Below are 57,671 nucleotides of genomic sequence, written 5' to 3'. Positions count from 1 at the left end.
ACGCCTGCCTCAACAATTATCGGCACCCCGGGGGCTAAAGACAGTGACATCATAAAAGCACCGTTTTCAAGCACCAGAAACCCCATCACGTGGCTTATAATCTTCTTTCGAGTTGTTATTATAAGCATACCAATTATCACCGCAGAGAGTGAAACGCTGAAATTAAGCACGTTGATATTGCTCCCGGCATGTTTCAGCATTGATGACAAAACAAATGACAGCGACATTATGATTGTAGAAAGCACCAACATCGTAAAGCTGCCAAGAGATGGGTCTGTCTCTCGCTTTATGCCCATTTTTTTAATTATATGGTGAATAAACAGGGGTAGTACAAAGGCCTTTACCACAACAGTTTCAAACGTAATAAACAGGGCGTGGGCGAGTTTTAGAGTTTCCGTCTGTGAAATGGATGCCAAAAAAAGCATAATGCCCTGAACTGATAGTATTATGACAAAGGCTGAAATACGGCTTGTTGTTGCTATGTAAAGTATTGTTGCTCCAAAAAGTATAACTGCTATTTGGTCAATCATTTTTTTACTCCAAGCACCAACACAGCCAGCACAATGATAGCAATCCCTGTTGCGCCAAACAAAAACTGAGGTACGTATGAAAGCCGAAGACGGGCAAACAATGACTCAATAAGTCCAATAGTGACAGCAATACCTGACATCAGAAATATGTACAGAAACAGAGACGTAACCGGAGAGACCCAGGCAGGTACGATAATACCGGTTATGAGAGTGCTTAGCAAGGATATTTTAATAATGGATGTAAGATTCATAATGGCTAAATCCGGGCCGCTAACGTTAAAAGTCAAAGCTCCGTGAATCATAGCCGGTTCACTGAGTGTTGCAGGGTCGCAAACAGGCAGACGGCCTGCCTCAGTAAGGATAAACATCATAAGCACAATATTGCCGCAAACGGCAGGAATAAGCAGCTCTGAGTGTGACCATGCCTGTGCCAAATTGACAAAAGTGCCGGTAAGGGCAGTGGCCATACCGTTAGCGGTGTCAGGCATGAGAATTACGGCATAAATGTCAGTAAAAGAGTTTTTACCTGTAAGTTGTGCTAATGAGGCGATAATTATAAAAAAAGCCGGTTCAATTAATGCTGAAAAAGTGACCACTCTGCTTGCTCCCATGCCGCCTATACTGCCTCCGGTATCAAGTGCAATGATAACACTAAAGAACCTTGCAGCAGCCAAAGCATAAACAAAGAATATGAAATCACCTTTAAAACTCATAATAGCAGCACCGCCGCCCACAGGAACAACCATAGCGGCAGCTAACACTGAGGCAAGTGCAAGTGTTGGCCCTAAAGTGGAGACCATCGAGGATGTTTCACTAATAACCTGTGATTTTCTAAAAAGCCGGATAATTTCAAAAAACGGTTGAAATAAAGGTGCTCCGTATCTGCCAGCCCACATTGCTTTCACCTTTACAATCATGCCAGCCATAAACACTGCCAGTACAAGCATCAGCAAATAGCGAAACAGCGTCTCTGCTGTCACAGCAGTCTCCAGACAGAGATTATGAGAAACACAAGCAGAGTTATCAGCATATAGAACAGGTAGTGTCCTATATAACCGGTCTGTATCCATGCAAATAAATTATAGAAACGTTTAAAGGCTTTAAGAATATTCCCAACTACGTAGTGTTCAACAAAATCAAGATGTTCTGTTTGATGGTGAACCTGCACTTGTGGAAAGAAATAGTCCTTTCTTGAAAGTTGAGAGACTCCCGGTATCTGGATAATTGTGCTTAAGCGGGCATCGGTATCCTCAACGTCAATCTGATCTATTTCGTCGCCTTTCGGTGAAAAAACACCTTCTGCGGACTCCCCCTTTGCCACAATAGGCTGTATCAGATTAATGAGAGGGGCAGTGAGTGAGGATGCGGTATATTGCATCCGGCTGCTTACGTTTTCATAACCGCAGTTCCAAGTTTTTGCCGTGACAGTTGTACGTTTTTTTAGTAAAATGTGTTTAAGGCCAAGTATCGCAAAGATAAAGAGCAGAAAAATAAACGATGCTTTTGAAACGGAAAATGCAGGCATCAGGGCATCATTTAGCGCAAAACCAGAAACCCCTGAAAGCAACATTGCAGGAGTTTTTATGAGTGCTGCCACAGGCAACGGGAAAATTCCTACAATAAGACAAACGGCTGACAGAAGTGCCATTGGTATAAGCATGGAACGAGGGTTTTCATTAGCTGTAAACTGGCAACGCTGAACTCCGGTAAATATAATGCCAAATGCCCTGACATAAGCTATCAGTGACAATGCCCCTACAGAGGCAAGGGCAGCCGCTGCAATGACCCGCGAGGTTATCAAAGCACCGGAGGATGAGGTCTCGGTGGTTACAAGGCTAAGATAGATAAAAAACTCGCTGATAAAACCGTTAAAAGGAGGAAGTGCACAGATTGACAAAGAAGCGGTAAGAAAACAAACAGCCGTAACAGGCATGGTTTTTATGAGCCCGCCTAACTCAGCCAGCTTACTGGTGCCAGTGCTTAAATGCACAGAGCCACAGGCAAAAAACGCGGTAGCCATAAACACTGCGCTGTTAAAAATATGAAACAGTACGCCAGTAAATCCCAGAAGAGTCAGCAGGGGTTTTCCGTAAGCTTTTCCAAGCAGCCCAACAGATATTCCAACTCCGGTAATGCCGATGTTTGCTACAGTCGAGTATGAAAGTATTTGTTTTAAATCCTTTTGAGTCAGTGCGTTAGTGACCGCGTAGAGAGCGGTTATGACAGAGAATAAAAGAAACGTGTATGCGATAAAAAGAGGCGTGGAATCTGTAAGCGTAATAATACGCAGTAGGCCGTAAATAGGGATTTGTATAACAACAGCGGATATAATGGCGGAAATTGCTGGTTGAGCCTGTGAGAGGGCTGATGTGTTAGCAGTGTGAAATGGAACGAATCCTGCCTTAAAGATAAACCCCAGCAAAAAAAGGCACAGAAGAGGTGTTTGGATTTCTGAAGCCGATGCAAGCAAATCCTTATATGCGCTGAAGTCCATGTTTCCAGTAGCATTTATAAGAATGATAATTGGGATAATCAGAAAAACTGTGCCAACATGCATAGCGATAAGATAGTAAACGGCGCTTTTTTGGACTCTTTGGCTTTTGTGGTCATAAAGGATTAAAAATACGGTAAGCAGGGTTACAAGTTCAAGAGTTATTAAAAAACCGATTGAATTTTTTACAGTAAGCACAAGTATAACTAAGACAAAGAGAAAATCAAAGAATGCAAAGTGGAATTTCCTGTTTTCTTTAGGCATACAGCCGTACAAGTATATCGAGGTAACAAAGAAGATGAAAGAGGCAGTGATAAGAAAAAAGGCAGACAGTGAGTCAATCTCAAAATTAACAGTACCCATCGGGTACTGCAAATATAGAACGTAGGAGGGGACATCGTTATAGAAAATCGGAGGAACTGAGATAAATAAATTACAAGCGAGGGCAACAGCAACAGCCAAAACAGAGGCAACCCCGGCAGCCTTGCCGGATATTGCAGCGATTAACCCGCCAATTATCAAAACAGCAATGGATACAACGTACATTATGTTTGTTTTCTCAGCCTGTCAACTATCTGCTGCACTCCTGCAATCTCATAGAATATGATACAGCAGGCGAGAGGACTTGTCAATGATGAAAAAACTTCAGTGTATTTCTCTGATTTCCTTTGAAACCATATAGTATGGAAAAATTATCTTGACACTATTTATTGCAGTATGCACAATACAGTATTGGAATTTAGTAGCTCATAAGAGTAAAACTCAATAATCAACACGGGGAGACGGTATGGAAAACTTATTAGAAATCAGGATAGAAATAGAACCTATCAAACCAGATACACCTGAATCTGTAAGCAGAGATTTAAAAGATGCTTTCGACAAAGCTGTGAAGGAAAGCGGAATTGAAAACACATATTTAATTCCTGAGGAAAACATGCCGGGATTGGGCGATATAGCAAACGTTTGTACAGTTATACAAACAGTCGCAAGTTTACCAGCATTGTTAGACTTTTTGAAAGCTCTTTTTGGCTCAAAGATGTTCGGCTTTGGTAAATCAAAAAATTATTGCGCTCAAATAAAACATCAAGGAAAGATGCTTAAGTTAGAAGGTATTGAAAACAAAGAAGTATTAGTTAATATTGTTAAGGAATTTTGTAAAGATAATAACTAACATGGAATCCGGCTCATACCGACATAGAGTTTTTAACATATATTTTCATGTACTTGAATGTTTATTAAAACATCTTGGCGATATTGATAAAGCAGTTGGTGAGAATAAGTATGATTGCTATAAAATTGTTGAGGATTGTTATGATGGGACAATGAGAATATTTGGAGAGACAAAACTTGAAGATAATGAGTACAGACTGATTAATGATTTATTAGAGAGAATCCAAGGTTCATTAATACATAGATATAACGAAGATAAAGAATTACTTACAACATATGAAAACATAAAAGAATATACGATTGGTAAATTTGATCCTAATATAGACTACTTAGAATTAATAACAAACGAATTTAACCTGCTTGGAAAAGGGATTTCTCAAAGCTGCTATGAAACTCATCGGACCATAAAGTATAAACAGGCACAAAGATGTGCATATCTTGAACTGATCGCAGCCAGCGAAACAAAAGTTAGCTCTATATCAAACAGAGCCAAAGAACTCTATAAAATCAATTTAAATCTTGGTACTGCTGATTTTGATTTTTTGCGTTATATAAATTTACCTTTTTATTTTTTCCACGAATATATGTCGCATATTCACTCAGCAAAATTTAACCGTCATGTTAATAGCAATAGTATTTCTGCTTTCGAAGATGGCTGGTTACTTTTTACAGAAGAGAAAAAGTATGAAAAATATATCAAAAATCGCCCTTATTTGCGTGCTCATGGCTGCTACAGGGAAAAATATCTGCGAAAACATTTCCAATTGGCTAACAAAAACATTAACAGAAAACATGAGGATGCATATAACTTAGCTGAAAGTTTTTTTGAAAAGGTTGGAATAGAGATATTTTTTGAAATAACCTTTTTAATAGCATCACATGATTTTAATTCAATTACAAATTTTACAATTTTACAAGTAGATTTTTTATATTGGGTTAGAGTATGGAATGAATCATATTATAAAGATGATCTGGATGAAAATATTTACAAGGAGCTTTTTATGGATGCTCTTAAAAGCGATAATCCTATAACAGATTTTATTGAGGTAATGAAAATGAATTAAAAAAACATTATTCAGTCACTTGACAGAATAATACAAAAGATGTAAAATGCTGTTATAAAGTAACGTAAAGTGAATGGAGATTAAAATTGTCAATTTTTGGTGAAGTGTCTATCAAGGTAAAACGTGCGATTTTGGATACAGGAGTGTTTACTGTAAGTAAAATTGCAATGATGACAGATTCAAGCTACACAGGTGTAGAATCAGTAGTAAGAAGGCTTCTAAAGGATGGTATTATTGAGAAAACTGAAGTTTTATATGATAAGGTAATGCCTGATGGTACCAATGTAACAAAGGGCAGGCCTAAGCAGCATTACAAAATAGCAGGGAGAGAAATGTTTGTTAGAATCAGAGATGAGGTGGAAACATTTTTTAGAACATATGATGTTCCCGGTGAATTAGACAAGGAAGAACCAGAAAATCCGCATTATGCCTATGTTGTATCAAATTTAAGAGAATTAGAAGAAGCGCCTGATAAAATAAATGATGAGACAATAAGTATTATAGAAGAGGAAATACTATTTGCAAGAAAATCAGAATCAATATTTAACGAGCACAATGAAATAACATTTGCTTATATTGATTTTCTACAGGCAAGATTTGAGTTCTTACGTAATGACTTCAAAAAGGGAAATGAGTTGGCTGATAAGGCATACGAGATTTTGGCAAAACATAATATCCCAAAGATATTTGAAATAGAAAACTTCATTATAAATTATTATCTTAAAATAATTAATGTCGTAGTACAAAAGGCCTGTGAAAAAAGTAACTATGAAAGCCTTTCAGGAAAGCTTGATTCTATTTCAAATAGATTATCATTTAGCCATATTCCTCCAAGTGTAACAAAACTGATTAATAATGGAATTGAGAATTCGCATAGGCTTAACATAGCCTTAATAAGTGAGATAAAAGAGAAAACCCAATTGCTTGATGAAAATGTGAGATATAAAATTGAGTTGCAATTCATGGACGAAATAAACAATGGAATTAATAGTGGTGCAACAATAAATGATGAGATAGAATCTCAAACGTTTTATAATAAATATGATTTACTTGACAAAATGATATCTAAGAACAAGATTCCGTACAGTAGTTATATGGACACTTTAAAACATAGGGCTTGACATTGATTGTTACCGATTCAAGTGATTTTACCAGCAGCTTAACTCAGGGGATAGAAGCAAAAAAAGATAGAAGATTTGATGATGCGTTGATGTATTTTAACAAAGCAAAAGAACTTAATAAATTTGACCCCCTGCCCCATATTGCTATTGGTTTAACTTATAGAGACAACAAAGATTTTGATAATGCAATAACAGCTTTTAAATCAGCGTTAACGCTATCACCCTATCGGGCTGATATTTACAAAGCACTCGGTTTGATATACAAAGAAAAAGATGAATTTAACGAAGCTTTGATTTCTTTAGAGAATGCCGCAAAATATGAAATCAACGATGGTGGAAGAGCAGAAATATTTTCTTTACAAGGAGATATTTATTTAAAACTTAAATCATTTAAGGCGGCTTTAGAAGCATTTAATAAGTCTCTTTCATTGGAGAGCAGCCCTTCAAACAAAGAACACATATATTACCAACTTGCTTTATCGTATTTTAACCTTAAAAAATATCATGAGGCAATTGAACATGCTATAAAATCATTAGAAATCAAGGAAACAGAAAAAGCCCACTCTCTGTTAGCGCGTATATATGAATTAGATAAGAAACATGGCAAAGCAAAGGAATGTCTTAAAAAAGCGATCAAAATTAATCCTCATAATGCAAAGCTTCACTTAGGATTAGGAAATATTTTATTAAGTGAAGGTACTGACGATGGTTTAAGGGGCGGTTTTCATCATCTAAAAGAAGCTGTAGAGATTAACCCCGATAATCTAAATATACTTCTTGCGGCATCTTTCAGTGCCCTAAAAGTAGAGGGACATAATGACTTCATATATGATAACGCTAAAAAGATTTTACAATTAAATCATGATAATTTTCCCATTATATTTGCTTTGTGTGTCCTTTTTGCACAGATTGAGAAATATGATGAGATTGATTTGATTCTTGAAAAGCTTATTTCGTCAAATCCTGATGACACAAATGTAATCACGCTATTTATCACAATTAAGATTATGCGAAATCAATTGGCTGAAGCGACAGCGGCTCTTAGCAAATTAGATGAGAACACCATAGAAGATCCTTTTACACTGTTTAACATGGCATCATCTTATAACGTGTGTAAAAATGCAGAAAAAGCTGAGCGGTGCCTTGATAAAGCGGTTAAACATGCAGATAATGATTTAGAACTTATAAGTTTGGCAGGTCGTTTATATAAAGAACTAAAAAAATATGATAAGGCTATAGATATGTTTAGTAAATGTTTGGAAAGTGCGGCAGGCGATTTGGTTGAAATATATTTTGAATTAGGCGATATATACTATAAATTAGATAATTTGGTAAAAGCTAAAGAATTTCTCCTTAAATCACTCCATAACAATTCAAAGCATCTATTGGCAAATTGGGGTATAATCCTTGTCTATTATAAAGAAAATGACTTTACAAACGCTTTAAGACATCTTGAAACATTTGATAAATATGTTCCCAAAAATCCTCATAATTATCGAGGGTTATCTATGAACTATAGGATATTAGGAAAATATACAAGAGCTTTAAAAAATATCCAAAAAGCAATAGATTTGGAGCCGGATAATTATGAAAATTATTTAGAAAAAAGCAAAAGTTTTATAGTAATAGGAAATTTCGATGAGGCAAAAACAGCTTGCGAAAAAGCTTTAGAAATTAATCCTGAGTCGTATAAAGTCTTTAAGTTATTAGGTGACATTTATTTAAAACTTAAAGATTATAATAAATCTGTCAATTTTTATAAAAGTGCACTTGAGAAGACAACGGCTGATATTGATGATGAAGAATTAGCAAATTTACATAATCGTTTAGCAATTACATACAGGTATAATGGAGATTATAATAATGCCTTCAAAGAAATTGAAATTGCCAATAAATTGCTTCCTAACAATGCTTTATATACAAACAACCTGGGATTTGTTTATTTTCTTTTAGTACGTATTGATGAGGCGATAGAACAATTTAATAAATCAATAGCACTTGATGAAAAAGATAATATGCCTGTCCTTAATCTTGCCATGTGTTTATTGATTAAAGATAAAAAAGAAGAAGGAATTAATAAGTATAAGGAAGCCATAAAATTAACAGTTGAGCAGATAAAATCAAGAAAAAACAAGAAAGATGAAAATCTAAACTTACACATGGAAGATTTAAATGAAGCCATTAGTAAACACCCTGACTGGCAGGAAAAACTTCAAACTGTACTTGATTTATTAACTGAAGCTATAAAAAATATAAAAAGCCGTTAATACAAAACTACAACAAGGGGAGGGCAACATGAAGGCAATAATCAGTCGTTTGTGGGATGAGGTTTGGACTTTAGGAAAAATGGATGTTATCAGTGAGATTATTGATGAAAAATGTGTAAACCATATTTCAGGATTTCCTGATCTCCCAGGTTGGGATGGTCTAAAGGGCTTTGTTTCTCTGTTTCGAAGTGCTTTTCCAGATATTAAGTTTACTATTGCCGACCAAATAGAAGAGAGAGATAAGGTCGCCACTCGTTGGATAGCCAAAGGCACACATAAGGGTGAGCTAATGGGTATTGCCCCAACCGGCAGAATTGTGACCGTCGAGGGCATCACCATTTATCGCTTTGATAACAACAAAGGCGTTGAGGCATGGACAAGCTGGGATGGCGCAGGTCTTATGAAAAAACTTACGATGTAAACTAAATAGTTTTACACACTGTTGGCAGTATTGCCTCAATAGAAAATCTATACGAAATGTTAGCGGAAAACCTATCATTTAACTATTGTCCTTTCTCAGGCATTAAAATATACAGACTACAGATATATTGTCAATTCAAAAGGAATATTATCATAATTTAAATAAAATTAAAAAATCCTTCTTTTTAAAGCTCAATTTATGTATAATAGCTGGTTCATGTTGTGTTATGTAAAAAGCTGAGTTTAAGATACATTTAAAAAATACCGAAGAGAGGTTTTTTGTAAAAAAAATTATGCAAGACAAATATTCAATAGGAGTTGACCTTGGCGGCACAAATCTGAGAGTTGCTATGGTTTCAAAAAAAGGGGAGATACTGCAAAGGATAAATATCTCCTCTACCGGCAATGTTCTGAAAAATTTGACGGATTCAATAAAAACTATCAGCACCCAGAAGGAGGTCTCTGGGGTAGGGCTTGCCGTGGCAGGTGTGATAGACCACGGGCGTATAACGTCCTCCCCCAATATTCCCTCCCTTGAGGGAGTAAAATTAGTGGAGGAAATAGAGCGTGAGACAGGCCTCAGGGCAGTGCTCGGTAACGATGCCAGCATGGCTGCCCTTGGAGAAAGTATCTCAGGAGCCGGTCAGTACCTTGAATCCTTTATTCTTTTAACACTGGGAACTGGCATAGGCGGAGGAGTTATCTACAAACACGCCCTGCTTGATATAGCCTCGGAGGTTGGACACGTCACAGTGGAGTCTAACGGACGCCGGTGTTTTTGCGGTGCTACCGGTTGTCTTGAGGCTTATGCCTCATCCCGTGCCATGATGGCTTTTCTTTCTGAGGGAATTTCAGAGGGAAGAGAGACTGCCATGAAAGACAACTTTGAACTTATCAAACCCAAAGACATATATGCTTTTGCAAAAGCCGGCGATGCCTTTGCCATAGAGATACTGAAAAAGGCCGGTTGGTACCTTGGTATAGGCATTGGGAATTTTATAAATTTATTCAGCCCAGATGCCGTTATCCTTTCCGGGGGACTTACCGGAGCATGGGATATATACGTGGCTGCTGCAATTGAAAGCGCCTCATCGAGGGCTTTTAAGGAACTTTACAGTAAAAGTAAAATAATTCCATCTGCTTTGGGCGGGGATGCCGGACTTATCGGCGCCGCAGCTCTCCCTCATATGTGCTACACGACATATTGCAGGGACAATTAGAATAAAGCATATTTTGAATACTTTCCTGTATAATAATATATTGAGCTTTTACTTGCGGCATACTTAAAGAAGATAAGAACGATAAACTCATGGCACAGAAAAACATAAGAAACTTCTCCATAATAGCCCACATAGACCACGGTAAGTCAACGCTTGCAGACAGGTTTTTGGAACTAACCGGAGCGCTGGCTAAAAAGGACATTACAAAGCAGGTGCTGGACTCTATGGACCTTGAAAAGGAACGGGGTATCACCATCAAAGCGCATGCCGTAAGGCTTGCCTATGAAGGTGCTGATGGGGTTACGTATGTGCTTAACCTTATAGACACTCCAGGACACGTGGATTTTTCCTATGAGGTATCAAGAAGCCTTGCCTCGTGCGAGGGCGCAGTGCTGGTGGTGGATGCCACCCAGGGAGTTGAGGCACAGACCCTTGCCAACACCTACCTTGCCCTTGAGCATAATCTTGAGATAATTCCTGTCATCAATAAGATAGACCTTCCTCAGGCAGAGCCCCAGCGAATCATTCAACAGATAGAGGACATAATCGGACTGGACTGCTCAGAGGCTATAGAGGCATCGGCTAAAAGCGGCATCGGGGTTAATAAAATCCTTGAAGCTATTGTGCATAAAATTCCTCCCCCGAAGGGCGATGCCACAGCTCCGCTTAGGGCGTTAATTTTTGACTCATGGTTTGACAACTATAAGGGCGTGATAGTTATGGTCAGGGTGTTTGACGGCTCTATCAGACCCGGTATGGTAATAACGATGATGTCAACCGCTAAAACATTTGAGATAACCGATGTCGGAGTATTTACCCCAAGGCTTCAGTTGATGCCTGAGCTAAAGTGTGGCGAGGTTGGTTTTATCTCAGCAGCTATCAGAAACGTTGAAGACACTAAAATTGGAGATACAATAACCAATGCCCTTAACTCCGCTAAGGAGCCGCTATCGGGCTACAAAGAAATAAAACCCATGGTTTTTTGCGGCATTTACCCCACAGAGACTAACGACTACGAGGCACTGCGCGATGCTCTGTTTAAACTCAGGCTAAATGACGCATCGTTTTCTTTTGATCCTGAGACTTCAACTGCCCTTGGATTTGGCTTTAGGTGCGGCTTTCTTGGCCTTCTGCACATGGACATCATAAAAGAGCGTCTTGAAAGGGAGTTTAATCTCTCCTTGATAAACACGGCTCCCACCGTTGTCTATAGAATCACCATAAAAGGTGACACGGTTGTGTATGTGGATAATCCGACACTGCTTCCAGAGCACTACGATAAACTGGAGGAACCCTACATACTTGCCACCATATTTGTCCCTGAGCGGTTTGTCGGTAACGTGCTGGATCTGTGCCGCGAAAAGCGGGGGGTTCAGAAGGAATTTATATTTTATGGCAAAGACCGTGTAAAGGTTGTCTATGAGCTTCCTATGAACGAAATACTTTGGGATTTTTATGATAAACTAAAATCCATATCCAAGGGGTATGCCTCGATGGATTACGAATTTATTGGTTTTAAGGAGTCCGAGCTGGTAAAACTTGATATTTTAATAAACGGGACAGCCCTTGATGCGCTCTCAACGATAATCCACAAAGAAAAGTCGTACTACAAGGGGAGACAAATCGTGGAAAACCTAAGAGCAGTGGTTCCCAGACAGATGTACGAGGTCGCTATTCAGGCAGCTATAGGCGGAAAAATAATCGCCCGCGAGTCGGTAAAGGCTCTGAGAAAAGACGTCATAGCCAAGTGCTATGGGGGTGATATTACGAGAAAGAGAAAACTTCTTGAAAAACAAAAGGAGGGCAAAAAGAGGATGAAACAGTTTGGCAAGGTGGAAATTCCTCAGGAGGCGTTCCTTGCCGTTATGAGGGTAGGCAAGTGAAAAAAGAAAAAACCATTTACAGAGAGTACATAGAGGCACTTGTAACAGCCCTTGTCCTTGCCCTTATTATAAGGACATTTGTTGTGCAGGCATTTAAAATTCCCTCAGGGTCTATGATTCCCACTCTTCAGATAGGCGACCATATTTTGGTAAATAAGTTTATATATGGAGTACAGATACCGTTTACCGATAAAAAGATATTTATCTTCCATCATCCGGAGCGGGGTGATGTTGTCGTGTTTAAGTTTCCACAGGACCCGTCACGGGACTTCATAAAGCGGGTGATAGCAATAGGCGGAGATACGGTAGAGGTCATAAACCGGGAGGTATATGTAAACAAGAAAAAACTCGTTGAACCATATATCCAGCACACCGAAAGTATGAACACAAGTGATATGGTACCGCGGGACGTTATGGCTCCGGTGACAGTGCCGATAAACAAAATATTTGTCATGGGCGACAATCGCGACCACAGCTACGACAGCCGTTTCTGGGGCTTTGTTGACCTAAGCGTAGTGCGCGGAGAGGCTTTGTTTATCTACTGGTCATGGGATAAGGAAAACACGTCTGTCAGATTTCGCAGAATTGGGAGGGCAATTAAATGAAGATTCTTAAAAACCAGTCCGGGTCTATAAAACCGATTATCAGTATAATCGTTGTTGTTGTAGCGTTGTATGCCGGATTTACCTTTGCAATGCCTCAGTACAGGTACTACACGTTTAACTCTGATGCTAAGGAAATAGCCCGTCTCGGCCTTGATGTTCCAAAGACTACCGCATTGGTTATGGAAAAAATAACGGACATGAACATTCCTGTTAAGAAAGAGGACATCAAAGTGGCCATAAATGAAAAGAGGGTCGTAAATATAAAAACACAGTGGAAAGAGACTGTAAATTTTTGGGGTATCTATGAACACACTTTTACTTTCAAAGTGGACATAACTGAGTAGTAGCCAATGTTTACCGGTATAACGGTATCAATGGGCAGAGTTGTATCCTTAAAAAGGAGAGGCACTGTAGTGGAGCTTTCAATTTCAGACAGTGTGGTACTGCCAGCAGCTAAAACAGGAGACAGTATTTCAATAAGCGGTGTGTGTCTTACTGTGGTAGAAAATAACGCAGGGACTGCTACTTTTCATGTTTCTGAGGAGTCACTTAAAACAACAGCTCTTGGTACTCTCACCCCACAGGACAGGGTTAACCTTGAGCCTGCAATGGCCGCCACCGACAGGTTCGGAGGACACTTTGTTACAGGACATGTTGATACTGTCGGCACTATATCGGCTAAAAAACAAACAGGACACGGTGGACTGGATTCTGTTAAAATAGAGATAGCGATTCCGGCTGGATTTATGAAATATGTGGTCAGACGCGGCTCTGTAACTGTTGACGGCATTAGTCTTACCGTTGTTGACACAGATGAGAGCGGCTTTTCAGTGGTAGTGATACCGCACACGTTAAGTGTGACAACGCTGGGGACAAAAGGGCCTGGTGACAGGGTAAACATAGAGACCGATATTTTAGGAAAATACGTGGAGAGGTTTATTACAGGATATATGGAAAACAGAGAGCAAGGTGGGTCAAAAGATCTGACTCTCTTAACTAAATTAAAAGAGAAGGGTTATATGTAAGATGAAAGAACAAAAACGCATAATGGACAGTGTTGAGGCAGCAATAGCAGACATAAAAGCTGGCAAGATGGTAATTCTCATAGACGATGAGGACAGGGAAAACGAAGGGGATTTGTGCATGGCGGCAGAGTTAGTAACCCCTGACGCCATAAATTTTATGGCTAAGTTCGGGCGGGGGCTAATATGCCTGAGCCTGACGCCGGAGCGAGTCAACCATTTAAACCTTCATATGATGTCTGCCGAAAACACATCCTCATTCGGTACGGCATTTACTGTATCCATAGAGGCCAGAAAGGGTGTAACGACGGGTATCTCGGCTAAGGACAGGGCAAGGACAATTCTAACTGCCATAGACGCTAAGACAAAACCTGAGGATTTGGCGCGTCCAGGCCACGTGTTTCCACTTAGGGCGCGCCCCGGAGGTGTACTTCAGAGAGCCGGGCAAACCGAGGGTTCAGTTGATTTGGCAAGGCTTGCAGGGCTTATCCCTGCCGGCGTTATATGTGAGATTATGAATGATGACGGCACCATGTCAAGAGTGCCGGAGCTTAAAACATTTGCAGAAACTCATAACCTTAAAATAGTTACCATTGAAGATTTGATAAAGTACCGGCTGCGCAACGACAGGCTGATTCAAAGAGTGGCTGAGGTAAAGCTGCCAACCAGTTATGGTGACTTTAACGCTATAGCCTATGAAAGTATGGTTGATAAGAGCGTTCACATGGCTTTGGTTAAGGGAGATTTGCACACAGTTGAACCAGTCCTCGTACGGGTACATTCGGAGTGTCTTACGGGTGATGTGTTTGGTTCAAAGCGGTGTGACTGCGGAGATCAGCTTCACCGCTCTATGGAGTTAATAAACACAAAAGGGCGCGGTGTAGTACTCTACATGAGACAGGAGGGACGCGGCATAGGGTTAGCTAATAAAATAAAAGCCTATGCGCTTCAAGACAGCGGTATGGACACGGTAGAGGCCAACATTGAGCTTGGCTTTAAGGCAGACCTCAGGGACTACGGCATAGGGGCACAGATACTTGTGGATTTGGGGTTAACCGATATAGTTCTCATTACCAACAATCCACGTAAAATTGTAGGGCTTGAGGGATATGGTTTAAAAGTTGTGGACAGATACCCTATTGAGGTTAAACCATGCGAAAAGAACATTGTGTACCTTAAGACAAAGAAAAAGAAACTCGGCCATATGCTTGATGAGGTGTAATACTGTGTTATATTCAAAAATACATCTAAATGTTATAGAAAACGGAGGAGATTGCGACGCTTCGCTCGCAATGACGGCGGGGGAGTGTTGTTTATGTCAAAGCTAATTTGTTGCCTAATGACGGTTGTTACTGTGTTTTTCTATCCGTCATTACGAGGAGCGGTAGCGACGTGGTAATCTCCTCTTTATATTATAACTTAGACTGCACCTTGGTGTTAGGCTGCAAATACAGCTTGTGTTAGGAGGAGACAGAACAGTGAAAGTGATAGAGGGTGATTTAAATGCCTCAGGGTTAAGGATCTGCATGATAGTGAGCAGATTTAATGATTTTATAACAAGCCATCTGCTTGACGGAGCGGTGGACGCATATCTCAGGCATGGCGGCAAAGACGAAAACATAACTGTAATAAAAGTTCCGGGGTCTTTTGAAATCCCCATGACAGCGTTAAAAGCCGCTAAGAGTGGTAAATTTGATGCTGTAGTGACACTTGCCGCTATAATCCGCGGTGCTACTCCGCACTTTGAGTACGTATCTGCAGAGGCATCAAAGGGGATAGCAATGGCCTCAATAGAAAGCGGAGTGCCGGTAAGTTATGGGGTTATAACATCGGATTCCATAGAGCAGGCCATAGAGCGGGCTGGTTCAAAAAGCGGCAATAAGGGCTGGGATGCTGCCGTGACGGCTATCGAGATGGCTAACGTGATAAAAAGCCTATGACACGGCGACAAGCAAGGGAATATGTGCTACAGTCGCTTTTTCAGCATGAGTTTACAGGGGCTGCTCCAGACAGAGGAGAGTTGCTTAATTTTATGAAAGACAACCCTCCGGCAAAAGAAATACTTGAGTTCATTGACGATTTGCTAAATGGCACTATAGAGCACATGGCAGAGCTTGATGCACTTATCCAAAGAGCGTGCAAGCACTGGGAATTAAACCGCCTTGCCGCTATTGACAGAAATATTATGAGATTTGCGGCTTATGAGATTATTTTCAGAGGCGACATCCCTAACGCTGTCTCGATAAACGAGGCGGTTGACATAGCAAAGCGGTTTTCTACAGAGGAGTCGTTTTCGTTTATTAACGGGGTGCTGGATAAAATCGCTCATCAGAAGGATGAAAAGGTGCCGGACAAAAGGGCTGTTAAAAAGCCCTCCGGAGCTGTGAATAAAAGGGCCGTCAAAGAACACCGTGCTTAATAAAGAAATGGGGGACTGGTATAGAGTATGCCGTATGCTGTCATATCAGATGTACATGCCAACCTGACTGCTCTTGAAGCCGTGCTTAAAGACATTGAGCTTAGAGCTATTGAGGATGTGTACTTTACGGGAGATGCGGTAGGCTATGGCCCCTCTCCAAATCAGTGTGTCGAGCTGCTTAAGAAATCCTGTAAAATCCTGATAGCAGGTAACCACGACTGGGCTGCTATTAATTATACGACAGCTGATTATTTTAACGACATGGCTCTCTACGCAATCACATGGACTGCCGACACTTTAACAAATGAAAACATCACGGAAATTGAGAATTTTAAATTATTGAAATCATCAGCTGAGCGGGACGCTCTCTTTGTCCATGCCACACCAAAAGACCCTGAGAACTGGGAATACCTGATGTCCATAAACGATGCCCGCATTAACTTTGAGCATTTTGAGCAGAGATTCTGCTTTATAGGCCACAGCCACATGCCAATTATGGTCAGTGTTGATACTGAAAGCGGAAAGGTAATCACAGACAAGCAACGGATTGAGTTAGAGGCGGATTGCCGATACATTATCAATGTGGGAAGTGTTGGCCAGCCCCGCGACAACGACCCCAGAGCTGCATACGCTGTAGTGGATGATGATACAGCAGAGATTGTGCGCGTAGAGTACGATATAAGAAAAACTCAGTCAGAAATGGAATCAGTGGGCCTTCCTGCCAGACTCATTGACAGGCTTGAGTATGGCTATTAAATATTAGAATTACTTCTATTGAAGGAGGTGGATTTTAATGGTTAAAAGTGCTTTCATAAGATGTAAATCCTGCGGTGTCGTTAATAAAATACCGTCAAACAGATTTAACGATAAGCCAAATTGTGGCAAATGTAAATCACCTCTGATTATACCGGAGAAACCTGTGGATATAAATAGCTCTAATTTTGACGAGGAGGTGTTACGATGGCCTGGTTTAGTGGTTTTGGATTTCTGGGCTGTCTGGTGTGGGGCATGCAGAATTGTAGCTCCGGTTTTGGATGAGCTGGCTGTGAGTGCCAGAGGATTTGTGAAAGTTGCAAAGATAGATGTGGATAAGCACCCTGACCTTGGAAAGCGGTTTGCTATAAAAGCTACTCCAACACTTATACTGTTTAGAGATGGAGTTAAAATCAATCAGATAGAGGGTGCACTGTCTAAAGATCAACTTGACCAATGGATAGCATCATCTGTAAAAAAATAAATAGTTGAGTTATAATAACCAATATAAATGGATAAAATAGATTTTTCCTTTGCAAATACCTACGATGAGGAGGAAATCAAAAAGCTTTTGTCTGATTCCGATTTACCATTTGAAGACATAACCTTTCATTTGAAAAATTTCATAATGGCAAAAAAGGATGGTGAGCTAATAGGAATAATCGGCCTTGAAATATATGGTATATCTGCTTTATTGCGTTCCCTTGCCGTAAAAAGAAAGTTTCAGGGCATGGCAGTAGCCCATCAACTATATACAAAGATTTTAACCCATGCCCAGATGTGCGGAGTCACAAATTTATACTTGTTAACAAAAACTGCAGTTGGATTTTTTACTAAATTAGGATTTATTGAAACACAACGAAAAGACGTTCCTAAAGAAATCTACGAAACTGAGCAATTTAAATGCCTTAAATGTATGACCGCAATTTGTTTAACTAAACAAATAAACTAATACCAGATATTTGTATTTCTGGGCTGTCTGGTGTGGGGCATGCAGAATTGCATGGCTCCGGCACTATAGTATGATTTCATGACCCTCACGGGCCAGGAAAAACGGTGGGGTACCGGAGGATAATGGATATTGAGTAAGTGCATCTTGATACAATTGCTCCAGATTGTCGTCACCTCGAGTTGGTTCGTAATGTGTCAGGTACAGGCTCTTAACCTCTGCCGCCTTAGCCATAGCTATGGTGCTTGAGATGGTGCCATGTCCCCAGCCTCTTTTTATTTTGTATTCATCATCGGTATATGCAGCGTCGGCTATCAAAACGTCCACTCCACGGATGATGTCATACATCTGCGCGTTTTTATGGGATATGAGATTTTCGTATTCTGTATAGTAATCGTCCCCCGGCTCATAAATATTGTAGAGAGGCTCGTGATCACCTGTAAAAAACATGGCTTTACCATTACTTTCTATTCTGTAGCCATAGCTAAGAACCGGATGATTCATCAGAATGTTTGTTATTTTAGCAGAGCCTACCGTAACGGTTTGTTTTTCTATTAACGTATGATAATTGATTTCTGCTTTAAGTTCTGCTTCACGAACTGGAAAGAAACAATATTCCATCTGAGCTGACATTATTTCTCTTACAGACTTATGAGATATAGGATCGAATGCCCCATATATATCTATTTTATTATTTGGTATAAAAATCGGTACAAAAAAAGGAAGCCCCTGAATATGATCCCAATGTGTATGGGTAATGAAAATCGAACAAGTCAATGGAAGTTTAGCTAAAAATGTTAATGACAGCGGGGCAATGCCTGTTCCGGCATCTAATACGATATGGTCACCCTCGTCTGTTTCCACCTCAATACAACTTGTATTGCCGCCGTATTTAACTGTTTTAGGCCCTGGTGAAGCAATTGAACCTCTAACACCCCAAAACCGTATCTTCATTCGTTACTCATATCGTTTATGTTTTTATAAATAACTGAGCTTTTTCTATTTCGCTGTCTAAATTTTCGAAAGAGGTGATAATAGCCGGCAAATCAGTGCCAAAACGATCAAAAATTCTTTTTGGAATTGTATCCAGTAAAATCTCTCCGGCAAAACCTATACCAAGTTGTTTAGTTATCTGATTGGCTAAAAACACATAGTCTATAAACTCTGACCCCTTTGACTCCTCCTCTGTAACACTGTGGTGCCGGCTTATGCAATCGACCAGTGAGGAGGGAAGTTTCCATTTTTCGGCAAGCATCGAACCTATATAAGCATGGTCATAGCCAATTACCTTTTGTTCAGCATTATAAAGAGTAACTTTCTCCTCCTTTGCCATGGCCAAAGCCAGCTTAAACTTATCCGGAAGATATTGAGCAAAAACAATTTTGCCAATATCATGCAGCATGCCTGCCAAAAAATAATCAAAAATTACATTGTCTGCAACCCCGGATCTTTTGGCAAGAAGTTTGCTTATTGTAGCTACCGATAAACAGTGCAAGAGAAACTTATCAATATCAAAACCAGCATGGTTCCTGCGAGGTAAAACCCCCAAAGTAGATGTGATGAGAGCAAGATTTTTTACCGTATTTAGCCCTATATAGACAACGGCATGGTTTATAGATGTGATTTTTTGAGAAAGTCCGAAGCTTGCAGAGTTTACAAGCTTAAGAATATTGAGTATCAATACAGGGTCATGTTCTATAACCTCTACAAGTTCTTTAGGATTACTGTTTATATTTGAGGTTAATTCTATAATCCTATGAACGCTCTTTGGGAAAGCTGGCATGCTTTCCACCATTTCAAACATCTGTTTTTGGCTATCTTCCATGCGCTTTCTTAGATACAAAATGTTGGCTTCGTGCTTCTAAGCATCTTATTGTATCCGTATCTCCTTGCATTAAAATCATTCATTATATAAAATAGTAAAATAAAGCCTATAATTATGTCAACGAGCTTTACATATCCTTATTTTATCTCTCTCAGGCCTAAGATGAGAATTGGCATATATACAATTTACTCAATAGAGAGTGGATGTTTTAGTCTTGACGGCGGTGCGTTATATGGTATAATTCCTATGACTATTGACACTTGTTATAGGTATTTTCTATACTTATATGAATTCAAAATTCATGCAATATATCTCATTCAGAAAGATAATCGGCAAAAATGCTAACACAGCAACAGCAATTATTCTTTTTACTGTCAGTGTTTTAACATATCTGCCGGTGCTGCACAACGATTTTGTTAAATATGACGACCAGCATTATATAACGGCAAATCTGCAGATACAGCGGGGCCTTACGTTTGAAAACGTTAAATGGGCGGTAAATGGCATTGTTGACGGCAACTGGTTTCCTCTGACTGTTATTTCACACATGGCTGACATCTCTCTGTATGGGTTAAACCCCTCCGGCCACCATTTAACAAACGTACTGATTCATGCGCTTAACTCTGTAATACTGTTTATCGCTCTTACCGCTTTAGGGCAAACAGTTTGGCGGGGTGCTTTTATTGCTCTGCTTTTTGCCATTCATCCGACCCGTGTTGAGTCTGTGGCATGGGTGGCAGAGAGAAAGGATGTCTTGTGTGCGCTGTTTTGTTTTTTAACAATTTATTTATATGCGGAATATGTCAGAAGGCCTGTGGTTTTAAGATATTTGGCAGTTATATTTTCGTTTACACTAGCCCTCATGTCAAAACCTATGGCTGTAACTTTGCCTTTTGTGTTGCTGCTACTTGATTTTTGGCCTCTTAACAGAATTAAAACTCAGGGTTCCATATTAAGGCTCTTGTATGAGAAAATCCCACTTTTCTTACTTGTTGTAATCTCATGTTTTATAACGTTTAACGTACAAAAAGTAAGCGGTGCTATGACCATACTGCCTATAGATTACAGAGTGGAAAACGCTGTCATTGGTTATGCTCAGTACGTGTATAAACTGTTTATTCCTGTAAGGTTAGCGGTTTTTTATCCTTTAGCTCAGGAAATCTCAAAGCCTGCTCTTTTGGTTTCGCTTATATTTGTAGTAACAGTTTCAGCGGTTGCCATATCAAAAATTAAAATCAACCCGTATATTTTTACCGGATGGTTTTGGTTTTTGGGAATGCTTGTACCCGTAATTGGCCTTGTACAGGTGGGGCTTCAGTCAATGGCGGACAGATACACGTATATGCCTTACATTGGGCTGTTTCTGATTATTGCTAATTTCTCTTTTGATCTATATCACAAATATGAGCGCTTTAAGCAGTTGTTTTATCTCGTAACGGTGATTTTAGCCGCCACTATGTTATCCTTAACTATAAATCAGCAGCACTACTGGAAAGACAGCATAACGCTTTTTAAACATGCCGTGGCAGTCACAAAAAATAATTACGTGATGTACTCTAATCTTGGTGTAGCGTTGGCATTAAACGGAGATCCGCAGGATGGAGCAGAGCAGTTAAAGAAAGCCATCATCGCCAATCCAAACTTTTCAGAGTCCTACACAAACCTTGGGACAGTCTATTTATTTCAACTAAAAAAACCAAAAGAAGCTGTAAGGTGTTTTGAAAAATCTATCAGCATTAATCCAAACAACGCTGACGATTACAACGGGCTGGGTGTTGTGCTTGCCCTAAATGGTAAGGAAAAGGACGCAATTGAGCTCTTTGACAAAGCTCTGACTCTTGACCCAACACACAGTGATGCCGCCAAAAACAAAATGATTGCTCTTAAAGCTATAGCAAAGAAAGGCAACGCTAAATTATGATTTCACTTAAAATAATACGTCAAAATTACTTTACTGCTTTTTGGGCAGCGGGTCTTGTTGCGCTCACAATAACTGTGTTCTATCCCTCCTTAAGTAATGATTTTGTAAAATACGATGACCCTAAGTACGTAACAGGAAATCCGAATGTTCTTAGGGGGTTTACATTGGAAAATGTAAAGTGGGCGCTTACCGCTCATGTTGATTCCAACTGGTTTCCCATCACTTTACTTTCACACATGCTGGATGTGTCTATGTTTGGCATTAACCCTCGCGGGCATCACATAACAAGCCTTGCCGTTCACTGCGCCAATACAATTTTAGTGTTTTTTCTGTTTTTACGCCTTACTAAATCCTCACCGCGGGCTTTTGTCATAGCAGCCCTGTTTGCGGTTCATCCGCTGCGGGTGGAATCTGTGGCATGGATTTCCGAACGAAAGGATGTTCTTAGTGTGTTTTTCTTTTTTTTATCTCTGTTATTTTATGTCCGCTATACGGCTTCAAAGAGAGCCTTGTACTACTTTTTTGCATTTTTCGCATTTGCCTTTTCACTGGCTTCTAAACCCATGGGGGTCACGTTACCATTTTTAGCTTTGCTTCTGGATTTTTGGCCTTTAAGAAGATTTACTACTTTATCGAAATCCACAATTCTTCTTATAGAGGAGAAATTACCTTTTATGTTGCTCACTGTGATTTCGTGCGTTATAACCGTGCATGTCCAAAAAGAAGGCGGCTCCATAACCCATTTGCCAGTTTCCACTGCGTTTATGAATGCGATAGTTTCTTATGTTAAGTATATCTATAAGATGTTTATCCCCATAAACTTATGCGCCCTGTATCCGCTCCCTGAGGCGGTAAATCCAGTTGTTTTTGCTGCTGCGCTGTCGTTGTTGATAGTTATTGGCGTTGTTTCAATTTTGCTTATAAAAAAACATCCATATGTCTTTATCGGATGGTTTTGGTACATTGGAACATTGGTTCCTGCAATAGGATTTGTGCAAGTTGGTGTACAGGCAATGGCTGACAGATACTCGTATATACCGCATATCGGTATTTTTTTGATAATTGTTATGGCGCTTCCTTCTGTTGTCAAGTCCAGCAATTTTTTAATAAAATTGTATCCTTTTATAGCAGCGGTTGCCATAGTGTGTTTAAGCGTTGTTGCCGTAAAGCAAAGCATGTACTGGAAAAACAGCGAGACACTATTTGACCGTGCTATAAGTGTTACAGAAAATAATCAGGTTATGTTTGTAAATCTGGGATTGTATCTTGCTGAAACCGGCAGGGTGGCAGAGGGTGTGGCCGCACTGAAAAAGGCAATAACCATTAATCCGAGGTTTTTGCAGGCTCACATAAATCTTGGAACAATCCTCTTATTTCAGTTAAAAGATTTTGCTGCAGCTAAAGAGGAATTTACAAAAGCGCTGCAAATCAGCCCTGAAAACGCTGCAGCTTTCAACGGTCTTGGTGTTTCTTACGCTTACTTAGGGGATGTGGACAAATCAATTGAGTTATTAGAAAGAGCAGTAAAGCTTGCTCCAGATATGGAAATGGCAAGGAGAAATCTACAAAGCGCATATTTATTAAAGGAAAAAATGTCTGAGGCAAAGTAAATAATTCAGGCCTCTTCAATTTAATAATCAGCAGTTTTTATCAAACTAAGATTGTTTGAAATTTTTTGTTTATTATATCTGTTGACAGATAATGTTATTATTTGTATAATTTAGCTGTTAATGTTGAAATACGCAGGTATTGCACAAAGTGCTGAGGTGAGTAAGGTGCTTCTGAGGAAAAGGCGGTTGCTGCCTTGCAAGCGGTCAACCTGTAGTGGAGAAGTATAGAGATGCCGTTAAAGTTAATTTTAGAAGGTAAGAGATGTCTGCTGGTAGATGATTTTTCCGAGTTTCGTTATTCTGTTAAGAAGATGCTGCAGTCTCTGGGTGCAAGTGATGTGGATGACACAGGGGATGGCGATGAGGCGATAGATAAAATAGCTTTGAAATCATACGATTTAATCCTTTGTGATTACAACCTGGGCGAAAATAAGCGGGACGGTCAACAGATACTTGAAGAGGCTAAGCACAAAGAAATCCTTAAATACTCAGCCATATTCATTATGATTACAGCAGAAAACACTATGAGAATGGTCATGGGTGCGATGGAGTATAAGCCGGATGACTATCTGACAAAGCCCTTTACAAAAGAGGCGTTATTGGCCCGGCTTGAAAAAATCATGGAAAAGAAAAATGATTTTGCAACCATAGATAAAGCTCTTGCCCGCAAAGATTACCACAGCGCTCTCAGAATGTGTAATGAAAAGATTCAGTCCAAGCCCAAAAACCTTTATGAGTTACTTAAGTTAAAGGCCGAACTTTCAATAACAGTGGGGGATTATCCTGAGGCAGAATCAATATATAATCAAATTGTAAACATAAGAAGACTCCCATGGGCGCTGCTGGGGCTAGGTAAGGCCCTGTTTTTAAGCAATAAACATATGGAGGCTAAGGAAATATTTCTTGAGATAATTGATGAAAACAGGTCATTTGTTGAAGCATACGATTGGCTGGCAAAGGTTCTGGAGGCGCTTGGAGACTCAAAAGAGGCACAGCGTATGTTGATGCGGGCTCTTGAGCTGTCTCCTAAAGCAATTCTAAGACAGAAGGCGTTAGCGGATTTAGCCTATAAAAACAATGACTTGGCTACTGCTGAAAATTCATACAAGCAAGCGGTGGATCTCGGTAAGAATTCTTGTTTCAAGAGCGCTAAGGATTATACAGGGCTTGCACAGGTAATGCTGGATAAGAAAACTCCTGAAAAAGCACTTAAAATTCTTCAGGACTCAAAAACTATCTTTACAAATGACAGAGAGTCAACCCTTCAGGCAACTTTAATGCAGGGGCTTGCCCACAAGGAACTTGGCAATGAAGCAGATCTAAAGGGCTCAATAGAGGAGGCTAATTCTCTTTTTAGCGGCATGAAGGGAACAGTTAACTCAGTGGCCTCACTTGATATTGCAGGATCATTTTTTAAACTGGGCGAGACCGATAAAGCTAACCTAATAATGCAGGATGTCATCAGGAATAACCACGATAATGAAAAGGTTCTAAAGAAGGCCCAGGAGGTCTTTACCAGTGCCGATATGCAGACAGAGGGTGAGAGGATGATTGCCGCTACAAAGCGGGAAATCATAAAGGTAAATAACGATGGCGTTATGCTGGTTAAAAACGGGAAGTTAGCTGAGGCTATAGACTTTTTTTCAAAAGCTGCCTCGGGGTTGCCTGAAAATAAGATTATCAATGCTAACGCCGCTCAGGCAATGCTCATGTATATGCAGAAGTTTGGCAAGACAGACAAACATGTAAATCAGGTACAGCGGTATCTTGATCAGATAAGAAAGGTTGATCCTACTTATAAAAAGTACCAGGAACTTGTTGCTGTGTACAAAAAACTCACTGAGGCATAGGGGGCTGCTAAAATGGATATTGAACAGAGAAATATAGATTTTGCAACGATAATAGCGTCAGCCGTTCACGATATGAAGAATTCTCTTAGTATGCTGTTAAATTATCTTGATGACGTGGTTGATTACTTTAAAGAAATTGATGTCCCTGAGGCAGTGCAACTAACGCATCTGCATTACGAGGCTAAACGCGTAAATAATAATCTTATTCAGCTTCTCTCCCTCTACAGACTTGACAAGTCTATGTACTCTCTTAACATTACTTACAATTCCATAAACGAGCTTTTCAATGATCTGGTTATTCAAAACAAGACAATGCTTGACTATAAGAACATAACCGTAGAGACAGAGTGTGAAGATGACCTGTTTTGGTTTTTTGACTTAGACATGATCTCAGGGGTGTTAAACAGCACCATGAACAATTCTTTCAGATATACAAAATCAAAACTCAGACTTGTGGCAGTAGTTGAAGATGGATACTTAAAGATTTCTATAGAGGATGATGGCGGAGGTTATCCTAAGAATCTAATAGATGCAACAAGTAACCACAGGGATAAGTCTATAGACTTCTCCTCGGGTAGCACTGGGTTAGGGCTTTTCTTTGCAGAAATTGTTGCTGACTACCACACAAACAAAGACAAGAGAGGATATATAAATCTATGTAACACATGCTCTTTAGGAGGCGGATGTTTCAGTCTTTATCTGCCTTAGGGAACATTTTTAAAGGTGAGTAATTATAGGGGTAGAGCTCTTTTATAACGAAGAGGTACTTATACTTTATTTTACTCACATCGATCTCTGAGTATTTTTTAATTTCAAGCCCGTGTAATTCCAGCTGGTTCTTTCCATCTGACAGTACTATCTTAATGTTAATAGGTACGAGGTTGATGCTTGTGAGAGCTGCCTCGTCCTCTTTGTGAACAAACAATATTACATCTAAATCCCTCCTGACAAAGACAGGTAAAATCCCAGCCTTTGGTTTACCGTTGATCTTATCCTGGTACTCAACAAATGGCCCGCCAAATTCATCTGTCGAAACAGTGTCAGGTTTTAACCTGCAGGTTGTTTGCGACAATACAAATGCTGGGTCAATAGTCAGCGCATTTTTTAAAACCTCCGGAAACCCTATAATTATATAGTCAAAACTGTCCTTCCACACATGCTCCATCTGATCGATAAAACCCAGATACCTGGTGTTTACTTTTGAACAGGGAAAAATGAATGAGGCAATTCTTTTATTGTCTTCATAATTAAGGGCATTTTGAATATCATAAGAAAAACGGTTATTTTTAGTTTTTATTAAGTAATGTAAATCCATAATTGCGGCATAGTTTTTTTCACCAATACGGTCATATACGTGGCCAAGCATTACTTTCCATCCGTACTGCCCATAGTTTGCATTAATTCTTACAGGCACTTTCACACATTGACAGATATTTTTGGTAAACAAGATCAAAAATATAACAATTAAAAAAAATAATACTGGTTTTATATGTTTTTTGATATTTGACATGATTATCAGTGCAAGATATATGCTTACAAAATTAACCATTATCTCAACCCACAGGTAATCCCTTAACATAAAACGTGTTGCAAATACGGTGTTTGTGTATGTCAGCGCTAAAAGTAAAAAGAGCATAACAATCTGGCGCTTTTGTATTTCAATAAATTTCATTAAGTACCCCAGTGCCAGTACAGCAGTAACGGCAGCGTTGACTGCAAAAAGAAACGGGTTATATACGATTTGCTCTGTCAGTTTTGTTAGATTGACCATATGAGAGTTAGCCATTATTTGTTGAGGATTGAAAAATAACGACTTAGTATCACTTAACAAGTAATTGAAAGACAGACTTGTATCAGAATAAATCAAAAAATGCAGCAAAAAAGAACATATGAAGCCGGTCACAATGAGATTTATCAAAAGCAAGGGTTTTCGCTCAGGAGTATTAAGTTTGGGAATATAAAACGCTAACAGATTATAAAGTAAGTAAAATCCCCATATTGCAAAAAAAACAATTGACACTTTTGTAAAGCCGTAGGGTTGTTGGTTAAGAGTTTCCACAGCAGTGGGCATTTTGAAAACAAAGCCCATAAACATAAGAAGAAAAAACACGGCGGTATTAACGACACATAAGTAAAAATAATGCGCAGATGGTTTATTGTTTCCAGTTACCCTCTCAGTGTCTTTGTACTGGGTACAGCAAAACTGGTTAGACACAAAAAAAGGCGCTACAAAAAATATGTACATAATGGCCTGAACCTTTGTAAGAAGGGATAATCCGACAAAAATTCCTGCAAGTATCAAATAAGTATTTCTACGCAGGCTATTGTGCTGCTTTGTAGCACATGATGTGAAAAATACGGCACAACTCCAATAAAACACACAATACAGCTCGGAGCGTATCATACTGCTATGGTAGAGAAGGGATTCCTGAAATCCCAGAAAAATAAGCACAAATAAACTAATCCACCATTTGGGTTTAAAAATAATGTTAAGAGAAGACCATAACAATAAAACCGTGAGAAAGGCAAGCACTGGGGAGTGCCTGCGGTAAAACTCGGTTAGTTCGGCTACACAGACAAGAGGACTTACCGATTCATAAAGGTCTTTGAAACCGGATACGGAAATGTACTTTAGTGCATAGGCTGTTTTATGCGTAAGGTACAGGAGAAACTTAATGCCAAAGCCCGGATGGGTGAGATTGCTGGGAAGCATGCTGCTGTTTACTTGTAAAAGGTCAAGCAGTACCTGATGATCCATATCCCATATAAAATAAAACGGATATGACCTGTTTATACTGTAGTAACAAAAGAAAAGTATAATGGAAACAATGACAAAAGGCATGAGTCTGAGAGCCTTGTTTGAATCATCATGGTGCTTTTGCATTTAACACAACTCCTAATGAAATACCTACATTGTTCGATGGTTGAGGTTTTTTCTTCTGTCATTCCCGCCCCCGAGCGGGAATCCAGTCCTTTATGCTTCTGTTAAGAGAATGGATTCCTGCCTTCGCAGGAATGACAAAATAGAGACTAATCTCTTCAATAGTGCCTTACTTTAAGAGGCCGTAACCTGCCTCAGGCCAATTCAACCTGTGTTTCGTATATAAGATGAGGCTTAACATTGTTTGTTATAGTTTCCTCGTTGATTATGCACTCCTTTATACCGTTTTGAGAGGGGATTTCATACATCACATCAAGCATAACCTCCTCAAGAATAGCCCTTAATCCGCGGGCGCCGGACTTGCGTACTATTGCCTTTTTAGCAATCGCCCTGAGTGCTCCGTCTGTAAAGCGTAGCCTCACGTTTTCAAAAGACAGAAGCTTTTCGTACTGCTTAATAAGTGCATTTTTGGGTTCAACGAGAATCTGCACCAATGCGTCCTCACTGAGGGCATCAAGGGTTGCGATGACAGGAAGGCGTCCTACAAGCTCCGGAATAAGCCCGTACTTTGTCAAATCCTCGGTAGCTACCTGACTCATTATATTTTCCTTTTTCTTTTTTGTATAAAGCTCGGCGCCAAACCCCACGGTGCTCTTTCCGGCACGGTGTTCGATGACATCTTCAAGTCCGTTAAATGCCCCCCCGCAGATAAACAGTATGTTAGTGGTGTCCACCTGGAGGTATTCCTGATGAGGATGCTTGCGCCCACCCTGAGGCGGCACGTTTGCTATTGTCCCCTCAATTATCTTAAGAAGTGCCTGCTGTACTCCCTCTCCGGAGACGTCACGCGTAATTGAGGGATTGTCGGTTTTCTTACTGATTTTATCTATTTCGTCAATATAGATTATTCCCTTCTGAGCTCTTTCAATGTCACCGTTTGCTGACTGTAAGAGTTTCAGGATAATATTTTCCACATCCTCACCGACATATCCGGCCTCGGTCAGCGTAGTAGCATCGGCTATGGTAAACGGGACGTCAAGGTATCTGGCAAGGGTCTGAGCCAGCAGGGTTTTTCCGGTCCCCGTGGGGCCAATTAATATTATATTGCTCTTTTGCAGTTCCACCTCAGATTCCGACTGCCTGTAAATCCGCTTGTAGTGGTTGTGTACAGCAACGGATATTATTTTTTTAGCCCTCTCTTGCCCTATAACATAGTCGTTCAGAAAAGTGTTTATCCGCTTTGGGGTTGGAACACCAGTGTGTCCTCTATGGGATAGATGTACTTTTAAGTCCTCGGCTATAATATCGTTACATAAATCAACGCACTCATCGCATATATATACCGAGGGGCCTGCTATAAGCTTTTTGACCTCACTTTGTAGTTTACCGCAAAATGTGCAGCGTAACTGGTCCTCTTTCTTCTTTCCCATTTTATCCTCTTTATCAAGCAAAATTGTTACCTGTCTTTAATGTAAAACACCTAAGCCTTTTCTGTTGATTTTATGGACATTATCACCTCATCGACAAGTCCATACGTCTTAGCCTCCTCAGAGGACATAAAATAGTCGCGTTCCGTATCATTGCTGATTTTTTCCAGAGGCTGGCCTGTGTGGTGAACCAGTATGTGATTGAGGCTCTCTCTTATTTTTAAAATTTCCCGTGCATGAATCTCAATATCTGTAGCCTGTCCGCTAAAGCCACCCATTGGCTGATGTATGAGTATTCGTGAGTTGGGAAGGGCAAAGCGTTTGCCCTTAGCTCCAGCTGCAAGCAGTAGCGCACCCATGCTTGCTGCCTGCCCTGTGCAGTACGTGGCAATGTCTGGTCTTACATACTGCATGGTGTCATAGATAGCAAGTCCTGAGGTCACAACCCCGCCAGGAGAGTTTATATACAGGTGGATGTCCTTTTCCGGGTCCTCCGTCTGTAAAAACAGCATTTGGGCTATTATACTGTTTGCTACGTTATCGTCCACCGCCGTACCAAGAAAAACGATTCTGTCCTTAAGCAGTCTTGAATATATGTCGTAAGCCCGCTCGCCCCGGCCTGTTTGCTCTATTACCATAGGGATAAAGGGCATTTTAACTTTCCTCCTCTGTGACTTTAGCCTTTTTGTGGATGGCATCTACAACTTTTTCTCTGAATATGGTGTAGCGTATCCCATCAAGGGAACCGTCCCTGTAATTGAAATACTGCATCAGTGCCTCAGGGCTCATTGAGGATGACTCGGCAAGCATCAGTATCCGCTCTCTCATCTCGTCCTCTGTTACGTTTATATTTTCAAGCTCTCCGATTGCGTCCATGAGCACCATGGTTTTTACATTATTTACAGCATCGGTATTAAATTTTTCCTTAAGCTGTTCGTCCGTGACATCTTTGTACGCTTCAACTGTTCTGGCTTGTTTGACTATAGCGTCTATCTCTTCTTTCAACAGTGTCTCGGGAAGCTCAAAATCATATTTATCAATCAGAGCCTTAATCAGCTGCGCTTTTTCTTCTTTCTGGGCACGGTCAGTTTTTACGGTAAGCAGGTTTTCGCCAGCCGTCTTTTTTAGTGATTGCAGGTCGTCAAAACCATAATCCTTAGCTAACTCGTCATCTATCTCAGGTGTGGAAAGAGCCTTAACTTCTTTGATTGTAACTTTCAGGTCAACCTCTCTGCCCTTTAGTTCCTGATTTGGATAAGTTTCAGGAAAAGCAACTTTAACCTCTGCTGTATCCCCCTTACTTTTTCCAATCAGAGCCTTATAAAACTCATCAGGAAACACCCCTGCTCCAATTTTTATAAACTGGTCGTCATAGGCCTTACCGTCATCAGTAGTAACATAGTCTGCCACAACAAGGTCCTCAAGCTCTATCGGGTGATCCACCGGAGTGTAGGTTGCCTTATTTACCGCAATGCGTTTGAGATAGATTTCCATCTCCTCATCGGAGACCGTAGCCTTAACCGCCGTTAGAGGCAATCCCTCGTAACTAAGTCCCTCAATAGGTGGGCGCACTTCAAAGCTTACCACCAGTTTAATGCCGCCTCTGCTTTCATAGTTGCGGCTTTCAACAACAGGTTGAGTGAGTGCTCGCAGCTTTGCGCTCTTAAGGGCATCGTTATAGTAAGTCGTTACGAGCCTCTCAACAACATCCGATTCTACGTCTTTTCTGTACTTTTTCTCTATCAGTGAAAGAGGTGCTTTGCCGGGGCGAAATCCGGGAAGTCTTGATTTCATCCTGACCTCATTTAGTGACTTTACGACCTCACCCTCAACCTCAGAGGCCGACGCCTCTATGGTTAACCTCTTTTTTGTAACTGAAATATCCTCTACAACGCTCTCCATTACGACCTCCTGAAATCAGTTAAGACTGAATGTGTACACATTTAATGTAAAATATTGCAGAGATTTTGTCAACATGCCAAATTGCATATTTCATGGTCTCGACAAAACAGAAGTACCGGTGATAAACTTTATTTATGGAAACACTTGAAAAAGATTTTGATTTAACGGAAATCATAAACGGAGAGGAAATCATGGGGCCGAGCCCATTTGGAAAGCATCAACTGATAGCTGCTAACCTTTATGGTGTGTTGTATCAGCATGTCAAACAAAACGAGGCAGGCAGGGTGTTTTTTTCTCCGCTTGATGTGATCTTTGAGGAGGGGATAAATCGTCTTCAGCCTGATATTTTGTTTATCAAAAAAGAGAACATGGCAATATTTCAGGACTGGGTAAGAGGCGTGCCTGATCTGATCATAGAAATCGTTTCAACGGGAACTTATAACAGAGACACCAGTATTAAGAAAAAAATATATGAGAAATACAGAGTGCCGGAGTATTGGATAGTGATACCTCAATTGCAAATCATAGAGGTCTTTACCATCGTAAACGGCAGGTACGAGCAGTTTTGCATTGCAGAGCTTGAGGGCTCTGTTACCTCTAAAGTCATAGAAGGACTTACTGTAAACGTCAGAGATATTTTCGAGTAGCGGTTTTTCAGATTGATGTTCCACATATTAATGTAATTTCCGGCTGTTTGTTTAAGCGTTGCCACCTTAAAAATAACGGAAAGAAACTTCTGTAATCGAATTATTAAACAAGTTTATTACGAATTATTTCTGACAATTAAACAGACAAAATGAATTTCTCAATTCTATCAATCTTTTTTATTATCTCTTCACTGGGCTTGAGAGACTGAATATCATTTTTTAAATCTTCAAGTTGATATTCAATATCCAACTTAACTTTCTCCTCCATATAAGACTGTTTAAATTCAGGGACAGAAAGTTGCTTTTTTAAATACTCATCTGCGATACTCATTTTCCACCTCTTAGTACTTTACGGGTTAATATTGCCTTCTCAATTTCGTTTTTTAGTAAAATTCATTTATTGCCTTTGTATCTTCTGTTCAAAACCAAACTTAATAATAAATCTATTATAATTAAAAACTTATAATTATGTAATGATTTACTTTATACAACCTCACCTTTTGATTGTGTAAAAAAGGAATAAGCTCACAGGATTAACTTTGAATTTGCTATACTACTTACGGAGGCTACAGAACTTAAATTGGAAAAGGAAATCTACTTAGTTGACGCAACGGCGTTTTTGTACCGTGCATTTCATGCCATAAGGGCACTTACCTCACCCTCTGGTTTTCCAACAAATGCGATATACGGGCTTACCACTATGATGTTTAAATTGATCAACGATAAGAAGCCCCATGCAATGGCTCTAATTTTTGATTCTAAAGAAAAAACCCACAGGCACAAACTCTTTGAGGCATATAAGGCACACAGACCGGCTCCGCCAGATGATTTTATACAGCAGATTGAGCCGGCTAAACAGGTGGTTGAAGCCCTTGGCATAAAAACCATTGCTCTGCCTGGTTTTGAGGCTGATGACATAATGGCAACCCTGGCACTTAGATTTGCACGGCCCGATACCCCCGTATTTATAGCTTCGGGAGACAAAGATATGTTTCAAATTATTGGACAGAATATTAAAATATTTGATCCTGTTAAAAACATAATACTTGACACACAGTTTGTACAAAAGCGTTTTTTGCTCCCACCCGGCAGAATCCACGAGCTTATGGCCATAACCGGCGATGAATCGGACGGTGTGCCCGGAGTTAAGGGGATTGGAGAGAAGACCGCTGTCGAAATCCTAAAAAATTATAGCTCTCTGGATGAGCTTTTAAGCGCTCCGGAAAAAATAAAAAATGAACGCATCCGGAGACTTATCACAGAAAATGCGGAAACTATCCGGCTGAGTGACTCTTTGGTTAAGCTAGATACCAATGTTCCGCTTGCAATGTCGTATGAGGAGTTAATTTTAAAGGAGCCCGCATGGGAAACACTGAGGGAGGATTTTCTTAAATACGGATTTTCCTCTCTATTAAGAATGATTCCAACTCCAGTCGTAAATGATAAACAGCCTGAGATTGTCACTCCTAAGGAGATAACCTCTTTAGAGGAATTATCACAGACGATTAAAGCTCAGCAAGGTTCAGGCATATTTGCAGTGAAAAGCTATAAGAAAGGAACCGGTGGTTTTTTCCCTGAGATGGGTATTTCGTTTTCGTTTGACGGTAAAAATTCTTGTTCCGTAACGCTTAACACAGATACTGAGAAAAAGACCGCCATATTTACTAAAATTTTTCAAAACAAAAACATTCAGAAAGTCTCTTATGATATTAAAGAAGAGCTCCACCGCATTGACATCACTGCTTATGAAAACATTCATGACATCATGATAGCCGCCCACATCCTTAACCCAAACCATGTAAACCGGCAGTTAAAAGACCTTGCCATGGACTACGCATTTGAGTTTCAAAAGACGGAGAATACGCCTATTTTAATACTAAAACTTCATAAAATCCTGTCAGATAAACTAAAAGAAGCGAATCTATACAGTTTGTACGAAAACGTTGAAATTGCACTTCTACCGGTGCTTTATGAAATGGAGCGAACAGGCGTTAAGCTCAACAAGGAACGGGTAAAGGCGCTTTCGGTTAAGTTTGATGAGGACATAAAAACCGCAGAGCGGCGGATATTTTTCTTAGCCGGCTGTGAGTTTAACATAAACTCCCCTAAGCAGCTTCAGGAGGTGCTCTTTGACAAACTCAAACTCTCTCCCGGTAAAAAAATAAAGACTGGCTATTCAACCGACACAGCCGTTCTTGAATCCCTTAGCACTAAACATGAGCTTCCGGCAGAAATTATTCTGTATCGGAATCTCGCTAAAATGAAAAACACCTATCTGGATACACTGCCCGGGTTTGTTAACGCTAAAACCGGACGCATTCACACCACTTTTAACCAGTGCGCAACGGCAACCGGCAGATTAAGCAGCACTAACCCAAACCTGCAAAACATTCCCATAAAGGGTCCCTGGGCAGCAGCACTGAGAGAGGCCTTTTGTGCCGATGATGGCTGTTTTATAGTTTCAGCCGATTACTCACAGATAGAGCTCCGCATACTGGCTCACCTTAGCAACGACTCTGGTTTTATGGAGGCATTTCAAAGGAACGAGGACATTCATACTCAAACAGCCGCTGACATCTTTAATATCCCTGCGCAGCGGGTAACCTCAGAGCACCGCAGGGCAGCAAAAAGTATAAACTTTGGGATAGTTTACGGGATGTCTTCTTTTGGTCTTTCAGAGGCACTCAAAATTTCTAAAAATGACGCCAAAAACTACATTGACTCCTTCTTTATGAAACACCCCGGAGTAAGCGCATTTATAACAAAGACCATAGAGAGTGCCAAGCGCCTTGGCTATACGGAAACGATTCTTGGAAGACGTCGTGAAATCGAGGGTATTTTAAGCTCTAACAAAGCAGTAGCTTCTCAGGCTGAGCGGCTGGCCGTAAACTCCCCTATACAGGGCTCGGCGGCAGATATAATTAAATTGGCAATGATTAACCTTCACACAAAAACCCGCGGGTTAAAGACAAAGATGGTGCTACAGGTGCATGATGAGCTAGTGTTTGAGGTGCCGGAAAGTGAGCTTGAAGCGGCAACAGCCATAATCAAGGCGGAAATGGAGAACTGTTATCCGCTTAGGGTGCCGCTAACTGTTGACATCGGTGTTGGGAAAAACTGGGCTGAGGCTCATTAGAGTTTAATGATGCTCTCGAGGATTTTTTTAGTATCTTTTATAATTTTGACGCTTATTGCATCCTCAGAGGCGTCAGCGAAATCCAGACATCAAACACACAAACCTACTGTTAAGGCAAAACATACACCGGTTAAAACTAATACCGTACCGAACACTCTCTCTGATGAAGACCTTACAGATAAGCTTCTATTTCGCGCACCCTCAGTATATCCTCCAGCCGGAAAATCAAATGTCAAACGGATTTTAAGATGGAAAGCTGTCCTTAGCGAAAAGGATATTCAATATGACATTGACATCTTAACATATAAAGGAAATAACGCAATGGGGCTTAAGACGTCATATCAAAACCTGATAGCCGGTTGGGAGCGATTGGTTAAAAGCGGCCATTTAAAAATGATCTACAACAAATGCCGGGCTAAATCGGTTCCGTTTGAGATAGTGTTTTTAGCACTTGCCGAATCCTCATGGAATGCCTCTGCGTTGTCATCAACAGGCGCAAGTGGCTATTGGCAATTTATGCCGGATACGGCAAAATCCTATGGGCTCATTGACAAACTAAGAGGCCATGACCATAGAAATGACCCTGAAATCAGCACAGAGGCTGCCATAGCGCTGCTTAAAGATAATTTTAATATGACCTATTCGTGGGACAGATCTTTTGCCTTAAAGGGGAAAAAGCCCACAAACTCAGAACGATGGCTGTGGTCCTTCTGGATATACAACAGCTCTCCCAAAAGCGTATCACACTACTACCGCCAAAGCAGAGGCGATCCGTCTGTTTTTTATAAATATGTTGAAAATGTTGAAAACGCTAACTACGTCCATAAGATATTTGGTATAAGAGAGGTTTTGAGAGATTACGTTAAACAAGCAAGAAAATACCCCCATAAAAAATACGAAAACACGCCTTACGGAAATTACATTCAGAAATGGTATGCTCTCACAGTGTGTGAGCGCAGCGATCTCCTTTCAGAGATTAACAAACAATTTCAGAAATCAAAAAAAACCGCTAAAAAACCTGATGCACTCTCTATCCGCATTAAAAGAGAGACCGATTATGTCTCAGCTCTCTGCAAGGCTGTAGAACGATAAGAAAAGCAATTTGGATTAAGCTAATAATCGTTTTTGATAAGTGTTGCTGCTGTGATGGGTTCTAACTTTCTCTCCGACATCAAATTGTCCGGCAGTTCTCTGTAAATCTGCTGAGAGCGTTTGAAGTTTATTTACAGACTCTAATATTTTATGCGAATGGCCGGAGGTTTCATCGGAGATAACTGCCACTGCACTGATGTCCTCAGATATAGTGCCGGAAACTGTTGACATTTCCTCGGTGGAGGTAGCTATATGCTGTACCATTGAATGTAGATTTCCTGCTGTCTCCACTATTTTATCCAAAGACATCTTTGCCTGTTCAGCCAGCTTCACTCCAGTCTCCACACTCTTGGTTCCATCCTGCACGGATTTTATAGCCTTTGTAGTTTCCTCCTGAATCGAGTTAATCATGCCACTTATTTCAGTTGTTGACTTGCCTGTTCTTTCAGCCAATTTTCTAACCTCATCTGCAACAACTGCAAATCCGCGTCCCTGCTCTCCGGCACGGGCTGCCTCAATTGCGGCATTAAGGGCAAGAAGATTCGTCTGGTCTGCAATGTCTTTTATAACACTTATTATTTCACCTATTTGCTTAGAACGCTCCCCTAATGAATTTATCACATCGAATAGCGACAACACTGTCTTGGATATTTCCTTAACCTCTTTTCCTGTTTTTTCTACTATCGATGAGCCATCATTTGCAACCTTCAATGTGTTTGCTGCTGATGCAGCCATATCTGAGGCATTTCTTGCGATATCTACAACAGTTTGAGACATCTGAGTTGAAGATGTGGAAATCTGTCCGGTTTTGTTCGTTTGCTCATCAATCATCTGTAATATAGTTGTCATTGTGGAGTTAAGTTCCTCTGAGACCTCTGCAAGCAGACTGACTCCAGAAAAAATCTTGCTTATGATATTCCTTAAACTCCCCAACATGGTATTAAAGGAATTTGCAAGCTCTCCGATTTCGTCGTCACTGACTACCAGGGCGTCTTTCGTCAGGTCGCCACCAGCTGCACTTTCCGTTGTTTCTTTTAAATATAAAAGTGATTTCATTATTTTACGGATTAATATTGCAGCCGTAAATAACGACAGAAATACTATCGTTATTATAAGGCCAATAGTTATGTTGCGCGTTGAATTATACTTTTGATTTCCGCTGTTTTGAAGTTCTGAAATTGAGGCGGATTGTTTCTCCTTGATATATTTTACGATTCCATCTATGCTGTCGGTAGGAGCTCTGTCAATTCCTTTTACAAGCGTATCTACGATTTTATAGCTGTTTCCGTTATTTGGGTCGTAACTTTTGAGGGCTTCCCTGTATTTAACGCCAAGCATGTCATGTACTTTCAGCGCCTCGTCAACCATTGTTGATGAAATGCCAATAGTTTCCATAATCGTCTTCAATTTCTTCAGATTTTCCTGTACCTTTTCCTCCTGTTTGGCAAAACCGGCACTATATTTTTTAAATGCCTCAGGGTCGCTGCCTCTTAGTAAAATATCTTTCCATTCCTGCACCTGTTTTTTGAATGTAACCTGGGCATCTCTGGCAGTATCAACACCATCAGAAAAAACTTTAGTCTTGTCCAAACCGGCTTTCATCATACCATCTATTGTGGCAGTGTTACTCATGCCGTAAATGCCTATAACAATTGTCAATGAAGAGATAAAAAAAACGAGCAGATATAAACGGGTTGCTATCCTTAAATTCTTTACCATTGAACACCCCCTGCATGCATTGAACACCCCCTGACTGTGATATGCATGCTATAAATAATAGCATTTTCGGATATTTTTGTCAATAATGCGAGTAGAGGTGATTGTCAATAACAGATTTGCCAAATAACCATTTTAATTGTTATCATATTTGCCAATGCAATTAAATGTTTTAGAAAACTATCCTCTGTCTGAGCTAACAACGTTTAAAATAGGGGGAGCTGCCCGGTTTTATGTTAAGGCGGAGAGCCTTATCAGCGTTTTTGAATCTATTGAGTTTGCAAAACTCAATAGTATCCCTTTTTATGTTTTAGGCGGAGGAAGTAATTTATTAGTAAGTGACAAAGGCTATGGCGGTGTGGTAATTCACATGTCAAACACAGACTCTGAAACCATATCGGACGGAGAGAGTGTTTATAAGACTTGTGGCGCCGGGGTTCTATGGGATAATTTTGTCAGCGAATGTGTGAGTGAAAATCTTTTTGGTGTTGAGTGCTTATCAGGAATACCGGGCACAGTGGGAGCCTCGCCGGTTCAGAACATTGGTGCATACGGGCAGTCGGTGGACAACCTGATTTCTGAGGTCATTGCTCTTGATGCAAATACTGGAGAAGTTGTCAAATTTAATAATGCTGAATGTAAATTTTCCTACAGAAAAAGCTTATTTAATTCTGAGGGGTTTGGCAGGTATATTATTATATCGGTTAAATATATTCTAAAGAGGGTAGGTAAACCAAATGTTAAGTATCATGATTTGGAAAAATATTTTCTGAAAGATATCGATATAACGTTAAAAGAGGTAAGAACAGCGATACTAAAAATCAGAGAATACAAGGGAATGCTGCAAATGGAGGGCTATCGGGGATTTAAGTGTGCCGGGTCATTTTTTAAAAACCCTGTTGTATCAGCAGGTCATTTTGATGAAATACTTGACGGGTTAAATGGTGCAAAATCAGACAGAAACTGGTACTGGCCGCAAGCGGATTCTGAGGTAAAAATCTCAGCCGCATGTCTTATCGAAAACTGTTTTGGTAAGGGCTACAGAGCTGGACGAGTTGGACTGTCCCCAAACCATACGCTTGCAATTGTTAACTATGACAGCGCAACATTTACTGAGGTCATGGACTTTGCAAAACTGATTGAGGATACAGTGTATGAACGGTTTAAGGTGACTCTTGACCGGGAAGTGCAGATACTATAAGGTTATTGTCTCTCATCATTGCGCAAAGTTCTAACGCACGGCCATGCACTTGTCTTGCCCACTGACTTTGCATCATTTAGCGTGAGGCGCTCTTAAAGTTCCCGGCCTCAATATCCTTTAATGTTTGTGTGAAGCTAAGCAGCGCTGCTATTCCCATATTAAACACATATCAATAAGGACGATTTTTCTTACATCCGAAAGCGCATCATAAAACCCAGATTATTTTTCAATTGTCTTTCGCAGTCCTCAATGTCGTTTTCAAGCAAAAACATAGCGGTCTCTTCAGTTATACCAGGTTGCATTCTATCGCCTAACTTTGTTGGCATCGTCAAAAGCTCCTCGACGTCTCCCTTAAAGGGGAATCCCCTGTAAAAGTACGCCTACGTCGCCTTCTCCTTGCCGTATCGTTATGCTTCTGACTGCTACTTGCTATGCCGCTACTTCACAAGATAATCCATTAACTTTCAAACGATTTCGTTTTATAAAACTCTGCCATTTTGAGGCCTGTGATTAAAATAGGAGTATCATAATCATCCCCATCCTCAAGTCTTAGTTTCAGGGGTATAACTTTTTTGTCTGTTTTTTTGGTAATTACTTTGTGTAAGACAGACTCATATTCGGCTCTGCACCAGTTTGATTTCCCAAGTGCGGGACTCAAGCAGACCATGACGTGCTTGCTGGCTTGTAGTCCGTCTTCTATTTTGTGAACAATTCCATCGCCAAAGCTAATCTGCTCATGGTCAATCCAATAGGATATTCTTCTGCTTTTAAACTTTGGTAGTACATTATTCATAATAAATTCAGCATCATTTGAACTGTGGCTGATAAACACATCAAATTTACTGTCTCCCATGCTTTTTGAATCCTCCTCCTTTTTTCTCCTTTCCGTAGTTTCAATTCCGTTAAGAAGTTCTTTGACAGACACCGCCTTTGTTGATTCCATACATAAAAATTCGTTCTTTCCTTCTCTTTCAAACTTACGAACATTTTCATATTTATATACTGACGGGCAATTTTCCGTACACGAACACGGTATTAATAAATCCACTTTCAGTTGCTTTATCTTTTCGTTAATTGTATCGAAATGCTGTCTTATAAGCCAGAGAAACTCCCGTTTGCTTTCGCCTGTTACCGTTATGTCTATTAATCTTTTAGACTCATCCGCTTTGATATACGCGGAGGTTTTTTCAGTCTCTGTTTCTTTGCTTAAAATAACTCCGTCTCTCCAACATAGGTATTTATCATTATCTCTTTTAATTAAATCATGCACCCGGACTATAAAATGCGGCATCACGTTTTTGGGTAAGAATTCATATTGGTACAATACATGCGTACAGGTAGTGAAATCATCATCAAAGTCTATCGGCTCTCTGGGCAATACGCTTGGGATTATGTAATTATTTGTGTCTCCCATAGCAAAGGAGAGTTCAAATTTTCTCATAAGCCTCAAAAGCGTAGGGTATTGAGAATTGGGATAACCATCAGTATCTTTCCAGATTTCCGGCAGGTAGTCTTCACATAAAACACCTTGCTTTAGTTTTTTTGACGCTACTACCTTATAGACCGCATGAGTTCCCCAGGCGGGTTTTATTATCAACGTGTTACGTAAAATGACGTCGTCTTTAAAATGCAGAAATACTCCCAAATCGTGAAGATACTCTGCAAGGAGGCTTTCCTCACTTTCAGTTATATCGTGTTCTCTGCAAAGGGTTTTAAATTCCGGATAATCTATATAATTCCGTTTATCGTCTTCTAAAGTCTTTCTTACTTCAATCCATGAATTTACCCACTCTGTACCCATAAGAGGGAGCTTAGCCGCCACATCGCCTATTACCTTCTTTAATTTACTAAAAGAATCGGGTCCCTTTCCAGGAGTTTTGGAGCTTACCTTAAGAAAACCCATTATATTGGGAAATTTTGCTTTCAAATCTTTGGAGTTAATCTCTTCAATATACGTATCACATTTATTCAAAACTAAAATTATCGGGCTGTCCTCGCCAAAGGCTTTAATCACATTGAGCCAATCCTCGATTCTGCCAAAGACCGCCTCTTGTCTTGCATCCCAGACAAGCATATAGACGGAGCGCTTAGTTAAGAAAAACTGATGCGTTGCGTGATATATCTCCTGCCCGCCAAAATCCCACACATTCAGTGTGATTTCATTGCTGTCTTTAGTTTTAATCGGTAGTTTTTTGATCTCTATTCCTTCTGTTGACTCCTGAGATTCTGAGAAAGTGTTATCGGTTAATCTTCTTAAAATACTCGTTTTTCCTACTCCGCCCTGGCCAACGATTATGAGTTTAGCCTCGTATAATTTTGTTACAGCATCAGGTTTCTTGTTTAGCAATTCAAAATATTCTCTTATGGCATCAATGCCCTTAGAGGCAATTTCTATCGCCGGGGTTTTAAGCGGGTTGCCTGAGACTGTAAACTCTTTTAGTTTTTTAAGATTTCCAATCTCATGTGGCAGGGCTGTCAGTTGGTTGTTATAAATATGAAGCTGTTGCAAATTAGTAAGATTTCCAATCTCATGTGGCAGGGCTGTTAGTTGGTTAGTGTCAATTAAAAGAATCATTAAGTTACTGAGTTTTCCAATCTCAGGTGGGAGAATTTTTAGTTGGTTAGTGCCACACCAAAGAATTTTTAAGTTACTGAGTTTTCCGATCTCAGGTGGGAGGCTCTTTAGTTGGTTAGTGCCAATATAAAGTTCTGTTAGGTTAGTAAGTTTTCCTATCTCATGTGGCAGTGTTGTTAGCTGGTTGTTAGAAATCCAAAGCTCTTTTAAATTCTTAAGATTTCCAATCTCAGAAGGTAGGGCTGTTAGTCCTTTGCCTGATAAGTTTAAGGCTGTAACTTTATTTTTATCCGCTTTATTGATTATTCTTAATAGTTCATTTTTATCCATTTTAAATTAGCCTCCCCTTTATAGAACACACGATTACTTTCCATAGGTGTTATTTTACAGGGTTTGGGAGTATTTTGCAACCTTAACCAGTGATTGTGAGGGGATTGTCTGAACTGTGATTTAAATGATTTCAAGAATACTATGATTAATACCAAGGTAGCTGCCAAAAGATAATATAATGATAGAGAGAAAGGATTGGATCCCGCAACAAGTGCGGGATGACAAAGGGGTGGTGCGGGCTGAGGTATAAGTCGGATGTTTTCAGGCACAACAAGATTTTTAGACATATGCCATGCTGCCAGATCAACAACGATGATCATGAAATAAATTTGAAAATCTATAGAAACCTGTCGAAGAGAGATATTCATTGTTTCTGTATTAGCGTATGGCAGGATAAGGGCTGTCATTTTCCCTAATGCCGGACAGATTGCAGCAAAAACATATTGACGCGGTGCTTTTGGTCGTAAGACAGGTGGAGCCCATGCTCTACGAGCATTATTTATACGGCCAAAAAGTCCCTCATCCTGTGCCATCACTATCACTGGACGCTTATCTTTAGGGTCTCTGTCCTGTAAGATAACATCTACTTTTTCTCTAAATTTTTTTTAAACTCTTCCTGTTTCTCTTTATCTGCCTGCACATGAAATGGTCCTGGTACTATTTTTCTCCAACCATTTCTCTTAAGAATCCTATAGATTGTCGTTTTATGAATTGGTTGACCCAAAGTCTGCTCAAAAAAATCCTTAATTTCTTTAGTAGTAGCTATCTTACCGGTTGCTTTTTCCCAGCTTTTTTATACCTCTGTGCTATCACCTTAGTTACTGCATGTCTTTCTTTCATCGTTAACCTCATTTATGCCTCCCAGTTTTCTGAGCTGAGAGTCTTTATCGTATCTTTTCATATAGTTTTTTACTTGAGGCAACGTTGCCTTTTTATATTGTTTTTTCATGAGGCAATTCGGATAATTGACTTTACACGAATTAATGAATTAAAGTCAGGTTATATCCGAAAAGGTTAGGACTCAAAAACACAAAATCTTTCCCAAAAAAGGAGGCATTTATGAATTGGTATCTGGCAGTACTAAAAAAGTACGCTGTGTTTGAAGGCAGAGCAAGAAGAAAAGAGTACTGGATGTTTATTCTTTTTAATTTTATTATTTCTTTTCTCTTAGGATTTATAGAAGGTCTTGCCGGAAGCTCATATGGCATACTTTCTAAAATCTATAACCTTGCCGTTATGCTTCCTGCAATTGCGGCTGGTATTCGCAGAATGCACGATGTTGGGAAAAGCGGGTGGTTTGTGCTGATTCCTTTCTACAACTTATACTTAGCTGTCACTGAGGGCACTAAAGGGGATAACAGATATGGCCCTGATCCAAAGGCGGAAACTTTAATCACATAGCGCAGTAATACCAAACTGCCACAGCACAATCTCTGGTAAACATCAAATGAGGCAATGCGCAGGGTTGTAATCCCGCGCATTGTTCTCATATAATAAGTCTAACCCATGATGTGTGCTAATAACGATAAGCATCCTATTGGATTGCATGCCTTAAAAAAATCCGTGATTATCATAACGGCTGTAGTTTTAGCTCTTATCACACTTATTGCGTATCTTCCAGCCCGCAACAATAATTTCATATCCTTTGACGATGATTCGTATATTACCGAAAATCCTCGCATTAAAGACGGCATAACGGTAAAAGCTATAAAGTGGACATTTACCGAATACTACAGCTATAACTACCATCCCCTCACCTGGCTTACCCACATGGCAGACATCTCCCTTTATGGCTTAAACCCTGCCGGACATCACCTTACAAATGTGTTTATTCATTGTTTCAACGTGGTGATTCTTTTTTTAACTCTTACATATATGACAAAACAGGTATGGGGGTCTCTCATAGTTTCAGCCCTGTTTGCAGTTGTTCCTGTCAATGTTGAATCTGTAGCGTGGGTATCAGAAAGAAAAAACCTTCTTTCGACTTTTTTTTGGTTTTTAACAATGCTTTCCTATACCTTTTATGTAAAGCGCAGAGGCACTGCAAGATATGCCCTCACTGCTTTATTTTTTATGTTTGGACTACTATCTAAACCAATGCTGGTTACGCTTCCTTTTGTCTTGTTGCTTTTGGATTTTTGGCCTCTTAAGCGTTTTACCACGGAGAGCACAAAAAAACTATTTATTGAAAAACTCCCACTTATAGGATTAAGCCTGATTTTTATTTTCATCACAATATTTACCCAAAAAGGCGGCGGCAACGTTGTCCCTCTCTACATGCTGCCTGCCGGGGTTCGCCTTGAAAACGCTTTTCTTTCATATATGCGTTACACAGAAAAAATATTTTGGCCATACAACTTCTCAATATTCTATCCGTATGTTGTTCCCAGATCAATATTGCCGGTTATTGCCTCCATCTGTGTTGTTTTAGTTATGACGGCATTTTCAATCATAAAACGACAGCAATATCCGTGTCTTTTTACCGGCTGGTTTTGGTTTGCAGGAACCCTTATTCCTGTGATACAGATAGTGCAGGTTGGATGGGCCTCGATTGCGGACAGGTACGCATACATACCCCAAATTGGTATATTTATTGCGCTGTCATTCTCTTTGCTTAATTTATTAAAGAAAAAAGCTTTTCTTCAAAAACCAACAGCCTTAGTGTTTATACTCATACTCTGTTTTTTGTACACAAGGACACATGAGGAGTTGAAACATTGGAGGAACTCTGAAAGTCTTTATTTGCATGCAATGGAGGTGACAGAGAATAATTACGTAGCGCTTGGTGAGTATGGGTTGTGTCTTATGAATAAGGGTAAGGTGAGGGAATCAATCCCGTACTTTTTAAGAGCTTTGGCAATATTGCCGGATAGTCCTACTCTTAATTACTATACATGGAAAGCATACAACACAATAGGGGAGCAGGAGGCAGCCTCCCGGTACTTTGTAAAGGCATCACCTCTTTTAACAGGGGACAGTCTCCCGTCATTACCTAAAATGCTGGGTGTTTCACTGCTAAAGAGTGGGCATTATAAGAAGGCACGGGATAATTTTTTGGAGGCACTTAAAATTTCAAACACCGATACCGATATTTATGAAGGCCTTGCACAAGCTCTCATTAGACTAAACAAGCAAGAGGAAGCGCTTAAGTATGTTGAAACAGGATTGCAGTTAAAACCAGATACCCCCGGACTGTTAAAACTTAAGCGAGAATTGTCAGGGTTTTATGGCGGAGATATGAAAAATGGCAAATAAGCTCTCCTTATATATAAAAATTATGAGACCCAAACACTGGGTCAAAAACCTCTTTATACTTTCCGCTCCTTTTTTTGGAGGGGTGCTTTTCACAAAACAAAACATACCGGTAACAGTGTTGTCACAGGTTTGCTTTGCACTTGCCGCAAGTGCAATGTACGTGTTTAATGATTTAAAGGACTGTAAGTCTGACCTGCTGCATCCTAAGAAGGCGCAGCGTCCGCTGGCCTCAGCTGCCATATCCAAAACTGGAGCAATTTGTTTACTTACAATATTAATAGTTCTTTCGCTATTTCTTTCCACCGGTTTAAACAGTAATTTTACCGTTTGTATAGTGTTCTATCTGATTCTTCAGACAGGCTACAGTATGTACTTTAAACACATAGCGGTGCTGGATATATTTTTGATAGCGTCCGGGTTTGTGCTGAGGGTGTTTGCTGGCGGTGCGGCATACAATGTGGAAATATCCAAATGGTTGTTTCTTACGATGTTTATGGTCTCTTTGACACTTGCCTCTGGAAAGCGCCTTGCTGAGACGGCGTATCTGGACACTGATGCGTTAAAACACCGGAAAGCGCTTGGCAGCTATCCTGCCGGAGTGCTTAATGACGTGCTTGTAATAACTTCAGCATCGGCCCTCATGTGTTATGTTCTCTATACGGCAGAACAGCAGGAGAGGCTTGTGTTTACGGTTCCTGTGGTTACATTTGGGCTTATAAGATATCTGGCTCTATCAAAAGCTAATCAGGGGGACCCTACCGATGCCCTTGTAAAAGACCCATGGCTTGCAGCAACCGTCATCGTGTGGATGCTGCTTGTAGCACTACTCAGATACAATGTAATTTAGACAATGGACAACGCATATAAAAAATTGTCTATTTGGTATAATATTATGGAGAGACATAAAGAGATACCGTGCAAACAGACAACGTAATCGAAGTAAAAACCCTTGTCACTTATTACGGCGACAGGGTAATAATAAAAAACGCAACAGTGTCTATTCCCAGGGCGCAGACAACGGTGATAGTGGGCGGAAGCGGTTCCGGAAAGACCACCATATTGAGACATCTGATAGGTTTACTAAAGCCCCACGGCGGTGAAATCCTCATAAACGGCGTTGACATTACACGCTTGAGCGAGGAAATGTTAAACGAACAGCGTAAAAAGATGGGCGTCTTGTTTCAGGGAGCTGCTCTTTTGAACTCCCTTACGCTTGCTGAAAACGTGGCGCTGCCGTTGCGTGAACATACAAAATTAAAGGATTCTGTAATTGGCATAATGGTGCGAATGAAACTTGACCTTGTGGGGTTATCCGGATTTGATGATTTTTATCCCTCTCAGCTATCAGGGGGTATGAAAAAGCGCGCAGGAATAGCCAGGGCAATGGCAATGGATCCGGAAATCCTTTTTTTTGATGAACCCTCAGCAGGACTTGATCCTGTCACAGCAGCCGGTCTGGATGATCTTATTAATAAACTCAATAAAGTGTTTAAAATCACGGTTGTCGTTGTCACACATGAGTTGCCGAGTATTTTTAAGATAGCAGACTATGTAATTATGCTTGACATGGGTGATATTGTTTTTGCAGGCACGCTTGAAGAGTTTAAAGAGTCAGAAATTCCAAAAGTTCAGGCGTTTCTGAAACGAACCCCTGGTGAGGAGACACAATCACAGGATGATTATTTTAAAATTATCGCAGGGTGAGGGAGTTTTTAAGGCTGAGAAGGAAACGCACCATCTATCATGTTTACTATTTCAGCCCAGACAATTTTGCCATCAGAAAAATCAAAGGCTCCGCTTAAAATGTCACAGTGACTAATAACAGCGGCAAGTGATGCTCCTGCACGCTCTTTTTCCGTCTGTCCACAAATTGTCAGAACAGATTTCGATATGTTTGCTTTCGATTCAACTGTATCGCATTTGTTATATGAGTGCTTGGTTATAAAACAGTCTGCCGAATCAACGAGTACTTTGTTTTTCATCTCAAAAAGATTGATGAGTATATCCTCAAGTGTGCCAACATTGTTATCATCACCAGTAAAAACGTAAAGCCCAACCCGAAAGCCTTTATCAGTAGTCACCCAGGGTTCTGCATCTAAACCATCCAGGTCACCAAAAAAGTTAGCATAGTTTTTTTTGAAATATTCGATAGTTTTTTTACGACCTCTACTGTCAGCATCATAGAAAAAAAGGAATGCATTATTATTGTTGCCACCCTGTCCAATTCCTCTAACATCTTGTGACAAAACATCTCCAAGCATTCCGAGTAACTCAGTAGTGTATTGAATGTTGTCTTTGCCATCAGTTTTGAAAACAAGAACCAGCTCATTTATTTTTGCATTTGGTTCATCGTTTTCTGTATTTACCAAAGAAGCTACAGGTAGCATAAATGGTACATATTCACCTATTGCTATAGTCTCCAATTTGTTATTATCGGAAAGTCTTTTTAGAAAACCAGATAATGGCTTTGGGAACTCCTTAATGCGCCATTTCGACCTTTTATATTTTTTACTATCGTTTTCATCCTTAACTGATAAAACACGAGCTATAAAATGTGCATCATGCAATCCCTCACAGAAAACAAAGAGAATATTCACTCCGAAACACTACCTCTCAAGTCAAGATCCATTACATCAATTAATCTGGCAAGGCGCTGTCCAGAAAAATATACACACGTTATCTCATTATCTTTTTTAACCAGACTATATGCAGAAAGATCATCTTTGGGCAGGTCTTCACACATTGCAAAAGCATCAATACACTCCTTGCTGTGTGAGGTAAGAAATATTTGAACATTGAACTCAACGGCAAGTTTATATACCAGCAAAACCACCTTTGGCAAAAGTGAGGCATGAATGGCATTTTCAAACTCATCTATTAAGACAACTCCGTTTTTAGCAGCGGCAAATAACATCCCCATTTTAAAAATCCGTTGCAACCCTTCTCCAAAAACGGTTAGATCGGGGTTTGGTACCATCGTGTCATGAACTACGGTAAACCGATCTATATCGTTCAACTCAATATTTTGAATAGCATTATCAATGTGTTTTTTTATAAAATCTATGACCATTTTCTTGCTGCCAGCTTTCAGACTTTCACGGTGGCAATCCATCAGTAATTTAGGGTTTAGATCGTCGGTAAATGGGCTTGAAAAAAGCGACGGACGTAAAGATTTCGTTTCGCCAATCATTTGCGAATCATTTTTGAAAAAATGTATTTTCGATGAAAACTGGTCACATGCTTTAATATCAAAAAGTGCACTTGTAACATAGTATGTCTCATCATCAACAGTGCAATCTTCTTTAGTCAAAGATAAAGAGACAGGAACATCTGAAAAAATACCAGAGATATGTGCTGTCGGGATTTGTTCTGTAAACCATTCGGTTTTAGTTGCTTTGATGCCAAATGATTTAGCCCTCAGGCGAATTAAATCTATAAACTCAAGTTTATTATTTAAAGAGGAAAGCAGCTTGATTGCCTCAAGAACTGAGGTTTTACCAGAATTGTTAATGCCTGCAAAGATATTTATTGTTGATAGATTCTTTAATTCTATATTTTTTAGACAACGGAATTCCGTAATATTGACTTCTGAAAAATGTGAGGTTATACTGTCAAAAATATAAAGTTTTCGGGATGAGGCGGAAAGGTCTGGAGACAAAATTTCTCTGAGTGATTCGTTTAACTCTTCAAACAAGTTGAAAGATTCAGCAAATTCATTGTGCTCTTTGAGAATTGCAAATATTTCCTCATTTGTTTTAAAAGCTTCAACCACCTTTACAAAACTTTTTAAAACTGGTGATAAAGTCTTTTTTACTTCAAGAGCTTCTGTGGTAGGATTATCTGATTTGAGGTCAGCTATAAGTGTCTCATTAGATTTGAAATCTGATAGAGTCTTAATATACTTTTTAATATCTGCCGCATATTTATCGGGCAAAGATTGATCTAATACCACCTTTTTTAAAATTTCAAAATCTTTTTCATCATCAGCCATAGACCACACCCCTTACCTAAATTACTTTAGCGCCGCACTCATCTTCTCAGTCATTCGTTTAGGCCTGAGGTCATTTCCAACGGTAGCAAGTTTAACCTCTGCCGTGGCAATTAATGCCTCAGTATCTTTATGCTCTATGCGGTGTTTAAATACAATGGAGGCAAAACTAAGTTCTGCTATTTCTGTGTGCACGGTTATGATGTCAGCGTACTTTGCAGGCTTATGATAGTGGATGTGAACATCCGCTACGACAAACCACACACCCTCAAGCATCAGCCCGGTTATTTTAATTCCACGATTTTCCATGTACAGTGTGCGCGCACGCTCAAGAAATCCAAGATACTTGCCGTAATACACCACCCCGCCACAGTCCGTGTCCTCGTAGTAAACCCTTATGTCAATACTGTCGTCCATAAGTTTACGGCTTTACGGTAGCGGTGTACCCTTAAACAACCTCAACACGTCATTATATATGGCAAATGTCATCAACATCAAAATTAGCGCAAGCCCTATCTTCTGGGTTATTATTATTACCTTTTCACTGAGCGGTTTCCGCCTGATTGCCTCTATTAACAGATACACCATGTGGCCGCCATCCAGTATCGGAATTGGAAACAGATTAAAAACCCCAAGGTTTATATTGATTACGGCTAAAAACATTATAAAACTCATTATTCCCGTTGAGGCCTGTTTGCTGGCCAATTGAAAAATCATTATAGGCCCGCCAATAGTATCTGCCGGTAGCACCTTCTGAATTATCTTTACCAACGCAAGAAGGGTCAGCATGATAACCTCGAATGTTTTTTTAATCGCTATAGGTATGGATTCAAAAAAACCGAAAGAGACTGTTTCAGCATCCCCGCGAGGAGATATTCCAATAAGCCCCAACTCCTCCTGCTCGCCAAAGAGATTCTTCATTTTTTTACTCTCAGGCGTTATCTTAAAACTCTTTATTCCATCTTTTGTCTCTATGGAAAACGTAAGCTCCTTGCCTGCGCTTTTGTGTACTACCTCTGTCATTTCCTCCCAATAGTTAACCTTATTACCATTTATTTCTAAAATCTTATCCCCTGCTGCTAACCCTGCTCTCTGTGCCGGTGCTCCCTTTGAAAGCTCCCCAATAACCGGAAGCGGCCTGGGCACTCCCACCATATATATTAAAACGAATAACAGAGCGGCAAACAGGATGTTGAACACCGAGCCGGCACAAACAACCAATGCCCGCCTCCACACAGATTTTGCTAAGAATGCGGTGTCTCTGTCCTCAGCATTAATATCATCCATTGACTCATCCCCGTACATCTTGACGTATCCGCCAAAAGGCACAGCAGAGAGCATATACTCAGTGTCTCCCACCTTCCTTCCAATAACTTTCGGGCCAAACCCAAGTGAAAACTTCAACACCTTTATTCCCACAGCTTTAGCTAACAAAAAGTGTCCCAACTCATGAACAAATATCAACACGCCAAGAAGCACAACGGCGCTTATTACCCCTGTCATTTTTTGACCTCCATAGTTTTTTCAACTGCCATTGCCCTGGCCCACCTGTCAGCCTCTGACACTGACTCTAAATCACAGGTTCCACCATTTTCATGAGCATCCATTACCTTTTTTATAATATCAGGTATCATATTAAAATTGATAACATCATTAATAAATAAACCTACAGCCGCCTCATTTGCCCCGTTTAAGACAGCTGGCATTGTGCCACCCTCTTTAAGAGCCTCATATGCAAGTTTAAGACATTTAAACGTCTCAGTGTCTGGCTTATGAAAACTAAGCGTGCACAACTCCTCAAAATTAATGCTCTTAAGCACTCCGCTTATTCGCTCCGGATATGACAGCGCATACGCTATAGGGCCTTTCATATCCGGCACCGAAAGCTCAGCAAGCACAGAGCCATCCACAAACTCCACCATCGAATGCACTATACTCTGAGGGTGCACCACTACCGATATTTTATCATGTGAAAAACCAAATAAATGATGCGCCTCTATCACTTCAAGCCCTTTATTCATTAATGTGGCACTGTCTATTGTTATTTTTGCGCCCATCTCCCAGTTTGGGTGTTTAAGGGCATCGGCTTTTGTTACTAATTGAAGCTCTTTTAGGGTTTTACCAAAAAAGGGGCCACCTGAGGCGGTTAAAATCAGCCGCTTGACGGCTGTTCTTTCATGCCCCTCAAGGCACTGAAATATGGCACTATGCTCGCTGTCTATGGGCAGGATTTTAACTCCGTGTTTATGAGCCTCAGCAATCACTGCAGCACCTGCCATAACCAGAGTTTCCTTATTGGCAAGCCCTATATGTTTTTTTGCCCGTATCGCAGAAAGTGTCGGTAGCAATCCAGCTGCACCCACTATTGCTGAAACCACAAAGTCAGCCTCGGAGTATGCTGCCGCCTCACACACTCCCTGAGGCCCGATTAATACGTGACAATTATTTACCCCGTTTCCCTTAAGCCATTTGTATAATTCATTGGCTGCCACATCGTCTGAAAGCGCTGCCACATCGGGTTTAAACTGTAGAATTTGCTCCTTTAACACCTCTATGTTGTTATTAGCGCTAAGGGCACAAATCTTAAATTTATCCGGATTACCGGCTACGACTTCAAGTGTGCTTCGCCCTATCGAACCCGTTGAGCCTAACACAGTGATTTTTCTTGGGGTTATATCCATGCTTTAAAAATAAAGTATCAAATAGTATAAAACCGGAGCGCTAAAAATCATCCCGTCCATTTTATCCAGAAGCCCGCCGTGCCCGGGCAATATGACGCCCGAGTCCTTAACCCCTGCATCCCGTTTAAACATTGATTCAACAAGGTCTCCTATTATTCCAAATATTCCTAAAACAACTCCTATAAAGACAGCCTTTACAGCCGGTATTGTAAAACAATAAACTGCTTTCATGGCAAGTGTTGATAACACTGCACCAATAATAGCGGCAACCGCTCCCTCCACTGTTTTATTAGGGCTCATGGTTTCATACAGTTTCCGCCGCCCAATTGCCTTACCTACGTAGAGAGCAAAACTATCCGCCACCCAGATAATCACAAGCAGGGAAATCACAAGCTCTGTCCCTATCGCCCGAAGTTTAACAAAATAAGATAGCACAAATGGTATATAGAAAAATCCGGTCCAATACGGCGCAAGATCAAAAATGGCATTGTCGGCTGTCTTTTTACCGTATAGCCGTATAACTGAAATCAATAAAAACACCGCTATTACAGCTGAAATTGGGATGTCGTTGTACTTATACGTTAAATAGACCGGTATCATGCCAAAAAGAGAAAACATATGGCGCGCAAGAAGATTGGTCTTGTACATTGATAAAAACTCCAGCAAACAGAGGTATGAAATAAGCGCTATCAAAACGAAAAAAAACAACGGCGGCACGTACTTTATGTACAGGTACAGAGCCGGTACCACAACTAAGGCAACTAAAAGCCTTTTTAAGTGCATTTCCCAGGGGTAACCTTCGGGGCTTCAATATCCTCGGGGATAGCACCGAAACGCCTTTGTCTTGACTTATAATCCTCCATGGCCTCGTAAAAATCCTCTTTAGTGAAGTCCGGCCAAAGAGTATCCGTAAAATAAAGCTCCGCATATGCTGCCTGCCATATAAGAAAATTGCTGATTCTTTTTTCTCCGCCGGTACGAATTATTAAATCCACCATGCCGCAGCCTGCAGTATCCAGATGTTCCACAAAAAGTTCCTCAGAGAGATTTACAATATCCTCTCCATTTTGTGCCATCTTTCTGACAGCGCGCAGGATGTCGTCTCTGCCGCCGTAGCTGATAGCCATTAAAAGCAGCATTCCAGTGTTAGAAGCTGTCATGTCCTCAGCCTGATCTATCAGATACCGGATTTTATCCGGCAGCTTTTCACGGTTGCCAATAACTTTAAACACAATCCCCTTTTGCAGAAGCTCAAGGATTTCCGTCTGTAAGTAATAATCCAGCAAATCCATAAGAGTATCCACTTCAAACTCCGGCCTTTTCCAGTTCTCTATTGAAAACGCATACAGCGTTAACACCTTTATGCCGAGTTCCGCTGCAGCTTCAATAATTTCCTTTGTCCTGTGTGCCCCCTGCTTATGGCCTTCTACGCGGGGACGTCCCCTCAGGTTTGCCCATCTGCCGTTACCATCCATAATTATTCCCACATGGCATGGCAGTGAACTTTTATCCAAAAATTTACCCCCCGGCCTAATACTTTATGATCGAATATACATATAAAGTGGAAACCAGTGGATTATCCCCCTTTAGTATATTGGATAGTTTTAACCCTAAAAATGGTTTTGCCAATACATACACTTTATCTTTGTATATGGTATAGTCCAGAATTGAACCACCCACATTGGCAAGCACATCCTCCTCAAGTGTCAACCCTACGTATCGGTAGCTGATAAGGTCAGATTCTTTATACCCAAGAGTTCTTACTGTAGAGGTTAAGGGTATCCTTTTAATAGCGGTTACTCTGCTGCCGGATGCCGTAAGTTTATCACTGACATACCAATTGCCGCCGTCTACCATTAGTATTGATTGGGCATTCTTGTATTCCTTTGTGAAGCCGCCCATATTGCGCTTGCTTCTGAATGTGCTTACTCCGTTAGAATCTACAAGGTTAATGTAATTATCTTTGCTGTAGTAGAGGGTTAATTGCTCGTTTTTCTCGGTATCTTCGATAATTGCAAAGTCGTAGAGATTTACGCCTTTAGGCAATTTCAACGGCTGCCCAGTTATTGTAAACGTCCCGTCATAATTGATTTTCTCAACCTGTCCGTCAAAGCCTGACAAATGAGAGTAGGCCTGATAATACAATGAATTTTTTATCACTCTGAGAAATCCTTGAGTGTGCCATACTTCATGAAAATCATTATCCCTGAGTTCATACACGTAAGAGTGCACACCATCCCTAAGCAGTGACGATATTACAACAAGTCCTTTAGTGTCGGTCTTAAACACATCCAGGTATAGATTTTCGCCAAGTTTACTGTCATGCAGTTCCCACAGTTTGTGCAGATCAACCCCGGGCTGGTACACTGTTACGTCTGAGCCGTGCCCGATGAGGATTTCCACCTGTCCATCGCCCTTGACATCTCCTGTGGTGATGAACTCTGAGGACTTGGGAAGCGTATAGGTAATAACAGGGGTACTCATTGAGGCTATAAATAAGTCAGCGGCAGAGGCAAGTTTCTCTACGTAAGCATCGGTGTATTTGGATTTACCGGCCAAAAGCTCTTTACCGTCTTTAACCCAGAAAATGCGCTGGCTCAGGTACTTTTCATCCTTTTCTGTTACAGAATCAACAACGATAAGTACTTCTGCCTGAAGACGTTTGGCCTCCTCTGTTAATTTGCCAATTTCATCGTCAGCAAGAGGAGTGTCAATGAGTTCAAAACGCTGCGTGTCTCTTAGCTGTCTGAAGTAGGCGTCCCCCAAAAACCAATCCATTTTTTTAGTCTGGTAGTATAGCGCTCGGATTTTAGATTTCGTTATCCGTGCAATGTCATCTTTTTGTGGAGTGCCATCTATAATTGAGGCCTCGAATGTGGTGTCTGACATAGATTTAATCTCGGCGGTTCCAATGTGTTTTTCAAAGCGTCCCAGCGGCTCTTTTGTAACAGGATGGTAAAACTGCTCACCAGGCCTGAATATATCCAGCCTTGAGCCGGCTGCCAGCTCTGAACCGGACTCTCTCGTAAGTGTCATAGAAGCCTGTTTGACGTCTGTTATTGTCAGAGAGGCTGACTTAAAATATTTAACTGCCTGATCGCTAAGCGGTGTTAACGGATTATCCTCCCCATTTCCATTTCGTTGAGGAAACAGACAAAATAGCAACAGTGTTAAAGCTGATAACTTCAATAAGTTTTTCATCATTTGAGTTTTCCTAACTTTTTTTATTTCGGTATTGTATCATAAAAAAGACAATAAATGCTTTTATATATTTTACCCTAAATCCGATATAATAAAATTAAGAAAAAAACAGGGGGGAATTAAAATGAAATATCTTAACATGTTTTTGATGGTAACCTTGTTGCTTGTTTTTTCCTTAACAGCTAATGCCGGTGAGGAGTTGGAGGTTACTGTGTCAGCGGCAATAAGCCTAAAAGACGCATTTGAAAAAATTGGAAAACTTTTTGAAGACAGCCATAAGGGAGCTAAGGTAATATTTAACTTTGGAGCATCGGGAACTCTTGCAAGGCAAATCGAAGGAGGCGCACCTGTTGACGTGTTTGCCCCGGCAGCTCAAAAAGACATGGATGATATAGAAGGTAAAGGGCTAATTGCCTATGGTACCAGAGTGAACTTTGCCGGTAACTCGGTAGTACTCATAGTGCCTGCTTCAGACAATGTCAAGGTCACTTCTTTTGATGGCCTTAAATCCGAAAAGGTAAAAAAGGTGGCTATAGGGAATCCCAAAACAGTCCCTGCCGGACGATATGCTACTAAGGTGCTTAACTTTTACAAGGCTCTTCCCGCTATTAACGATAAACTGATTTTGGCCGAAAACGTACGACAGGTACTGGATTATGTGGCAAAAGGTGAGGTTGAGGCAGGCGTTGTGTACTTAACTGACACAGTGGTAAGAGCAAATGAAGTCAAAACAGTTTCTACAGCTACTGAGGAAAGCCATAAACCGATAGTGTATCCAATAGCTCTTATTAAGGGAGCTAAAAACGAAAAAATATCTAACGAATTTATTAAGACTGTAGTATCGAAGGCCGGGCGGGATATACTGAAAAGTTATGGATTTAAAACACTTAAGTAACCTGAGGCATAAACGGTGATTAACGATTCATTTGTCTATTCATTAAAACTGTCTTTTCTTGTAGCTATTACAGCTACATTTTTTGTTGTGTTGGTTTCGCTTCCGGTTGCCTACATTTTGGCACAGAAGAGATTCCCCGGCAAAGAGATACTTGATATAGCCCTGACAATGCCTCTTGTGCTGCCGCCAACAGTAATAGGGTATTATCTGATTGTTTTTTTTGGCAAAAACGGTTTCATTGGCAAGATTCTGTATGATTTGACCGGCTGGACAATCATGTTTACATGGTACGCTGCCGTCCTTGCATCCTTTGTTGTGTCTTTGCCATTGATGTTAAAAACAACAAGGTCTGCAATAGAGTCGGTAGATAAAAACCTCATTGATGCCTCCTACACATTAGGGCACGGAGAGTTCTATACGGCAGTTAAAGTGGTTATCCCTTTATGTAAAAAGGAGTGTTTGCAGGGATGGCACTTTCTTTCACCCGGGCACTTGGTGAATTCGGAGCAACTTTAATGCTTGCCGGAAACATTCCCGGAAAAACGGAAACTATGCCCCTTGCCATATACTCCTCAGTAAACTCAGGTAGTTGGCCGGAGGCTAACCTTATGGCACTGGTGTTTGTTGCCATGTCGGCAACATTGCTTTTTATTGCCGACAGATTTACAAAGAAAATAATTTGAAACAAGAGTAAGAGGATGGAATTAAGAGTACAGATTTGTAAAAAATTAGACAATTTCACTCTCAATACAGACTGGACGATGGGAAACGAGTTTACCGTGCTTTTTGGCCGCTCAGGGGCAGGTAAATCATTAACGCTTAAAATGATAGCAGGATTAATAACACCGGATAGTGGATTAATAGAGTTAGGCGGCACGTATCTTTTTGAAAGCACAAAAGGAGTTAACATAAAGCCGCAAAACCGCTCAGTAGGCTTTGTTTTTCAGGACCTTGCCCTGTTTCCTCATATGACAGTAGGCCAGAACATTGCCTATGCTGACAGGAAAAAAGACAATGAACGGGTAGCTGAACTGACAGAGTTATTTTACTTAAAGGGTCTTGAGGCTAAATTACCTTCTGAAATATCCGGAGGCCAAAGACAACGCGTAGCTATAGCGCGTGCAATAATGCGAAATCCCGGGTGTATGCTCCTTGATGAACCTTTTTCCGCTCTTGACAATCCTTTGAGAGTAGAGATGCGTGCTTTGATAAAAGACGTAAAAACCATGCTTAACATTCCAATTGTCTTTGTAACGCATGACATATACGAGGCATTCACAATGGCTGATAAACTCATTGTTTATAGCGACGGCAGATCGGTTCAAACAGGTACTCCGGAGGAGATATTTTCAAACCCGGTTTCAGAGGAGGTAAGAAGCCTCACTGATATAAAAAGTTTTTTTGTAAAATTGAAGGACATATGCTGATAATGCAAAAAAATTTTGTTTGAAAACAAGGCTTTCTACGATTTCAATCGGATTTATGGCCGGGAAAGCTACTAGAGACCGTTGCATAATTCGATATTTTGAATTTTCACAATAAAAAAACTCTTATAGCGATATGCATAATTACGTTAATTATTTTTAAAGGCTGAGATTGCCACGTCGCTATCGCTCCTCGCAAT

The 57,671-nt window shown here is 40.3% G+C and carries 53 protein-coding genes and 1 pseudogene (1 of these 54 running past the window's edge); 31 read left to right on the top strand and 23 right to left on the bottom strand.

The annotated features are described in order from the left end of the window. The 3 genes in view from HQK88_10800 to HQK88_10790 are tightly spaced (each overlapping or abutting the next) and all read right to left on the bottom strand, a layout consistent with a single transcriptional unit that may run on beyond the window. A protein-coding gene (locus HQK88_10800; protein ID MBF0617288.1) for a hypothetical protein crosses the window boundary here: on the bottom strand, positions 1–530 show its 5' portion. 109 nt of this gene lie to the left of the window's left edge; 530 of the gene's 639 nt are visible here — the first part of the coding sequence; its start codon is at positions 528–530; its stop codon lies off the left edge, out of view. Continuing rightward, on the bottom strand, positions 527–1,510 hold the full coding sequence (locus HQK88_10795) for an NADH-quinone oxidoreductase subunit H (protein MBF0617287.1): 984 nt from the start codon (positions 1,508–1,510) through the stop codon (positions 527–529). Before HQK88_10795 ends, HQK88_10800 begins: the two co-directional genes overlap by 4 nt. After that, positions 1,507–3,567, bottom strand: coding sequence for a hypothetical protein (locus HQK88_10790; protein MBF0617286.1), 2,061 nt, complete (start codon positions 3,565–3,567; stop codon positions 1,507–1,509). Before HQK88_10790 ends, HQK88_10795 begins: the two co-directional genes overlap by 4 nt. A gap of 241 nt (positions 3,568–3,808) precedes the next feature. Here HQK88_10790 and HQK88_10785 point away from each other — a divergent pair, with 241 nt between their 5' ends. From HQK88_10785 to HQK88_10710, 16 genes are all read left to right on the top strand, one after another. Then, positions 3,809–4,192: a hypothetical protein gene (locus HQK88_10785; protein ID MBF0617285.1), complete on the top strand. Its 384-nt coding sequence runs from the start codon at positions 3,809–3,811 to the stop codon at positions 4,190–4,192. Between the two features lies 1 nt (position 4,193). After that, a complete protein-coding gene (locus HQK88_10780) occupies positions 4,194–5,255 on the top strand; it encodes a hypothetical protein (GenBank protein ID MBF0617284.1) in 1,062 nt (353 codons plus the stop codon). An 86-nt stretch (positions 5,256–5,341) separates the two neighbouring features. After that, positions 5,342–6,376: a hypothetical protein gene (locus HQK88_10775; protein ID MBF0617283.1), complete on the top strand. Its 1,035-nt coding sequence runs from the start codon at positions 5,342–5,344 to the stop codon at positions 6,374–6,376. 2 nt (positions 6,377–6,378) lie between these two features. Then, positions 6,379–8,643, top strand: a complete 2,265-nt coding sequence (locus HQK88_10770; protein MBF0617282.1) for a tetratricopeptide repeat protein — start codon at positions 6,379–6,381, stop codon at positions 8,641–8,643. Between the two features lie 28 nt (positions 8,644–8,671). After that, positions 8,672–9,064 (top strand): ester cyclase, encoded by a 393-nt coding sequence (locus tag HQK88_10765; GenBank protein ID MBF0617281.1) that lies wholly within the window; start codon positions 8,672–8,674, stop codon positions 9,062–9,064. Positions 9,065–9,356: 292 nt separating this feature from the next. Next, positions 9,357–10,283: an ROK family protein gene (locus HQK88_10760; GenBank protein ID MBF0617280.1), complete on the top strand. Its 927-nt coding sequence runs from the start codon at positions 9,357–9,359 to the stop codon at positions 10,281–10,283. Between the two features lie 89 nt (positions 10,284–10,372). Beyond that, a complete protein-coding gene (lepA, locus tag HQK88_10755) occupies positions 10,373–12,166 on the top strand; it encodes an elongation factor 4 (GenBank protein MBF0617279.1) in 1,794 nt (597 codons plus the stop codon). Next, entirely contained in the window at positions 12,163–12,771 is a 609-nt protein-coding gene (gene lepB, locus HQK88_10750; GenBank protein MBF0617278.1) for a signal peptidase I, read from the top strand. The genes lepA and lepB overlap by 4 nt, the downstream gene beginning before the upstream one ends. Next, the gene (locus HQK88_10745) at positions 12,768–13,115 is read left to right on the top strand and encodes a hypothetical protein (GenBank protein MBF0617277.1); all 348 of its coding nucleotides are present in this window, start codon (positions 12,768–12,770) and stop codon (positions 13,113–13,115) included. Before lepB ends, HQK88_10745 begins: the two co-directional genes overlap by 4 nt. 6 nt (positions 13,116–13,121) lie before the next feature. Further along, the gene (locus HQK88_10740; GenBank protein ID MBF0617276.1) at positions 13,122–13,796 is read left to right on the top strand and encodes a riboflavin synthase; all 675 of its coding nucleotides are present in this window, start codon (positions 13,122–13,124) and stop codon (positions 13,794–13,796) included. A 19-nt stretch (positions 13,797–13,815) separates the two neighbouring features. Next, positions 13,816–15,015 (top strand): bifunctional 3,4-dihydroxy-2-butanone-4-phosphate synthase/GTP cyclohydrolase II, encoded by a 1,200-nt coding sequence (locus tag HQK88_10735; protein MBF0617275.1) that lies wholly within the window; start codon positions 13,816–13,818, stop codon positions 15,013–15,015. A gap of 256 nt (positions 15,016–15,271) precedes the next feature. Further along, positions 15,272–15,733 (top strand): 6,7-dimethyl-8-ribityllumazine synthase, encoded by a 462-nt coding sequence (locus tag HQK88_10730; GenBank protein MBF0617274.1) that lies wholly within the window; start codon positions 15,272–15,274, stop codon positions 15,731–15,733. Next, positions 15,730–16,212 (top strand): transcription antitermination factor NusB, encoded by a 483-nt coding sequence (gene nusB / locus HQK88_10725; GenBank protein MBF0617273.1) that lies wholly within the window; start codon positions 15,730–15,732, stop codon positions 16,210–16,212. Before HQK88_10730 ends, nusB begins: the two co-directional genes overlap by 4 nt. 27 nt (positions 16,213–16,239) lie before the next feature. Beyond that, positions 16,240–16,968 carry a metallophosphoesterase family protein gene (locus HQK88_10720; GenBank protein MBF0617272.1) on the top strand — a complete coding sequence of 243 codons (729 nt, stop codon included), beginning with the start codon at positions 16,240–16,242 and terminating at the stop codon, positions 16,966–16,968. A 37-nt stretch (positions 16,969–17,005) separates the two neighbouring features. Then, complete coding sequence (gene trxA / locus HQK88_10715) at positions 17,006–17,449, top strand: thioredoxin (protein ID MBF0617271.1); 444 nt, start codon at positions 17,006–17,008, stop codon at positions 17,447–17,449. A gap of 27 nt (positions 17,450–17,476) precedes the next feature. After that, on the top strand, positions 17,477–17,917 hold the full coding sequence (locus tag HQK88_10710) for a GNAT family N-acetyltransferase (protein ID MBF0617270.1): 441 nt from the start codon (positions 17,477–17,479) through the stop codon (positions 17,915–17,917). Between the two features lie 63 nt (positions 17,918–17,980). Here the strand turns inward: HQK88_10710 and HQK88_10705 are convergent, their stop codons facing one another. Next, on the bottom strand, positions 17,981–18,868 hold the full coding sequence (locus HQK88_10705) for an MBL fold metallo-hydrolase (GenBank protein ID MBF0617269.1): 888 nt from the start codon (positions 18,866–18,868) through the stop codon (positions 17,981–17,983). 16 nt (positions 18,869–18,884) lie between these two features. Then, entirely contained in the window at positions 18,885–19,739 is an 855-nt protein-coding gene (locus HQK88_10700; protein MBF0617268.1) for an HDOD domain-containing protein, read from the bottom strand. Positions 19,740–20,040: 301 nt separating this feature from the next. Here HQK88_10700 and HQK88_10695 point away from each other — a divergent pair, with 301 nt between their 5' ends. From HQK88_10695 to HQK88_10680, 4 genes are all read left to right on the top strand, one after another. Next, positions 20,041–21,660, top strand: coding sequence for a tetratricopeptide repeat protein (locus HQK88_10695; GenBank protein ID MBF0617267.1), 1,620 nt, complete (start codon positions 20,041–20,043; stop codon positions 21,658–21,660). After that, positions 21,657–23,270 (top strand): tetratricopeptide repeat protein, encoded by a 1,614-nt coding sequence (locus tag HQK88_10690; protein ID MBF0617266.1) that lies wholly within the window; start codon positions 21,657–21,659, stop codon positions 23,268–23,270. Before HQK88_10695 ends, HQK88_10690 begins: the two co-directional genes overlap by 4 nt. A gap of 230 nt (positions 23,271–23,500) precedes the next feature. Further along, the gene (locus tag HQK88_10685) at positions 23,501–25,120 is read left to right on the top strand and encodes a response regulator (protein MBF0617265.1); all 1,620 of its coding nucleotides are present in this window, start codon (positions 23,501–23,503) and stop codon (positions 25,118–25,120) included. 12 nt (positions 25,121–25,132) lie between these two features. Next, on the top strand, positions 25,133–25,828 hold the full coding sequence (locus tag HQK88_10680) for a HAMP domain-containing histidine kinase (protein MBF0617264.1): 696 nt from the start codon (positions 25,133–25,135) through the stop codon (positions 25,826–25,828). Here the strand turns inward: HQK88_10680 and HQK88_10675 are convergent. The 4 genes from HQK88_10675 to tig all read right to left on the bottom strand — a co-directional run bounded on the left by HQK88_10675 (position 25,809) and on the right by tig (position 31,330). Then, the gene (locus tag HQK88_10675) at positions 25,809–28,004 is read right to left on the bottom strand and encodes a hypothetical protein (GenBank protein MBF0617263.1); all 2,196 of its coding nucleotides are present in this window, start codon (positions 28,002–28,004) and stop codon (positions 25,809–25,811) included. The genes HQK88_10680 and HQK88_10675 overlap by 20 nt on opposite strands. A gap of 191 nt (positions 28,005–28,195) precedes the next feature. After that, positions 28,196–29,431: an ATP-dependent Clp protease ATP-binding subunit ClpX gene (gene clpX, locus HQK88_10670; protein MBF0617262.1), complete on the bottom strand. Its 1,236-nt coding sequence runs from the start codon at positions 29,429–29,431 to the stop codon at positions 28,196–28,198. Between the two features lie 50 nt (positions 29,432–29,481). Continuing rightward, positions 29,482–30,081 carry an ATP-dependent Clp endopeptidase proteolytic subunit ClpP gene (gene clpP, locus HQK88_10665; GenBank protein MBF0617261.1) on the bottom strand — a complete coding sequence of 200 codons (600 nt, stop codon included), beginning with the start codon at positions 30,079–30,081 and terminating at the stop codon, positions 29,482–29,484. Between the two features lies 1 nt (position 30,082). Then, a complete protein-coding gene (gene tig / locus HQK88_10660; GenBank protein MBF0617260.1) occupies positions 30,083–31,330 on the bottom strand; it encodes a trigger factor in 1,248 nt (415 codons plus the stop codon). A 134-nt stretch (positions 31,331–31,464) separates the two neighbouring features. Here tig and HQK88_10655 point away from each other — a divergent pair, with 134 nt between their 5' ends. Further along, positions 31,465–31,977: a Uma2 family endonuclease gene (locus HQK88_10655; GenBank protein ID MBF0617259.1), complete on the top strand. Its 513-nt coding sequence runs from the start codon at positions 31,465–31,467 to the stop codon at positions 31,975–31,977. A 136-nt stretch (positions 31,978–32,113) separates the two neighbouring features. Here HQK88_10655 and HQK88_10650 read toward each other — a convergent pair whose 3' ends face one another. After that, positions 32,114–32,308, bottom strand: coding sequence for a hypothetical protein (locus HQK88_10650; GenBank protein ID MBF0617258.1), 195 nt, complete (start codon positions 32,306–32,308; stop codon positions 32,114–32,116). A gap of 249 nt (positions 32,309–32,557) precedes the next feature. On the opposite strand from HQK88_10650, the gene polA reads away from it, so the two are divergent. Both polA and HQK88_10640 read left to right on the top strand, forming a co-directional pair. Further along, positions 32,558–35,113 carry a DNA polymerase I gene (gene polA / locus HQK88_10645; GenBank protein MBF0617257.1) on the top strand — a complete coding sequence of 852 codons (2,556 nt, stop codon included), beginning with the start codon at positions 32,558–32,560 and terminating at the stop codon, positions 35,111–35,113. Positions 35,114–35,119: 6 nt separating this feature from the next. Then, on the top strand, positions 35,120–36,205 hold the full coding sequence (locus HQK88_10640) for a transglycosylase SLT domain-containing protein (protein ID MBF0617256.1): 1,086 nt from the start codon (positions 35,120–35,122) through the stop codon (positions 36,203–36,205). Positions 36,206–36,220: 15 nt separating this feature from the next. Here the strand turns inward: HQK88_10640 and HQK88_10635 are convergent, their stop codons facing one another. Further along, positions 36,221–37,924 (bottom strand): HAMP domain-containing protein, encoded by a 1,704-nt coding sequence (locus HQK88_10635; GenBank protein MBF0617255.1) that lies wholly within the window; start codon positions 37,922–37,924, stop codon positions 36,221–36,223. A 154-nt stretch (positions 37,925–38,078) separates the two neighbouring features. On the opposite strand from HQK88_10635, the gene HQK88_10630 reads away from it, so the two are divergent. Continuing rightward, positions 38,079–39,122 carry a UDP-N-acetylmuramate dehydrogenase gene (locus HQK88_10630; protein ID MBF0617254.1) on the top strand — a complete coding sequence of 348 codons (1,044 nt, stop codon included), beginning with the start codon at positions 38,079–38,081 and terminating at the stop codon, positions 39,120–39,122. Positions 39,123–39,310: 188 nt separating this feature from the next. On the opposite strand, the gene HQK88_10625 is transcribed toward HQK88_10630, so the two are convergent. The 4 genes from HQK88_10625 to HQK88_10610 form a co-directional block, all read right to left on the bottom strand. Further along, positions 39,311–39,448: a hypothetical protein gene (locus tag HQK88_10625; GenBank protein MBF0617253.1), complete on the bottom strand. Its 138-nt coding sequence runs from the start codon at positions 39,446–39,448 to the stop codon at positions 39,311–39,313. A 131-nt stretch (positions 39,449–39,579) separates the two neighbouring features. After that, the gene (locus tag HQK88_10620) at positions 39,580–42,027 is read right to left on the bottom strand and encodes a TIR domain-containing protein (protein ID MBF0617252.1); all 2,448 of its coding nucleotides are present in this window, start codon (positions 42,025–42,027) and stop codon (positions 39,580–39,582) included. Then, the gene (locus HQK88_10615) at positions 42,006–42,560 is read right to left on the bottom strand and encodes a hypothetical protein (protein ID MBF0617251.1); all 555 of its coding nucleotides are present in this window, start codon (positions 42,558–42,560) and stop codon (positions 42,006–42,008) included. The genes HQK88_10620 and HQK88_10615 overlap by 22 nt, the downstream gene beginning before the upstream one ends. A gap of 50 nt (positions 42,561–42,610) precedes the next feature. Then, entirely contained in the window at positions 42,611–42,751 is a 141-nt protein-coding gene (locus tag HQK88_10610; protein MBF0617250.1) for a winged helix-turn-helix domain-containing protein, read from the bottom strand. Positions 42,752–43,086: 335 nt separating this feature from the next. Here HQK88_10610 and HQK88_10605 point away from each other — a divergent pair, with 335 nt between their 5' ends. The 4 genes from HQK88_10605 to HQK88_10590 all read left to right on the top strand — a co-directional run bounded on the left by HQK88_10605 (position 43,087) and on the right by HQK88_10590 (position 46,986). After that, entirely contained in the window at positions 43,087–43,428 is a 342-nt protein-coding gene (locus HQK88_10605) for a DUF805 domain-containing protein (protein MBF0617249.1), read from the top strand. A 105-nt stretch (positions 43,429–43,533) separates the two neighbouring features. After that, positions 43,534–45,282 (top strand): hypothetical protein, encoded by a 1,749-nt coding sequence (locus HQK88_10600; GenBank protein ID MBF0617248.1) that lies wholly within the window; start codon positions 43,534–43,536, stop codon positions 45,280–45,282. Continuing rightward, positions 45,272–46,129 carry a decaprenyl-phosphate phosphoribosyltransferase gene (locus tag HQK88_10595; protein ID MBF0617247.1) on the top strand — a complete coding sequence of 286 codons (858 nt, stop codon included), beginning with the start codon at positions 45,272–45,274 and terminating at the stop codon, positions 46,127–46,129. The genes HQK88_10600 and HQK88_10595 overlap by 11 nt, the downstream gene beginning before the upstream one ends. A gap of 68 nt (positions 46,130–46,197) precedes the next feature. Continuing rightward, positions 46,198–46,986, top strand: a complete 789-nt coding sequence (locus HQK88_10590) for an ABC transporter ATP-binding protein (protein ID MBF0617246.1) — start codon at positions 46,198–46,200, stop codon at positions 46,984–46,986. An 8-nt stretch (positions 46,987–46,994) separates the two neighbouring features. Here HQK88_10590 and HQK88_10585 read toward each other — a convergent pair whose 3' ends face one another. From HQK88_10585 to HQK88_10550, 8 genes are read right to left on the bottom strand one after another with little or no spacing between them, the layout of a single operon-like run. Further along, positions 46,995–47,879, bottom strand: a complete 885-nt coding sequence (locus HQK88_10585) for a hypothetical protein (protein MBF0617245.1) — start codon at positions 47,877–47,879, stop codon at positions 46,995–46,997. Then, the gene (locus HQK88_10580) at positions 47,876–49,273 is read right to left on the bottom strand and encodes an AAA family ATPase (GenBank protein MBF0617244.1); all 1,398 of its coding nucleotides are present in this window, start codon (positions 49,271–49,273) and stop codon (positions 47,876–47,878) included. Before HQK88_10580 ends, HQK88_10585 begins: the two co-directional genes overlap by 4 nt. A gap of 21 nt (positions 49,274–49,294) precedes the next feature. Beyond that, positions 49,295–49,687 (bottom strand): YbgC/FadM family acyl-CoA thioesterase, encoded by a 393-nt coding sequence (locus HQK88_10575; protein MBF0617243.1) that lies wholly within the window; start codon positions 49,685–49,687, stop codon positions 49,295–49,297. A gap of 12 nt (positions 49,688–49,699) precedes the next feature. Further along, positions 49,700–50,773 (bottom strand): RIP metalloprotease RseP, encoded by a 1,074-nt coding sequence (rseP, locus tag HQK88_10570; GenBank protein ID MBF0617242.1) that lies wholly within the window; start codon positions 50,771–50,773, stop codon positions 49,700–49,702. Next, complete coding sequence (locus HQK88_10565; GenBank protein ID MBF0617241.1) at positions 50,770–51,951, bottom strand: 1-deoxy-D-xylulose-5-phosphate reductoisomerase; 1,182 nt, start codon at positions 51,949–51,951, stop codon at positions 50,770–50,772. Before HQK88_10565 ends, rseP begins: the two co-directional genes overlap by 4 nt. 3 nt (positions 51,952–51,954) lie before the next feature. After that, positions 51,955–52,734 (bottom strand): phosphatidate cytidylyltransferase, encoded by a 780-nt coding sequence (locus HQK88_10560; protein ID MBF0617240.1) that lies wholly within the window; start codon positions 52,732–52,734, stop codon positions 51,955–51,957. Further along, entirely contained in the window at positions 52,725–53,426 is a 702-nt protein-coding gene (gene uppS / locus HQK88_10555) for a di-trans,poly-cis-decaprenylcistransferase (protein ID MBF0617239.1), read from the bottom strand. The genes HQK88_10560 and uppS overlap by 10 nt, the downstream gene beginning before the upstream one ends. Positions 53,427–53,481: 55 nt before the next feature. Then, positions 53,482–55,155, bottom strand: coding sequence for a hypothetical protein (locus HQK88_10550; protein MBF0617238.1), 1,674 nt, complete (start codon positions 55,153–55,155; stop codon positions 53,482–53,484). Positions 55,156–55,276: 121 nt separating this feature from the next. On the opposite strand from HQK88_10550, the gene modA reads away from it, so the two are divergent. The 3 genes and pseudogenes from modA (at position 55,277) to HQK88_10535 (ending at position 57,474) form a co-directional block, all read left to right on the top strand. Next, entirely contained in the window at positions 55,277–56,047 is a 771-nt protein-coding gene (modA, locus tag HQK88_10545) for a molybdate ABC transporter substrate-binding protein (GenBank protein ID MBF0617237.1), read from the top strand. 15 nt (positions 56,048–56,062) lie between these two features. Next, positions 56,063–56,730, top strand: a pseudogene (modB, locus tag HQK88_10540) (molybdate ABC transporter permease subunit). Between the two features lie 15 nt (positions 56,731–56,745). Further along, positions 56,746–57,474, top strand: coding sequence for an ATP-binding cassette domain-containing protein (locus HQK88_10535; protein ID MBF0617236.1), 729 nt, complete (start codon positions 56,746–56,748; stop codon positions 57,472–57,474). The last annotated feature ends 197 nt before the right edge of the window (positions 57,475–57,671 follow it).

The organism is Nitrospirota bacterium (assembly GCA_015233895.1).
GTDB lineage: Bacteria > Nitrospirota > Thermodesulfovibrionia > Thermodesulfovibrionales > Magnetobacteriaceae > Magnetomonas.
This window is presented reverse-complemented; position numbering and strand designations above follow the sequence as displayed.

Coding starts and splice junctions, on each gene's coding strand:
- lepA (MBF0617279.1), top strand. CDS start 10,373: ATGGCACAGAAAAACATAAGAAACTTCTCCATAATAGCCCACATAGAC.
- HQK88_10720 (MBF0617272.1), top strand. CDS start 16,240: ATGCCGTATGCTGTCATATCAGATGTACATGCCAACCTGACTGCTCTT.
- HQK88_10635 (MBF0617255.1), bottom strand. CDS start 37,924: ATGGTAAAGAATTTAAGGATAGCAACCCGTTTATATCTGCTCGTTTTT.
- HQK88_10790 (MBF0617286.1), bottom strand. CDS start 3,567: ATGTACGTTGTATCCATTGCTGTTTTGATAATTGGCGGGTTAATCGCT.
- HQK88_10695 (MBF0617267.1), top strand. CDS start 20,041: ATGCAATATATCTCATTCAGAAAGATAATCGGCAAAAATGCTAACACA.
- HQK88_10765 (MBF0617281.1), top strand. CDS start 8,672: ATGAAGGCAATAATCAGTCGTTTGTGGGATGAGGTTTGGACTTTAGGA.
- uppS (MBF0617239.1), bottom strand. CDS start 53,426: ATGGATGGTAACGGCAGATGGGCAAACCTGAGGGGACGTCCCCGCGTA.
- HQK88_10745 (MBF0617277.1), top strand. CDS start 12,768: ATGAAGATTCTTAAAAACCAGTCCGGGTCTATAAAACCGATTATCAGT.
- HQK88_10655 (MBF0617259.1), top strand. CDS start 31,465: ATGGAAACACTTGAAAAAGATTTTGATTTAACGGAAATCATAAACGGA.
- HQK88_10620 (MBF0617252.1), bottom strand. CDS start 42,027: ATGGATAAAAATGAACTATTAAGAATAATCAATAAAGCGGATAAAAAT.
- clpP (MBF0617261.1), bottom strand. CDS start 30,081: ATGCCCTTTATCCCTATGGTAATAGAGCAAACAGGCCGGGGCGAGCGG.
- HQK88_10705 (MBF0617269.1), bottom strand. CDS start 18,868: ATGAAGATACGGTTTTGGGGTGTTAGAGGTTCAATTGCTTCACCAGGG.
- HQK88_10760 (MBF0617280.1), top strand. CDS start 9,357: ATGCAAGACAAATATTCAATAGGAGTTGACCTTGGCGGCACAAATCTG.
- HQK88_10630 (MBF0617254.1), top strand. CDS start 38,079: ATGCAATTAAATGTTTTAGAAAACTATCCTCTGTCTGAGCTAACAACG.
- HQK88_10580 (MBF0617244.1), bottom strand. CDS start 49,273: ATGGCTGATGATGAAAAAGATTTTGAAATTTTAAAAAAGGTGGTATTA.
- HQK88_10685 (MBF0617265.1), top strand. CDS start 23,501: ATGCCGTTAAAGTTAATTTTAGAAGGTAAGAGATGTCTGCTGGTAGAT.
- HQK88_10565 (MBF0617241.1), bottom strand. CDS start 51,951: ATGGATATAACCCCAAGAAAAATCACTGTGTTAGGCTCAACGGGTTCG.
- HQK88_10600 (MBF0617248.1), top strand. CDS start 43,534: ATGATGTGTGCTAATAACGATAAGCATCCTATTGGATTGCATGCCTTA.
- HQK88_10615 (MBF0617251.1), bottom strand. CDS start 42,560: ATGGCACAGGATGAGGGACTTTTTGGCCGTATAAATAATGCTCGTAGA.
- HQK88_10740 (MBF0617276.1), top strand. CDS start 13,122: ATGTTTACCGGTATAACGGTATCAATGGGCAGAGTTGTATCCTTAAAA.
- HQK88_10710 (MBF0617270.1), top strand. CDS start 17,477: ATGGATAAAATAGATTTTTCCTTTGCAAATACCTACGATGAGGAGGAA.
- HQK88_10560 (MBF0617240.1), bottom strand. CDS start 52,734: ATGCACTTAAAAAGGCTTTTAGTTGCCTTAGTTGTGGTACCGGCTCTG.
- HQK88_10575 (MBF0617243.1), bottom strand. CDS start 49,687: ATGGACGACAGTATTGACATAAGGGTTTACTACGAGGACACGGACTGT.
- HQK88_10785 (MBF0617285.1), top strand. CDS start 3,809: ATGGAAAACTTATTAGAAATCAGGATAGAAATAGAACCTATCAAACCA.
- HQK88_10550 (MBF0617238.1), bottom strand. CDS start 55,155: ATGATGAAAAACTTATTGAAGTTATCAGCTTTAACACTGTTGCTATTT.
- HQK88_10605 (MBF0617249.1), top strand. CDS start 43,087: ATGAATTGGTATCTGGCAGTACTAAAAAAGTACGCTGTGTTTGAAGGC.
- HQK88_10700 (MBF0617268.1), bottom strand. CDS start 19,739: ATGGAAGATAGCCAAAAACAGATGTTTGAAATGGTGGAAAGCATGCCA.
- clpX (MBF0617262.1), bottom strand. CDS start 29,431: ATGGGAAAGAAGAAAGAGGACCAGTTACGCTGCACATTTTGCGGTAAA.
- HQK88_10780 (MBF0617284.1), top strand. CDS start 4,194: ATGGAATCCGGCTCATACCGACATAGAGTTTTTAACATATATTTTCAT.
- HQK88_10625 (MBF0617253.1), bottom strand. CDS start 39,448: ATGCCAACAAAGTTAGGCGATAGAATGCAACCTGGTATAACTGAAGAG.
- modA (MBF0617237.1), top strand. CDS start 55,277: ATGAAATATCTTAACATGTTTTTGATGGTAACCTTGTTGCTTGTTTTT.
- HQK88_10680 (MBF0617264.1), top strand. CDS start 25,133: ATGGATATTGAACAGAGAAATATAGATTTTGCAACGATAATAGCGTCA.
- HQK88_10535 (MBF0617236.1), top strand. CDS start 56,746: ATGGAATTAAGAGTACAGATTTGTAAAAAATTAGACAATTTCACTCTC.
- HQK88_10675 (MBF0617263.1), bottom strand. CDS start 28,004: ATGCAAAAGCACCATGATGATTCAAACAAGGCTCTCAGACTCATGCCT.
- rseP (MBF0617242.1), bottom strand. CDS start 50,773: ATGACAGGGGTAATAAGCGCCGTTGTGCTTCTTGGCGTGTTGATATTT.
- HQK88_10650 (MBF0617258.1), bottom strand. CDS start 32,308: ATGAGTATCGCAGATGAGTATTTAAAAAAGCAACTTTCTGTCCCTGAA.
- HQK88_10595 (MBF0617247.1), top strand. CDS start 45,272: ATGGCAAATAAGCTCTCCTTATATATAAAAATTATGAGACCCAAACAC.
- HQK88_10690 (MBF0617266.1), top strand. CDS start 21,657: ATGATTTCACTTAAAATAATACGTCAAAATTACTTTACTGCTTTTTGG.
- nusB (MBF0617273.1), top strand. CDS start 15,730: ATGACACGGCGACAAGCAAGGGAATATGTGCTACAGTCGCTTTTTCAG.
- tig (MBF0617260.1), bottom strand. CDS start 31,330: ATGGAGAGCGTTGTAGAGGATATTTCAGTTACAAAAAAGAGGTTAACC.
- trxA (MBF0617271.1), top strand. CDS start 17,006: ATGGTTAAAAGTGCTTTCATAAGATGTAAATCCTGCGGTGTCGTTAAT.
- HQK88_10640 (MBF0617256.1), top strand. CDS start 35,120: ATGATGCTCTCGAGGATTTTTTTAGTATCTTTTATAATTTTGACGCTT.